This is a genomic window from Microlunatus speluncae (assembly GCF_009299835.1).
In the GTDB taxonomy this organism is placed as follows: domain Bacteria; phylum Actinomycetota; class Actinomycetes; order Propionibacteriales; family Propionibacteriaceae; genus Microlunatus; species Microlunatus speluncae.
In genome coordinates this window covers 284,422-339,993 of sequence record NZ_VKCZ01000007.1, presented here as the reverse complement: position 1 = coordinate 339,993, position 55,572 = coordinate 284,422, and the positions used below count along the sequence as shown (strand labels likewise).

Sequence of the window (55,572 nt, the reverse complement as noted above, 5' to 3'; positions counted from 1 at the left end):
GCCGGTTTCCGGTGTCGCATGCCCCCAGAACGAACTGGAGGCGCCTGTGCACAGCCATTCGATAAGCGCTCTCTCCTGTCGATCATGATCAACTCGATGGCCTCGACGACGGTTCCGTCCCGTCGTTGATCGTCTGCGCTGTTCGGCCGCCCGCCGGCCGCCCGTTCCGGTCTTCCCGGAGGTTCGCATGACACCGAAGTTTGCCGACCGCTCCCGACGTGACTTCCTGATCCTGTCCGGCCTGAGTTCGGCCGCCGTGGCCCTGTCGTCCTGCGGCACGCCCGAGTTGCCGCCCGCACCGCCGCCCTCCTCGGGCGGCGAGCCGACCGCCACCGGCTCGGCGCCCCGGGAAGTGCCGCGGGGCAGGCCGCCGGAGGTGCCGCGCGAGCAGACCCTGATGCTGACCTACGGTGACGGCAGCGACTTGGGCATCTGCAATCCATACGCCTCCGGCTTCAACCACCAGCGAGGCCTGGCGGCGATGCTCGAGCCGCTCTGGTACTACTCCGCCTTCAACGGCGAAACCACACCCTGGCTAGCGGACGGCGAGCCGGCCTACGCGCCGGACTTCTCCAGCGTCACGATCACCACCCGGACCGACGCCGCGTGGAGCGACGGGACACCGTTCAGCGCCAAGGATGTCGCCTTCTCGCTGGAGATGCTCCGGGCCGAGAAGAACAGCGCGATGACCTATTCGGCCGACATCCGGGAATGGGTCAAGAAGGCCGAGGCGACGGACGACAAGACGGTGAAGATCACGTTCACCAAGCCGGCGCCGCGGTTCGTCTTCGACTTCCTCTACTTCAAGAACGACCTGGGCATCTTCCTGGTGCCGGAGCACATCTTCAAAGATCAGAAGGACCAGTTCGGGTTCCTGTTCTACGACCCGGGCAAGGGCTGGCCGGTGGTGACCGGGCCCTACACAGTGGCCGACTGGACGGTGCAGCAGCGGCTACTCGATCGCCGCGATGACTGGTGGGCGATCAAGGCCGGCCTGTCCGAACTGCCGGCCCCGACCCGGATCATCGTCGTCCCGTTCACCGACCCGACCAACACCGCCCAGCAGTTGATCAACAACGAGCTGGACTCCTCCCTCGATCTGCGGCCGCCGGTGATCAAGCAGGTGGTCGACCAGAACCAGAAGATCATCGCCTGGACCGACCGGAACCCGCCGTACGGCTACACCGACTGGTGGCCGCAGTCGCTGTTCTTCAACTGCGCCGCGAAGCCGTACGACGACGTGGAGATCCGCCGCGCCGTCAACCACGCGATCAACCGGCAACAGCTGGTCGACATCGGTTACGAGGGCGCCGGCACGCCGTCCTTCCTGCCGTTCCCCAACTTCCCGCCGCTGCAGAAATACCTCGATGCCGCCCAGCCGATGCTGGCCGCGAACCCGACCGACGCCTACGACCTGGCCAAGGTCGACGCGATCATGACCGGCAAGGGCTACGCCAAGGACGGCGACGGGCTCTGGGTCAAGGACGGCAAACGGGTCGACGCGACGATCTACGGCATCGTCGATCTGGTCAACGACTACGGCGCGATCCTGGCCGAGCAACTGCGCGCCGGCGGCTTCGAGTCGTCGCTGCAGACGCCCGGTGACTCCACCACCCGGATGACCGACGGGTCGGCCAAGCTGTTCCTGTTCGGCTTCGCCGGCGCGATCGCGGATCCGTATCCGTCGCTGGAGCTGATGCACTCCCGGCACTTCTCCAAGATCGGCACGGCCGGCGACATCAGCAGCCACTGGAAGAACAGCGACTACGACAAGATCGTCGAGCAGATGTCGTCGCTCCCGGTCGACGACCCGCAGGAGCTGCCGCTGTTCCTGCAGGCGATGGAGATCTATCTGACCGAGTTGCCGCACACGCCACTGGTGCAGTGGATGCACCGGATCCCTTACAACACGACCTACTGGACCGGCTGGCCGACGGAAGCGGACCCGTACCTGCCGGGCGCGTTCTGGTTCAAGACGTTCTCCCTGGAGCTGACGCGACTGAAGCCGGCTGCGGGCTGAGAGCGAGGCGGGGCCGTGTATTCCTGGCAGTATCTCCTGAAACGGATCGGCCTGCTGATCACGGTGATGTGGACGGCGGCGACGATCAACTTCCTGATCCCGAAGCTCAGCCCGCGCGACCCGATCATGGAACGGCTGGTGCAGGCGGCGACCCAGGGCGGACGCAACCAGTCCGGGCTACAACAGATGATCGAGGCCTACCGACGCGAGTTCGGGGTCGATGCGCCGATCTGGCAGCAGTACGGGAACGCGCTGCTGAAGGTGGTCCGGTTCGACTACGGCTATTCGATCGGCCAGTATCCGCGGACGGTCAACTCGGTGATCTTGGACGCGCTGCCGTGGACCCTGGGCCTCGGCCTGATGTCGATCCTGATCGCCTTCGTGATCGGCACGATCCTCGGCGCGTTGCTGGGCTGGCCACGGTCGCCGCGCTGGTTGCGGTTCTTCGTCCCGACGTCGATGCTGACCAGCGCGGTGCCCGCCTTCGTGCTCGGCTTCCTGTTGATCTACGTGTTCTCGTTCCAACTGAAGCTCTTTCCGCTGGCCGGCGCCTACTCCCGGACGGCGACGCCGGAACTGAGTCCGGAGTTCATCCTGGACGTGATCAGGCACGGCTTCCTGCCGGCCTGTGCCCTGATCTTGTTCCAGTTGGGCGGGCAGGCGTTGCAGATGCGCAGCCTGATGGTGATGACCACCGGTGAGGACTACATCATCTTCGCCGACGCCAAGGGGCTCAGACCGCGCCGGATCTTCCTGGGCTATGCGGTGCGCAACGCGTTGCTGCCGCAGGTGACCGGGCTGGTGTTGTCGCTGGGCACGTTCATCTTCTCGACCGTCCTGGTGGAGACCCTGTTCGGCTATCCGGGCCTCGGCCTGCTGATCAACAACTCGATCCAGGTGCTCGACTACAACCTCTTGTACGGCATCACGATGATCTTGGTCTTCGCGGTCTGCCTCGCCACCCTGATCGTCGATCTGATCTATCCGCTGCTCGATCCGCGGATCCGCTACGGGAAGGCGTGACGATGGCCGTAGCCGCCACCCAGACCAGCACCCTGCTAGCCCCGCGCCGGCGGGTCGGCCGGGCCATGTCCCTGCTGCTCTACCTGCGCCGGCATCCGATGCTGACGGTCGGACTGATCATGTTCTTGGCGTTGGTGCTGTTCTCCACCGCCGGCACCTTGCTGATCGATCCGCTGAAGGATCCGTATCCGCTGGCCGGTCCGGCGAGCAAGCCGCCGTCGCTGGAGTATCTGTTCGGCACCGACGCGCAGGGCCGGGACCTGTTCGCGGTGATGATCGTCGGCACCCGGCTCAGCCTGCAGATCGGCCTGCTGGCGGGCGCGATCGGGTTGGCCATCGGCGTCGTCCTCGGTCTGGTATCGGCGTTCTACGGCGGCTGGCTGGACAACGTGATCAGGTGGGTGGTGGACGTCATGTTCACCATCCCGAGCTTCCTGGTGATGGTGGTGATCGCCTCGCTGCTGCGGCAGTACATCTCGATCGAGAGCATGGCGCTGATCCTGGCCGCGTTCGCCTGGCCCGGGCCGACCCGGGCAATCCGGGCCCAGGTGCTGTCCCTGCGGGAGCGGGAGTTCTTGCGGCTGGCCCGGCTGTCCGGCATGCGCGGCCCGGAGATCATCATCCGCGAGTTGCTGCCCAACCTGGCGCCGTTCCTGTTGGCCGGCTTCGTCTCCGCGCTGATCGCGGCCGTCTACGGGGCGCTCGGCCTGGAGCTGCTCGGTCTCGGCTCGCAGCGGGAGCCGACGCTGGGGATGACCTTCTTCTGGATGCAGAAGTTCTCCGCCCTGCTGCGCAATCTCTGGTGGTGGTGGGGGATTCCGATCGCGATCATCCTGATCCTGATCTTGTCGCTGTTCCTGATCTCGTTCGCGTTGGACGAGTGGGCCAACCCCCGATCCAGGAGGTCGCAGTGACCGATCGGACGCGCCCGGAGACCGACCTGACTCGGCCCGTGCTGTCGGTGCGCGATCTCGCTGTGCAGTACTACACCGACGACGGGCCGGTGCGCGCGGTCAACGGGGTGTCGTTCGACCTGATGCCGGGAGAGAAGCTCGGCCTGGTCGGCGAGTCCGGCTCCGGCAAATCGACCATGGCGCTGGCGCTGATGCGGTTGCTCCGGGCGCCGACGACGATCACCGGCGAGGTCATGCTGGACGGCGACGACCTGATCACGCTGCCCGAGCGTGGGGTGCGCCAGCTGCGGTCGAGCAAGATCAGCATGATCCCGCAGGGGGCGATGAACTCGCTCAACCCGGTGACCAAGATCGAGAAACAGATCATCGACACGCTGGAGGACCACGGCGGCCGCCGCGACAAGCGGGAGCTGCTCGGCCTGGCCCGGGACGCGCTGGAATCGGTCGGTCTGCGCCGCTCGGTCGGCAAGATGTATCCGCACGAGCTGTCCGGCGGGATGAAGCAGCGGGTCTGCATCGCGATCGCGGTCGCCATGCAGCCGCAGGTGGTGATCGCCGACGAGCCGACCTCGGCGCTGGACGTGGTCGTGCAGCGTCAGGTGATGGACACGATCCTCAAGCTGCAGGAGGAGCTCGGCGTCGCGGTGATCCTGATCGGTCACGACATGGGCCTGATGGCGCAGACCGTCGACCGGCTGGCGGTGATGTATGCCGGCAAGCTGGCCGAGCTGTCGCCGATCCACGACATCTTCGCCGACCCGCTGCATCCGTACACGGAACTGCTGATCGAGAGCCTGCCCAAGCTGGCCGACCGCGGGACCTTCCGCGGCATCCCCGGCCTGCCGCCGTCGTTGCGGTCGATGCCGTCCGGCTGCCTGTTCCATCCCCGCTGTCCCAAGGCCTTCGACCTCTGCACCGAGCTCGCCCCGGACTATCTGGAGTCCGAGCCGAGCCGGTTCGTCGCCTGCCACCTGCACCAGAGTCAGGAGAGCCATGCCGTCCGACGATGATCATGACCCGAGCGCGCCGCTGGCCGAGCTGAACCAGGCGACCAAGATCTATCGCGGCGGCATGCTGGCCAAGAACGCGACCGTCGCCCTTGATCACGTGTCACTGACCATCCGCGGCGACACTCCGCAGGTGGTCGCCGTGGTCGGCGAGAGCGGCAGCGGCAAGTCGACGCTGGCCTCCCTGCTGCTCGGCTTCATCTCGCCGACCGAGGGCACCGTCCGGTTCCAGGGCCGCGACATCGCCTCGCTGCGCGGTGCCGACCTGGGCCGGTTCCGGCGCGAGGTGCAGGCCGTGTTCCAGGACCCGTTCTCGGTCTTCAATCCCTTCTACAAGGTCGATCACGTGCTCACCGTGCCGATCCAGAAGTTCCGGCTGGCCCGGTCGACGGCGCAGCGGCAGGAGCTGATGGTGACCGCGCTGGAGGCGGTCGGCCTGCGCCCGGACGAGACGCTCGGCCGCTATCCGCACCAGTTGTCCGGCGGGCAGCGGCAGCGGGTGATCGTCGCCCGGGCGCTGATGCTGAAGCCGAAGTTGATCATTGCCGATGAGCCGGTGTCGATGGTCGACGCGTCGCTGCGGGCCACCATCCTGGAGAGCCTGCGGACCGTCAACCGGACCCTGAAGGTGCCGATCCTCTACATCACCCATGATCTGGGCACCGCCTACCATGTCAGTGATCACATCGTGGTGATGTATCGCGGCAGCATCGTCGAGGCCGGCGCCGTCGAGACGGTGATCGAGTCGCCCAAGCACCCGTACACCCGGCTGTTGATCGACTCCATCCCGTGGCCGGACCCGAAGCAGCCCTGGGGCGAGCACCGCGCGACGGCCCAGGCCACCCTGGAGGTCCCCGAACACCACCCCGGCTGCCGCTTCGCCGACCGTTGCGCCTTCGCCGAGCAGCACTGCCTGGAGAGCCCACCCCCGCACTACCTGACCGCCCCCGCCCACTCCGCCCGCTGCTACCTCTACCGCGACCACCCGGAGGTCTCCGACGAAGCCTTCCGCACCCTCCTGACCCTCCCTCCCTAAACCCCGCCGACCCGTCACATCCGCGGCCCTTTTGGCGGCGTGTCCACGCGGATGTGACGGCTCGCCGTTCGCAGCGATGAGTTTCCGGGCCTGGTGGCGTACAACTGTCATGAATCGGAAGAATCGAGCGATGCAGATCGAGGTCAACGGGGTCGAACTTGCGGTGGAGACGGTCGGAGACCCAGCCGATCCGCCGCTGCTGCTGATCGGCATCACCGTGCCGAGTTGGCCCGACGAGCTGTGCGCGGCCCTGACCGGGCGCTACGTGGTGCGGTACGACCTGCGCGACGCCGGCCGCTCGACGTTCGTCGATCCGCAGGCACCGGGCTATGACCTGCGCGACCTGGTCACCGACGCCTCCGAGCTGCTCCGCGCGCTGGAGCTGGAGCAGGCGCACGTGGTCGGTCTGGGCGTGGGCGGTTTCATCGCCCAGTTGCTGGCACTGGACCATCCCGATCAGGTCGCGTCGCTGACCTTGATCGCCACCCGCCCGGTCGCGCCCGGGCCCGTCGATCCCGATCTTCCTGATCATGACGGCACGGTGATGGGGCAGCTGTTCGGCCGGCCGCAGCCGGACTGGACCGATCGGGAGAGCGTGATCGACTACCAGACCGAGTCGACGCGGCTGCTGGCCGGGTCGCGGGGTTTCGACGAAGAGGACGTACGCGCCACCATCGGGTTGATCTTCGATCGGGCCGACCGATCGCCGACGGCACAACCAGCGAGCCAGATCGGGAGCATGTTCGCGGCGATCGACTGCAAACCCCGCTGGCGCGAGCGGCTGGGCAAGATCACCGCGCCGACGCTGGTGGTGCACGGCGAGGAGGATCCGTTCTTCCCGCACGGCAACGGGGTCGCGCTCGCCGCCGAGATCCCGAACGCCACGTTGCTCACGCTGCCCGGTGTCGGCCAGGGGTTGCCGCGGGTCACCTGGCCGGTCGTCGTCGAGGCGCTGCTCCGGCACACGTCATGATCAAGAATGCCCGGCCGAATAGACGAAGAACCGGTAGCGCCGCCGCAGCGTGAAGCCGGCCGATTCAGCCGTGTGCCAGGATCCCGGATTGTCCTCGTTGCAGTGCCAGCCGACCTCGGACAGTCCGCGGTCGAACGCGATCGTCGCGGCCGCCGCCGCGACCTGGGACGCCAGGCCGCGACGGCGGTGCGCGGGCGCGGTGTGGATGCCGATCTCGGCCCGGTCGCCGACGGCGCAGTCCGCCACGCTCCAGCCGGCGAAGTCGTCACCGAGCCGGGCGACGACGCCGAATCCCTGCGCCAGGAAGGCCTCCTCGCCGCCCCAGTTGCCCGCGATCCAACGTCGAACGTGATCGGGCAGCCCTGGTCGGCACAGCAGTTCGGCATCGATCGGAACGAGGCGATAGCCGGCCGGCGGATCCGGTCGCGGACGTGACGGCCCGGGGTGAAGCAGGTAGTGCCGCCGGGGCACAACGACCGGCGCCGGCCCGGGCACGATCTCCCGTGCCCACCGTCCCCAGCCGTCATGATCGAACGAGAGCACCAGCCCGCCGTCTCGCTCGGGATCGAAGGTCGCCGCCACGTGGGCGCGCAGGTCCGCGACGAAGGGGGTGCCGGTCGGGTCACCGCCGACGAAGTTGCCTTCCGGCGAGTGGACGAACACGGCCCTCGGGTCCGCGGCATCGTCGACCAGCACCACACCGGGCATCGTGCCGGCGAGCACCGCCGCGACGCTCAGCTGATGATCAAGACCGGCGAGCAGCGGCGCGGCCTTGGCGGCGGCTCGCCCATGAACCTCGGTGAGCATGATTCCTCCCGAACCCATCCAACCGTTGGCGCTGTCAACGCGCGAAGGATTTTCGTGCCGGGATCGTGGTCAGTTCGGCCCCGTCTTGCGGCCAAAGTGACCATAATGTGCGTCGGACTCAGTCGAGCCGGCCGGCGCCGCGGAGGATCCGGAGCGCGTTGAGGGTGATCAGCTCGCTGGGCTCGCCGGCCACGCCCCAGTCCACGACGTCGTACTGGTGGGTGAACCGATGACCCGGCTTCACCCACCACTGCCGGTCCGCCGCCCAGCGGCCGTCCGGCCGGCGGCGTTGCTCGAGCAGGTCAAGGCCTCCGGCGGCGCGCGGGTCGGTGATCCTGCCGATCCGGGTGAGGAAGATCATCGACGCCAGGATGTCGTAGTGCCAGTAGGCCGGATAGCCCAGCTTGATCCAGCGTTGATCGATCACCTGACCGGCCGGCACCGGATGCGGAAACCGCCGGCTCGGCCGCCCGCTGCCCAAGCTGTAGACGAGGCGATGCTGCAGATACAGCTCAGCCGTCCGGTCGGCGGCGGCCGCGGCAGCGGAGTCACCGGTCGCCGCGGCGTATTCGTGCAGCCCCCAGGCGGCGGCCAGTGACTCCTGGAAGGAGGACCGACGACCGGACGCGTTGCGATGACAGTTCCAGCCACCGTCCGGCCACTGCCATTCGATCAACGAGTCCGCGATCCGACGCAGCCGGGGATCGTCGGCCAGGCCGAGCCTCGCCCCGATCACCAGGGCGTGGCCCTCGCCGTTGGAGCAGAACCGATGCAGTCCGTCGATGATCGTCGGCCGACCCCGGTGGTGCGGCTTCCCGAGCACCCGGTCCAGATACCAGTCGGCGGCCGCGATCGCCCGCGGCTCGTCGGGCGGAATCGCCAACTCCACCAGCGCCACCAGCCGCCAAAGCGTCGACGACCAGCCTTCGCCGGGGAACACTCCGTCCTCCCGCTGCCCGGCCAACAGCGTGGTGATCATCGACCCGGCCAAGATCGCCGACTCGTCGGGAGCCGCCTCCGTGCCGAGCAGGTCCCGCCTGGCCAGGTAGCGGATCGCCGGCTCGTCCGAGCTCAGCAGCCAGTCGATCGCGGCTCGATTCTCGGCATTCAGCTCGAGCGTCGTCATGATCTCCCTCGTGGTCATGGGGTCGATCCGCCTGTACCGACGGGCACGGGTTGTCCGTTCCAGGTGAGGCAGGTCCAAACGCCGGACGGATCCACCGTGATCTCGGAGACCGCGGTGTTGATCAACGGGTTGGCGTCGACGTACTGGCGGCTGAGGTTATGGCATCGGCTCGACAGACCCAGAGCGGTGATGCCGCCATGGGTGACGAAGAGGACTGTCTGACTCCGATGTCGCACCGACGCCTCGGTGACGATGCTCAGCAAGCGGTGCAGCACCGTGGCTGGATCGTCGTTCTCTGCGGTCACTCCCGGTGCTGGATCCTCGTCCCGCCTCTCCCGCAGTCGGTCATCCGGGTTGATCGGAAGGCCGAGAGCGGCCCCGATGATTTCGGCAGTCTGCTTGGCTCGCAGCATGGAACTGCTCCAGATCGCGATGATCACTCGGTGCGACAGGGCGGGGACCAAGGCCTGAGCCTGCCGTCGCCCGAGCTCGGTGAGGCTGCGTGGCATGCCCGGCGTCGTGATCACCGCGTCGCCGTGCCGGACAAAGATGATCTTCGTTCCGTCGCGGCTCATACCTTGAGCCGCATCACGATGAAGTCGCCGCGGTGGTACGGGCTGTCGGTGCTGCGGAGGTCGTCACGCTGGGTGGGCTCGAAGCCGGCCTTCTCGAACATGGACAGGTTGCCGATGTGGCCCATGGTCTTGGGCGAGTTCTGGCACGGGCTGACCCGGCCGATGCCCGGCACCTGCTTGCTGGGCCAGTTGTCCCGCAGATATTCGGCCACCTGAGGCGAACGCCAGCGATAGGTCCGGCGCAGCTTGCCGAGCATCGGGTCGTGATGGGCGTACGCCAGCGGCACGGCCTCGATCCAGCCGCCGCCGTGCTTCTTGATCACCGCGACGGCGGCCTTCAGGGCCCGGCCGGCCACGCCCTGGTGCCGGAAGTCCATCCGGGTGGTGAAGCAGTTGATCACCCAGTCCGTGTCGGCGTGCCGGGCATAGATCTTGGTCGGGTCCGATTCCTCACTGTGCACCGGCAACTCGTCGACCCGGCCGAAGTGGCACCAGCCGACCGGCTCGCCGTCGGCGTAGACCAGGATGCCGCGGGCGTCGCCGCGGTCGACCAGTTCCTTGACCGCGGCGAGCTCCCTGGCTCGCATCAGGTCCCGGTGCGGGAAGTGTTTCGCCGACCGATCGGGCGTGCTGCCGAGGCCGGCCGCCTTCTGCTTCGCCGAGCCGGCGATGGGGGACAGGTGCCGGCCGAAGAAGTAGAGCGTGCAGGCACACCCGTGCACAGTCGCGAAGAACCGCTCGAAGTCGCCGAAGGTCCGCTTCGACAGCTCCCGGGTCGTGAACCGCACCATCACGCCACCTCCATGATCACGCCATCTCCATGATCACGCCAACCGCCGACCATGATCAGAACAGACAGAACGGATGCCCGTGCGGGTCGAGCAGCACCCGCACGTGCTCCTGAGGCTGATGCTCCGCCAGGCTCGCCCCGACTTCAAGGGCCCAAGCGGTCGCCAATCCAAGATCATCCACGCCGATATCGAGATGCATCGTCGCGGTCTGCTCGCCGGGCCGGCTCGGCCAGACCGGACGCCGGTGCTGTTGATCTTCCTCGATGTTGATCGTCGGCCCGGTCTCGCCTTCGGGCGGTCGCAACTGAAACCAGCCACCCTCCGGCCCGTCGTCGTTGCCGATCGGCCAGCCCAGCAGTCGTTCATAGAATTGGGCCAGCTCCCGCGCGCGACCTCGCTCGGACGTGATCGTCACGGCCCCGACCTGCAGTCTCGGACGCTCCATTGTCGACTCCCTTCATGCGCCAGAGCCCAGCCTCGCAGCCCGTACCGGACATCTTGTGTCCTATACCTGCGACAGAATGGACCTATGCGCGCCGATCGGTTGCTCCGCCTCGTGTTCCGGTTGCAGGGCCGGGGCGTGGTGTCGGCGACGACCCTGGCCAGAGAGCTGGAGGTCTCGACCCGGACGATCCGGCGCGACATGGAGGCGCTGTCCGCGGCCGGTGTGCCGGTCTACTCGACCCGCGGCGGCGCCGGCGGCTGGGCCCTGGTGCAGGACTATCGGACCAGCCTGACCGGGCTGTCGACCACCGAGGCGCTGGCCATGATCGTCGGCCACCCACGCGGGATCCTGAGCGATCTCGGGCTGGAGGATCCCGGCGACGACCTGATCCTCAAGCTGCTGGCCGCGGTCGCCCCGGCCGCCCGGGAGCACGCCGAGCACGCCCGGCAGCGGATCCACGTCGACCCGGATCGATATTGGGAGCCGGTCGCGCACGACCCGTCACCGGTGCTCCGCGCACTGCTGGCGGCGTGCTGGGACGACCGGATCGTCGAGCTGCGGTACGGCAGCGGACGGACCACCGCCCGGGTCGCGCCGTACGGCCTGGTCCGCAAGGGCACCCGCTGGTATCTGATCGGCCGGGCCGAGGACAAGATCAGGATGTATCGGGTCTCCCGGATCCACGACCTGACCACCACCGAGACGGAGTTCAGCCGACCGGACGACTTCGATCTGGCGGCCAACTGGCGGGACTCCCAGGACGCCTACGTCACCCGGTTCGGCTCCTTTCCGATCCGGCTCCGGATCCGAGGCGAAGCGCTGGACCGGGCCGGCTGGGCGTACGCCCGGAGCAAGAAACTCGGCCCACCCGACGCCGACGGCTGGGTCGACGCGGACTTCGACACCGAGGACTGGGACGGGGCGGTCGGCCTGGTCGGATCGCTCGGCGCCGACGTCGTGGTGCTCGCCCCGGACCGGCTGCGGCAGCACGCGATCGCCACCGCGGCCCGCCTGCTCGAGCTCAACCGGCCCTGATCACCGGCGACGCCACGGTCCGCGATCCGCCCGCCCCGGCGCCGGATTCGTTAGCCTGCAAGGGACGCCACTCTGGACGACAGCGAGGTTGAGCATGGGTGACACCCTGAAGATCGGTGCGCACGAGTCGGTCACGATCAAGCGCAGCGATGCGGAGTGCCTGGAGCTCGAGGCCCGCTACGAGCCGCACGGGACGGCGCCACCCCAGCACTTCCATCCGCAGCACGATGAGCGGTTCGAGGTGGTCCAGGGCCATCTCAGTGTTGATCTTGGTCGGGACAGCGAACGGTTCGGCCCCGGGGACACGTTCGAGGTGCCGCGCGGCACCGTGCACCGGATGTGGAACGGCGGCGACGAGCCGGTGCTGGTGCGCTGGTGGAGCACGCCGGCGATGCAGGCCGAGTCGTGGTTCCGGGGACTGGCCGCCCTGCAACAGGCCACGGCCGATGCGGGCAAGTCGGGTCCTGATCTGCTCGCCTTCGCCACCCACGCCGCCGGGCATCGCGACTCGTTCCGGCTGGTGCTGAACGGCTCGCCGCTGCTGGGTTCGGCGTTCGTCGGTTGTCTGGGCGGGATCGGCCGGTTGCTCGGCCGGACGGTGCCCTCCTGACGACTGTCAGTGCCGGCGGCTAGCGTCGCTCGGATGAAGTACGGATTCCTCGCCAGCACGGGCAGCGCCCGGCAGATGGTGGAGCTCGCGGTCGAGGCGGAGCAGGCCGGTTGGGACGGCTTCTTCTCCTGGGACGGGATCGCGATCGGTGCCATGGAGATGTACGACCCGTGGACGATCCTGGCCGCGGCCGCCGTCCGCACCGAGCGGGTCACCCTCGGCGCGATGGTCTTCCCGCTGTCCCGGCGCCGACCGTGGAAGGTGGCCCGCGAGGCGCTGACCATCGATCACCTGTCCGGCGGGCGGCTGGTGATTCCGGTCGGCCTCGGGGCGGTCGGTGACGGCGGCTTCTCCAAGGTGAGCCCGGAGGTCACCGATCGGCGCGAGCGGGCCGAGTTGCTGGACGAGACGTTGGCGATCATGGAACAGGCCTGGTCCGGCGAGACGGTCGACTTCCACGGCAAGCACTATCGGGTCGACGGGCTCCGGTTCGAGCCGCGTCCGGTGCAGCGCCCGCGGATCCCGATCTGGGTCGTCGCCGCCTGGCCGCGGCCAAGATCGATGGCCCGCGCCGCCCGCTGGGACGGCATCATGCCGTCGCTGTCGGGTGATCAGGAACGGCAGTTGGGCCCGACCGATCTCGTCGAGATCACCGGCTGGCTACGGGAGCGGAACGCGTCCACCCGGGAGGTGATCATCGAGGGCGTCTCGCCGGGTGACGATCAGACCTGGATCGACGAGCAACTCCGGCCGCTGGCCGACGCCGGTGCCACCTGGTGGATCGAGTCGCGCTGGGAGCAGCCGAACGACCCCGCCACCCTGCTGGCCCGAGTGCGCCAGGGCCCGCCACGGATCTGACCGCTTGTTCCGTTCCCTGAGCCTGGCGCTTGTTCCGTTCCCTGAGCCTGTCGAAGCATGTCCTGAGCTTGTCGAAGGGGGCAGGTCGGATTCACCCCTGGGGACCGTCCGGAATGCCTCGGGCTTGGCCTTCGACCGGCTCGGGGAACGAAACAAGCGCTGGCCGGTTCAGGGACCGGATTGAGCTTGGAGCAGGGTCAGGGCCCCGCTGAGCAGCTCGCTTCGCAACTGGTCGGTCGGCACGTCGGCGAACTGGCTGATCGGGTCGGTCGCGGCGGCGAAGGCCTGCGCGGCCCGGATCCGCTGCCGCCGGGACGGTCGCGGTCCGGCGAGCACGGTGATCGCCTGCTGGCTGAAGGCGACCACCCGCTCCATCGTCGCCGTGGTCTGGTCGCCGTAGATCGACGCGTCCTTCAACAGCAGCGCCATGGTGTCCCGGTGCCGCAGCATCGCGTCCAGGCAGCCTTCGAGCAGGCTCCGTTGCCGGACGGCGAGGCCGGTGAGGCGGCCGGCGGCCGCGATCGCCTGATCCAGTTCGTCGATCGGCGGGTCGATCAGGCTGGCCAGGATCTCGGCCTTGCTGGCGAAGTGGTGATAGAGCGAGGCCTTGGTGATCCCCACGCCCTCCGCGATCTGCCGCATCGACGTCGCGCCGTACGTGTGCGCGCCGAACAACTCTCGCGCGACGACCAGGATCCGATCCCGGGTGCCCGGTTCGGCGGAGCGGCTCACGGCAGGAAACTCTACCGGCCTGTCGATCGGGACCGGACCGAGTCGTCATCAAGGGGAGGAACCCGACTGATGCACCAAGACCCGAAACATCGGAGAGGATGATCGACATGAGGTACACCTTGTTGCTGCACTACCGCGAGCCCGCGGCGGACGAGCTCGAACCCGAGCAGTGGGCCGAGGGCCAGCAGGCCTTCAGCGCCTACGCCGAGACTCTGCACCGGGCCGGCGTGCTGATCGGAGCCGAGGTGCTCGAGTCGTCGACCGACACCACCACCCTGACCATGACCGACGGCAAGCTGCAGGTCCAGGACGGTCCGTTCGCCGACACCAAGGAGCAACTCGGTGGCACCTTCGTGATCGACGTGCCCGACCTGGACGCGGCGATCGAGTGGGCCCGGCAGGCGCCACCGCTCGCCTGGGGCGGCATCCTGGAGATCCGGCCCGGCGCCACCCACACCGTCGATGGGGCCTGGACTCCCAACCAGTGAACGATGCCGGCCCCCGGCCCGGCTCGGCCCGCGCTGACTCGGCGCGGGCCGCGGCCGACCACGCGGCACGCGTCTCGTACGGGCGGCTGCTCGCCCTGCTCGCGGCGCCGAACGGTGATCTTGCCGCGGCCGAGGATGCGCTCGCGGCCGCCTTCGAACAGGCCCTGGCCACGTGGCCCGAGACCGGGGTGCCCGCCAACCCCGAAGGGTGGTTGCTCACCGTGGCCCGCAACCGGCTCCGTGATCTCTGGAAGTCCGCCGCCTACCGGACCGGCGCTCCGCTCGAGGCCGCCGCTGATCATGGACTGATCGATGATCTTGATCCGTCGGTGCTGAGCGAGCGGCGCCTGGAGCTGCTGTTCGTCTGTGCCCATCCGGCGATCGACCCGGCGGTCCGGGCGCCGCTGATGTTGCAGACCGTGCTCGGCTTCGAGGCGGCCCAGGTCGCCGCGGCGTTCGCGGTCCCGGCCGCGACGATGGCGCAGCGGCTGGTCCGGGCCAAGCGTCGGATCAAGGAGACCCGGATCCCGTTCGTGGTGCCGGATCGGCGGGCCCTGGAGGAACGGCTGCCGGCCGTGCTCGAAGCCGTCTACGGCTGTTACGCAATCGCCTGGTCGACGGCCGACGCGCGGGCGGCAAACACTCCCGAGTCCCTGGCGGGGGAGGGCCGATATCTGGCGATCACGCTGGCCGAGCTGCTCGACTCGGAGCCGGAGGCCTGGGGTCTGGCCGCGTTGATCACGTTGTCGCTGGCGCGGCGTTCGACGACCGGCGTGGCGTACGTACCCCTGGAAGATCAGGACCCGGCGACCTGGGACGCCTCCTTGATCACCGAGGGCGAGGCCTATCTGCGGCGGGCGGCGGGTGGTGGGCTGGGCCGGTTTCAGCTCGAGGCGGCGATCCAGTCGGTGCACTGTGCGCGAGCGGTGACCGGCCGGACGGACTGGCCGGCGCTACGCACCCTCTATCTGGCTTTGGTCGCCGTAGCTCCCAGCCTCGGCGCCCGGATCGCCCTGGCCGCGGTGATCGGCCGCGTTGACGGGCCGGTGGCCGGCCTGGAGCGACTCTCGGAACTGATCACCGAGGAGCCGCGCGCCGCGGAGTTCCAGCCCTATCACGCGACGCGGGCCGAGCTGCTCGCCCGAGCCGGCGCCGCCGACGAGGCAGCTGCCGCCTTCGACCGGGCGATCGAGTCGACCGTCGATCCGGCCGTCCGGTCCTATCTGGCTGACCGGCGCCGGCACGTGCTACCGTAAATCTCCCAACCGACCGGTCGGTTGGGAGATCAATCGGAGGCGATGATCATGATCTCGGGTGAATGTGATCCACGGTTCGCGGCGGTGCGGGTGATCTTCGAGCGCAACTTCGCCGACGGGCTCGAGGCGGGCGCGAGCTGCTGTGTCTATGCCGGTGGCCGACCGGTGGTCGACCTCTGGGGTGGGCACGCCGACGCGGACCGGCAGCGGGACTGGCAGCAAGACACGCTGGCCAACATCGCTTCGGTGACCAAGACCCTGGCCGCGACCGCGGTGCTCACCCTGGTCGATCGCGGGCAGCTCGCCCTGGACGAGCCGGTGGCCCGCTACTGGCCCGAGTTCGCGGCGGCAGGCAAGGGCGAGGTCACGTTGCGGACCCTGCTCAGCCACCGTGCCGGGGTGGTCAGCCTGGCCCATCACCCGATCACCTACGACGACGAGGTGGCAGGCGTTCCGATCATGGACGCGATCGCCGCCGCCCGTCCGGAGTGGCTGCCGGACACGGCGCACGGCTACCACGGGCTGACCATCGGGCACGCGCTGAGCGCGATCGTGCTGCGGGTGACCGGTCGGACCGTCGGCCGCTGGTTCGGCGACGAGCTCGCCGGGCCGCTCGGCCTGGACTGCTGGATCGGCCTGCCCGATCCGGAGCTGGCGCGGCTGGCCGAGATGATCACTCCGGCGGATCCGGAATCGGTGCTGCTCGGCGCGGACGTGCCGGAGTTGCGGCCGTTGTACGAGGCGCTCAACGATCCGTCCTCGCTGACCTATCGGGCGATGTACGCGAGCCTGGACTTCGGCTGGGAGAGCGCCAACGACCCGCGGTTCGTCCAGGTGGAGGCGCCGTCGACCGACGGGGTCGCCTCGGCCCACGGCCTGGCCCGGACCTATGCCGCCCTGATCGGCGAGCTCGACGGAGTGCGGCTGGTGCGGCCGGAGCTGCTCGACCAGGTGCGCCGGCCGCACTCGACCGGCCTCGATCAGGTGCTCCGCTTCCGGACCGACTTCGGGCTCGGCTTCATGCTGCCCGGCGGTCCGTTGTTTCCGGCCACGGCGCCGCCCGGCACCTTCGGCCACGGCGGTGCCACCGGCTCGTTCGCCCTGGCCGATCCGGACCGCGGCCTCACCCTCGGTTACGTGCCCAACCGGGGCTCGGAACTCCTCGAAGGCAACGACCTGCGGATCAACAATCTGGTGGCCGCCCTCTACCGGTCGGTCGAGTGAGACCGCGATAACCGCTTGACGGGCGGCCGCCGCTGCTGGTGGAGTGACAAGATCACCGTCGGACCGAAGGAGGCGAGAACGATGACCATTTCATCCCGCCCGCTCGCCTTGAAAGGTCCTGTGTTTTGGCATTCCCACGTTCGTTCCGGTGCGGGCACTGTGGCGTAGAGGTCTCCCTCGACGCGCCCGGCACCACGCACCGCAATCACTGTCCCGGCTGTCTGTGGTCGCGACATCTCGACCGCAACGTCCCCGGCGATCGCCAGGCCGATTGTTCCGGCGGCATGGAGCCGATCGCGGTCACCGTCCGCGGTGAGGGCCGATGGGTCCTCATCCACCGCTGCACCAACTGTGGCCGGCTCCGCCTCAACAAGACCGCCGGCGACGACAACGTCCTGCAGTTGATGCGGCTGGCCGCACTGCCGCTGACGATGCCGTTCGTCCCGTTCGCCGCTGATCCCGGCCATGGCAACGGCGATCCGGCGACCCCCAAGATCAGGAAACCGCGCCACCGCCAGGCGGCCAAGGAACCCTGACCCCCTCCCGATGCCGACTTGTCAGAACTGAGTTGCCCTATAGCGCAACTCAGTTCTGACAACTCGGCTACTTGAACGGGTCGGCGGCGGCCTGGACCTTGGCGTGCCAGTCGGCCCACCAGTCGGCATCCCCGACTTCGCCGTTCTCGGTGCTCGTCCTGCCGTCGATCAGCTCGCGGACGATGTCGGCGTGGCCGGCGTGCTGGCTGGTCTCGGAGATCATCCTGGTCATGATCACGCCCAGGGTGGTGTCCCGGGAGCCTTCGCTCCACCACGACACGGTGCCGGGCGCGTCCAGCTCGAGCGCGGTGATCGTCGCGTCGGCATGATCACAACCGGCTCGGTAGGCGTCCAGCAGATAGCCCGACGACTCCGCTGGCGTCGCCCACATGTCGGCGCCCTGCCAGATCGACTTGTCCGCGATCCACGGCAGCTCCTCGGCGGGCGGCCGGCCGAAGGTGCTGCCGAGATAGCCGAACTCGAGACCGGCGAGGTGCTTCACCAGGCCGAGCAGGTTGGTCCCGGTCGGGGTCATCGGCCGCCGGAGATCGTACTCACCGAGACCGTCGACCCGGTCGAGCAGGCCGGACCGGGCCGCGCGCAGGTAGTCGTGCATCGACTCCTTGAGAGTCGGCTGCGTCGTCATCTCAACGCTCCCTTCGTCAGGTCCCCGATCCTCGCACGCCGGGCCGACGGCTACGATGCGATCATGGATCAGGGCCTGCGACGACCGAATCTGATCATGATCATGAGTGATGATCATGCCGCCCACGCGATCGGCAGCTACGGCAGCCGGATCAATCAGACCCCGCAGCTGGACCGGATCGCCGCCGCGGGGATGCGGTTCGACAACTGCTTCTGCACCAACGCGATCTGCACGCCCAGCCGGGCCGCGATCCTGACCGGCGAATACAACCACGTCAACGGTGTGCGTACCCTGTTCGACACCCTGGACAACACCCGGCCGCAGCTGCAGAAGGAACTGCGGCAGGCCGGCTACCAGACCGCCGTGGTCGGCAAGTGGCATCTCGGGCACGGTCCGGAGAGCGACCCGGCCGGCTTCGACTACTGGCGGGTGCTGCCCGGCCAGGGCGACTACCACGACCCGGAGTTGATCGGCCCGGACGGGACCGAGCGTCATCCCGGCTACGTCACCGACATCATCACCGACCTGTCACTGCGCTGGCTCGACCGCCGGGATCGGGAGCAGCCGTTCCTGATGATGATCAACCACAAGGCGCCGCACCGGCCGTGGCAGCCGGACCAGAAGCACGCCGAGCTCTACGACGACGTCGACATTCCCGAGCCGGACACCTTCGACGATGATCATCAGGGTCGGTCCAAGGCCCTGGCCGGCCTGAAGATGGGCATGGGCGACCTGAACGACATCGATCTCAAGAAGCCGGTGCCGCGCGGGCTGACCGCGGAACAGGAGCGGTCCTGGCGCTACCAGCGCTACATCAAGGACTACCTGCGCTGCGTCGCCTCGATCGACGACAACGTCGGGCGGGTGCTCGACTGGGTCGAGGAGGAGGGACTGACCGACGACACGGTGATCATCTACACCTCGGACCAGGGCTTCTTCCTCGGTGATCACGGCTGGTACGACAAGCGGCTGATGTATGAGGAGTCACTCCGGATGCCGTTGCTGGTCAGCTATCCACCGCTGATCGAGCCGGGCAGCAGCTGCGCCGATCTGGTCACCAACCTCGACTTCGCACCGACCCTGCTCGAGCTGGCCGGGGTCGACCTGCCGGACCGGTTGCAGGGCTTCAGCATGATCGACTCACTTTCCGGCAAGCCGCCGGAGCAGCCGCAGACCTGTGTCTACTACCGCTACTGGGAGCACCTCTCCGACCCGCACCGGGTCCCGGCCCACCTGGGAGTCCGGACCGACCGCTACAAGCTGATCTGCTACCTCGAGCCGGTCCCCGGCAGCACCACCAGGTTCGCCGCCACCGAACTGGAGCTCTACGACCTCGACCTCGACTCGGCAGAGTTGATCAACGTCTACCACACCCCCGAATACGCCGCGATCGCCAAGGACCTCCTCGCCCAACTCCGCCAACGCCAACTCGAAGTCGACGACCGCGACCTGGTCGCCCGCCTCCCCTAATTCCGCCGACCCGTCAGTAATGCACGCGCTTTTGCGGCGTGTCGGTGCACAAGTGACGTGTCGGCAAGTCGGTGGAGGCCGTTGCTGCTCATCGGAGCCTGCGAAATGGCCTGACCGGCTGGGTCGCTCGGGCCCGTGGGCAGCTGGGTCGACGCGGCTGTGTTTGGTCCGTTCCCTGGGCCTGTCGAAGGGCTAGTGACCTGTCAGGTTGATCCGGTCGAATCTGCGGGCGGATCAACCTGACAAGACACTAGGCCCGATCAGCGATTTTCGGGGCTGTTGAGCAGTCCCGACACGTCACTTGTGCACCGACACGCCGCAAAAGCGTGTGCATTACTGACGGGTCGGCTGGGTTTAGGGGGTGGTGGCCAGTTGGGGGACGAGGTTGTCGAGGGCGTAGGGGACGCTGAGGGGCGTGTTGTAGGCCATGGCGGCGCCGGCGAACGGGGTCTCGTAGTAGGGGATCTCGAGGGTTCGCTTGTCCTTGACGACGTTCATCGCCTGGTAGATCTTGTTCGCGGCCAGCCAGGTCCGGGTCTCGGCGTCGGCCAACAGCAACAGTCGGTCCAGGTCGAGCAGGTCGATCCGCTCCGGGGAGATCTCGGCGCCGAATTGATCACCGATCACCTTGTTCAGTTCGGTCGGCTCGGCGAAACCGAGGTCGGCCAGGAAGCGGCCACGCGGATCGGTCTTGGAGAAGGCATAGAAGGTCTTCTGTCCCGGGTCGACCACGGCCGCGGTCTGTCCGGCGAAGCCGGCGTTCTGTTCCCGGACCGTCGCGAACCGCTGGTCGATGTCGGCCAGCATCTTGTCCGCGTCGGGGCCCTTGCCGAGGATCTTCGCCGCGTTCCGGAACATGATCGCGCGGTCCGTCGTGTACGGCGCGCTGTCCGGATCCTCGGCCACGGTCGGCGCGATCGCGCTGAGCCGGTCGTAAACGTCCTGCTCCAGCTCCGCGTACAGGCCGACGATCACGTCCGGAGCGAGCGTGGCGATCTGTTCGTAGTCGAGTTCCTGGCTGCCGATGTAGGTCACCTTGGTGTCGCCCCAGGCCGGCTTGATCCACGGCCAGGTGTGGTCGATGTCCTCGCCGAACCAGGCGCGGACCCCGATCGGCCGGACGCCGAGCGCGAGGAAGAACTCGTGATCGGTGAATCCGACCGTGATGATCTTGGTCGGCGGGGCGGGGATCGTCGTGCTGCCGCGGGCATGCTCGATCGTGACCGGAAAGCCGGCCGTGTCCGGACCGGCCGAGGCATCGGCCTCGGGCTGCCCGGTCCCCTGACAACCGGCGATCAGCGGGGCGGCGGCGGTGGCGGCGAGCAATCCGAGCGCCTGCCGCCGACCGAAGCGTGTGTAGGTTAGGCTCACATAACTGAGCTTAAGCCAGATTCGGCGGCGCCGCGTCCAATCGGTAACTCAGGATCGCCAGCTGGATCCGGTTGTCGACGCCCAGCTTGCCCAGCATGGTCGAGATGTCGGCCTTCACCGTGCCGGCGGACAGATACAGCTCAGCAGCGATCTCGGCGTTCGACCGGCCCGCGGCGACGGCCCGCGCGATCGCCCGCTCCCGCTCGGAGAGGGCATCGAAGGCCGACTGGAGGCCGGTCGGCAGCACCGGTTCGGCCGGCCGCGGCTCCTCCCGGGTGTGCCGCACCAGGGTCCGGACCACGGTCGGACTGAACACCGGATCGCCGGCCGCGGCCGCGTGGATCGCGGCGACGATCTGCTCCGGCGGCGCATCCTTCACCAGATAGCCGGCCGCGCCGGCCCGGATCGCGGCCAGCACGGTCTGATCGGCGTCGAAGGTGGTGAGCATGATCACCGGTGGCGGATCGGCCTGCTCGCCCAGCCGGCGCACCGCCTCGATCCCGTCCACCCCGGGCATCCGGATGTCCATCAACACGACGTCCGGACGATGATCAAGAACCGCGGCCGGGACCTGGTCTCCGTCGCTCAGCTCGGCCACGACCGCGATCCGCGGGTCGCCGGCCAGCAGCATCCGCAGTCCGGTGATCACCAGCGCGTCGTCGTCGACCAGGACGACCCGGACCGGTGGCTCGGTCAGCTGCGCCATGGCAACCGGGCGGTCAGGACGAACCGGCCGTCGGCGACGTCGCGGGACAGCCGGCCGCCGTCCAGCCGGACCCGCTCGGCCAGACCGGTCAGCCCGACTCCGGCGCCGGGGATCTCGGCCTTGGTGGTGCCGATCGGCAGCGGATTGGTGATCACGACGCGTACTCCGGACTCCGTGGAGCCGGACAGCTCGATGTCGACGATCGCTCCCGGCGTGTGCTTGCGGGCATTCGTCAGTCCCTCCTGGATGGTACGGAAGATCGTCCGCTGCACCTGCTCGTCCAGGCCCAGCAGCCGATCCTGGTCCACGGTCTGGTGCAGAGTGATCACCTGACCGGCGGCCCGCGCCTGCCCGATCAGCGTCGGCAACGCCGCCACGGTGACCTGCGGCGGTGCGGTGCCGAGCTGATCGGGCCGCAGTTGATCAAGGCTGACCTGATCATGATCGAGTTGATCATCGGCGTCGGCGCGGAGCACCTGCAGCACCTGCCGCAACTCCTCCAGGGCCTGGTGGGCCGACTCCCTGATCACCGTGACGGACGACCGGATCTCCTCATCGTTCAGCGCCAGGCCCTGCTCGGTGGCGGTCCTGGTCCGATACTCCAGCGCCCCGGCGTGCACGGAGAGCAGCGAGATCCGGTGCGCGAGCACGTCGTGCATCTCCCGCGCGACCTGGTGCCGCTCGGCCTGCCGGACCAACTGCAGCTGCTGCTCGTAGTCCATCCGGTCCCGCTCCGCGGAGTCGAGGAGCCCGGCGATCACCTGGAGCCGGGCCCGGGCGGCCAGGCCGAATCCGATTGCGGTGCCGTACGTCAGCACCATGAACACCACCCAGAGCAGGAACTGATCGGTCAACGGAATCAGGAAATAGAACGGGATCGCGATGGCGAGATGAGCCGCCGTCACCAGCAGGAAGTCGATCGTGCGGCGCCGAACGGTGACCGTGAACACCGCGACGATCGCCGGCAGCCCCGCCGACAGGCAGAGACCGCCGATCGGCACCAGCAGATAGCCGACCACCAACGGGTAGCGGCGGCGCCACCAGAGCGCGACGGCACCGACGGCGCCGCCGGCCAGATCGATCGGTTGCCACCAGTCCGGCAGCCGGTCATAGATGTACGCCATGGCCGTCGGAGTCCAGATGATCTCGATCACCGCAATGACGAAGATCAGGATGTCGATCACCCAGTCCTGGCGCCGCCGCGACACCGCGAACGGGTTCAGCAGCCCCGCGACGCGCCGCAGCCGGCGACCCGGCGTGGCAACGGCTGTGGACATGGCACGAGATTAGCGGCGCGGACCCGCCGCGGGGCCAGCCTGCCGACCTGACTCTGGCCGGTCGGCCAGCCGAACTGGTCGGTCGGCGGCTACCGGCCAGGCCCGCGCGCGGCGAGGCTTGCCCCATGAACGATGTGATCAACGCCTTCGAGCTCGACCTGCTGCGTAAGGACTTCTCCGGCAAGGTTGCCGTGGACGATGTCTCGCTCGCGGTTCCGCGCGGCTCCTTCTTCGGCCTGGTCGGCCCGAACGGCGCCGGCAAGACCACCGCGCTGTCGATGGCGGTCGGGCTGCTCCGGCCCACCTCGGGCACGGCCCGGGTGCTGGGCATCGATGTCTGGACCGAACCGATCCGGGCCAAGGAGGCGCTGGGCGTGCTGCCGGACGGGCTCGCGTTGCCGGAACGGCTGACCGGGGCCGAGCTGCTCGACTACTGGGGTCTGCTCCGCGGCCTGGATCGGGCCGTGATCAAGGCGCGCACGGCGGAGTTGCTGCGGATCCTCGAGTTGGAGGAGGCCGAGGACCTGGGCACGATCGTGATGGAGTATTCGACCGGCATGCGGAAGAAGATCGGCCTGGCGACGGCGCTGCTGCATTCGCCGAAGGTGCTGGTGCTGGACGAGCCGTACGAGGCCGTCGACCCGGTCTCCGGCCGGGTGCTGACCAAGATCCTGCGCCGGTTCGTCGCCGCCGGCGGGACCGTGATCATGTCCAGCCACGTGATGTCGCTGGTCGAGCAGCTGTGCGACCGGGTGGCGATCATCGCCCGCGGCCAGGTCGCCGCCGACGGGACGCTGGACGAGGTCCGGGCCGGCGGCAGTCTCGAAGACCGGTTCGTCGCGCTGGTCGGCGAGCGGGAGCTGGCCGGGGAGGAGCTGTCGTGGTTGGGGTCCTGATCTCGATGAAGTTCGCCATGCTGCGGCACTCCCCGAAGGGGACGCGGCTGGCGGGCTGGATCATCGGCGCCCTACTGGTGGTGGCCACCTGGGCCGGTGGGCTGATGCCGACGAGCGCCGAGGTCCGTTCCGAGGTGCTGATGTTGATCTTGGCCGGCTGGTTCGTCGGCGCCGCGCTCGGCCCGGTGACCATGTCCGGCGTCGGGGTGCTCCGAGCCGAATACTTCACCCTGCTGCCGATCGACCGGAAGAAGCTGGCGCTGGGGTTGCTCGGCGCGGTGTTCCCGGGCGTCGCGTCGGCCTATCTGTTGTTGGCCGGCCTGGCGATCTTGGTCCAGGCCATCGCGCTGAACCCGGTCGCGGCGGTGATCGCCGTCCCGGCGGCAGTGCTGTCCTGGGTGCTGACGATCATCGTCTCCCGGCTGATCTATGCCGCCCTCGGCTCGGCGATGCGGACCTGGCTCGGGGTGGAGATCGCCGCGATCCAGTTCGGTTTCCTGATCGCCGGACTGCTGGCCGGCTGGATGGTCGTCACCCAGGCGATCCGGACCGTGCCGGAGTTGCTCCGGAACGGGCTGCCCGATTCGGTCGCGGTCACCGTACTGTCCTGGTTGCCGAGCTCCTGGTCGCTCCGCGCGGTCGAGGCGGCCGCTGCCGGTGACTGGCCGGTCGCGCTCGCCTGGCTCGGCCTGCTCGCCGTGATCACCGCCGGCCTGCTCGCCCTGGCCGCACTGCTGCTCCGGCCGCATCTGGGCTCCCGCGCGGGCCGGCGGACCCGGCGTCCGATCGGGAGCCGGGTGCTGACCGGCCGGCGGCTGCTGCCCGCGACCGAGCTCGGTGCCGTCGTCGGCAAGGAACTGCGGCAATGGTGGCGCGATCCGTGGCGCAAGCTGGAGTGGCGCAGCGGCATCTACACCGGTCTGTTGATCGGGGTCTTCGCCTCGGTGTCCGGCATGTTCCAGCTGATCGCTCCACTGTCCGGGCTGGTGATCGCGTTCATGATCTGCCTCAGCGGCTGCAACCTGTACGGTCAGGACGGCTCGGCCGCCTGGCTGACCGTGGTCGGCCAGCGCCGGGGGACGGTCGTCGCCGATGTTCGCGGCCGGCAGCTGGCCATGATCATCTTGTTCCTGCCGCCGGCCGCCCTGGTCTCCGCCGTGGTGATCATGATCACCGGCGAACACTGGGCCTGGCCTGCCGTCCTGGCCGGCCTGCCGGCCCTGATCGGTGTCGCGAGCGGAATCGCCATCCTGGTGTCGGCGGTCGGAGTGTCACCCGGCGTCGATCCGCGTCGCCGGGTCGGCCCGAACGACGCCGGCGGCGACATGACCCTGCAGGTCAACCTCTCCCTTTGGATCTGCATGCTGCTGGTCACTCCGACCGCCGGCGCCCTGGCCGTCGGCTTCGCCGCCCTGCAGCCCTGGGGACCCTGGGCCGCGGTCCTAATCGGCCTCCTGAACGGCGCCCTCGGCTACTGGTTGTTGGGCAAGATCACCATCAGCTACCTGACCGACCGGCTGCCGTCGCTGTTCACCCGGATCCGGTACGGACACAACGACGCCGGCCAGTCCACCGGCCTGCTCGGCGCCCTGGAAACGTCGGCCCAGAAGGCCGAGGAGGAGGCCCGCGCCGCCAAGGAGAAGGAGAAGGCGACCCGGGCGAAAAAGCGAGCCGCCGACCGCGAACCCACCAACGTCTGAACACCCCGACTTGTCAGACTCTCACCACGCCCTGGCGTGGTGAGAGTCTGACAAGTCGGGGTGTTAGGGGGTTTGGAGGGCGGTGACGGCGGTGTGGCGGGACTTGGGGCTGTCCAGGGCGGAGCCTTTGGCGTCGCCGAGTTGCTCGGTGATGAAGCGCTCGGTTGCGGCGATGGTCGACCGCAGGTCCTCGTTCTCCGGTACGAAGAGCCGGCGGGCGATCGACTCGGTGGTCGGGTCGAATTCCCACAGGCCGACGACCCGGCCGCGGTCGATGATCAACTGGCAGGGCGGGTCCTTCAGGTCGGCCAGTCGCTTCTCGGGCTCCAGCGGTGAGGGGCGTTCGGCGTCCTCGGGGTCGAGCAGGCGGCCGAGGTCGCGGTGCAGCAGGTGGAGGCCGTCGATCCAGCCGACCAGGGCGTACTCGGGATCGGCCGGGGCCGCGAAGGCCTCGAACTCGTCGACCAGTACGGACGGAAGCAGCCAGCCGGCACCGAGGTCGGTCAGGCCGGCGGCGGCGACGGCACGCTTGGCGACCGCCGCGGACAGGCCGGTGAACCAGCGGAAGTGCGCGATGGTGGCGGGCGCGGCCCAGGTGAAGTAGCGGAGGGCGAGTGCGAGGGCGAGTTCGCCCGGGTCGGTCTCCGCGCCGGCCAGAGGTGAGGGATCCCAGCGTCGATAGCCGTACCGTTGTTGATCAAGGCGGCCGTCGATCGGGACCCGGCGCAGCTCCCCGGCGGACTGCAGCAACCCGAGCGCGAGCGGCAGCGTGCTGGTGACCCCGCGCTTCTTGCCGGCCTCGCCGAGGCTGCGGATGGAGTCGCCCAGCCGCTCGCGCAGGGCCTGCGGTGTGAGCGGCTCGGCCGCCTCGGTCACGGCGTCGAGCACGGCCGAGCCGAGCCGGTCGACCTCCTGCTGGGTCACGTCCAGATGCTTGATCGCCGCCGCGAGTTCCCCCTGCGGAGCGCCGGCGCCGGCGGCCAGGCCGATCGCGAAGTCGGCCGCGGGGAGCAGATAGGTGCAGCCGCGGGCCGACGGCAGCTCGCAGATGTCCACCGCGGCGGCGGCCTGATCGGCGGTGGCACGGTCGATCCCGGCCCGCGCGAACAGGGTCAGGTACGGGTTAGCGCTGCCGACGGTCCGGGCCCAACCGGTCCGGCCGAGCACCGCCGCCGGATCCTGGCCCGCGAGCCGTCCCGGCAGGCCTTGGCGATGGGCCCACCAGGCCCGTGATCTCGTCAACTCCACCTGCGCTAAGATACATCCACTCTGGATATATCCAAAGTGGACATACTCGAGGGAGGTAGCCCGTGACCCCGGCCCAGTTCGCTCTGCTACTGGCTCTTTCGCAGGGTGAGCGGCACGGGTGGGGGTTGATCAAGGACGTCGAGGAGCTCACCGGCGGCCGGATCATGCTCGGCCCCGGCACTCTCTATCGGACCCTGCAACGGCTCCGGGTCGACGGGCTGATCGAGGAGATCGGGGTCGACCCGGCGGCGGTCCGGGCCGACCGCCGGGCCGAGCGGCAACGGCGTTATCGGATCACCAAGGCCGGGCTCGCCGCGGCCCGGGACGAGGCCGGCTTCCTGGCCGGTCTGCTGGATCAGCCGCCGGCGCGGCGGCTACTGAACGATGAGGATTCCTGATCATGATCGACGACGAGTTCCGCGGGATCACCCCGCAGCTGACCGTGACCGACACCGATGCCGCGGTCCGGTTCTACGCCGCGGCCTTCGGGGCCGACGAGCTGATCCGCAACACCGGGCCGGGTGGCCGGGTCTTCCACTGCGAGTTGTTGATCATGGGCGGCCGGATGCTGCTACATGACGACTTCGACGACGAGTCGCCGCGCGCGCTCGGTGGCAGTCCGGTGGCGCTGCATCTCTATGTCGACGATGTCGACGAGGCGTTCCGGACAGCGGTTGAGGCCGGCGCGACGCCGACCGCGCCGCCCGAGGACGCGTTCTGGGGTGATCGTTACGCCCAGCTGACCGACCCGTTCGGCCACCGCTGGTCGCTCGCCTCCCGGCGGCAGGAGTTGAGCGTCGCCGAGCAGCAGGAGGTGGCCGACGAGTGGTCCGCCGAGACTCTCGAGCCGACTGACCGGGGCTGAGGTCGCCGCGGCGGGCCGGGTGGTGATCATGATCGCCGTACAGTCCATGATCATTCCCGCTCGTCGCGCGTCTGCACTCCGACCGATCGACGCGATCGGCTCCCGCGAGTGACCGTCGAGTTTCGGACAATAAGGACCAATCGCTAATCCATATTCTGGCTGTCCGAAGCTCTTGTCGCGGTGGTGGTTCTGTGCTTACGATCACGGCAACCCAACGGATTCGATCTCGGAGCAGCCGATGATGACTTGCCCCCGTTCACGAACCCGCCGCCTGGCTCGCTGCGGCTCAACCCTTCTCCTGTTCGTCGTCCTGCTGGTCGCCGGGTCCACCCTCCCGGCCCACGCGGATGTCGGGCTGACCCGCCATACGTGGTCGGCCAACCTCGGCCGGATCGCCAACGTCGGGCCCTGGGTCCGCAACGTCAACTACACGATGACGCCCAGCACGGCGACCAGCGGCAGCATCGCGGCGAGCTTCACCCAGTACGACCCCACGGTCGCCGGCGTGAAGACCGTGATCGGCTATGCCGGCCCGTGCAACGGGGTCGCCAGTTGCCCGATCTACACCGCGACCTCGTCGGCCTCGGGCACCTGGAACGGCACGTATGCCTTCACCGGGACCGACAACACCGGGCGGCTGGTGATCAACTTCTCCAACGGCGCGACCGAGACCTGGGATCTGACCCAGGCCCGCGGTGGCACCCTCGGTCAGATGATCATGGTCTCGGCCGCCTACTCTGGCAGCGATCCCAACGGTGGCATCGGCTTCGGCTCCAAGCAGCCGCACAGCTACTACAAGACGATGGGGCAGGTCGACTCGATCACCGACCTGTACGAAGGCAGCTACGACGTGATCGTCGAGGGCTCGACCTCGCAGTACGACGTCCCGTGGAACATGAACGTCGGCGGGATGAACGGCAGCACCACGTATCCGAAGGGCCTCTATCTGCTGCAGAGCCCCAACACCACCTACCCACTGTGCGGGGCCTACCAGCACATCAAGGGAACGATCTACACGATGTACGTCACCAACGGCGGCCGGCTGATGTCGCAGAACAACTGGCGGCGCTGCCTGGTCCAGGCCGAGACCGGCTACTACACCCGGGACCTGCACGTCGGGATGCTCAACCAGGTGATCGACGACAGCAAGAACCTGGTCGGCGTCGTCGGCGTCGAGTCGTCCGCCTCAGGCGGCTGGACGATCGCCCGGGTGCACGCGATCAAGCCCTGACCACAGCACCTTGAGATAATGTCCCCATGAGTGACGGGAAAATCCGGAAACCCGGCGGCGCGATGGCCGCGGTGATCAGCGAGTCACCCGAGGGTCTTCGCTATCTGCTCCTGCACAACGCGGACTACCTGCCGGGGCAACCGGACGGCGACTGGTCGTGGGGCCCGCCGTCCGGTTGCCGGGAACCCTTCGACGCCGACATCGCCGCCTGTGCAGCCCGGGAGCTGTTCGAGGAGACCGGCATCAGCGGCGAACCGGTGCCGGTGATCACCGAGGACATCGACTGGGCGATCTTCTACCTCCGGGTCCCGTGGGGCACCGCCGTCCGCCTGGATCCGGCCGAGCACAACGACTATGCCTGGTGCACCGTCGAGGAGGCGACCCGGCGATGTCGCCCGGAGCGCCTCGCCGAAAGCTTCCGCCACGCCGTCGCCGCAACCCGCCAATCCCCGACCTGTCAGAACGAGAGCACGCTATAGCGTCCCCTAGTTCTGACAGGTCGGGGTTGTGGGGTTAGCGGCGGAGCCGGCGGTAGGCCCGGGCCGACAGTGGCAGGAAGATCGCGGTGATCACCAGCGGCCAGGCCAGGGCCATGATCAGCGCGTAGTCCACCAACGGTCCGCCGGTGATCCCGGTCGGGTTGCCGAACAGCTGCCGGGTCGCGGCCGCCGTTGCGGACAAGGGATTCCAGCTGGCGATCGCGGCCAGCCAGGACGGCATCGTCTCGGGCGAGACGAAGATGTTGGACAGGAAGCCGATCGGCCAGACCAGCACCGACACGGCGGTCTGCGCCCCGTCGCCGCGGATGGTCAGGCCGAGGAACACGCCGAACCAGAGCAGCGCGAAACGCAGCCAGAGCAGCAACAGCACCGCGATCAGGGCGGAGCCGAGCGAACCACCGGCCCGCCAGCCCAGCAGCAGGCCACCGATGATCAAGATCACCAGCTCCACCACCGAGGTGAGCATGTCCGCCCCGATCCGGCCGAAGGCGACGGCGGTGCTGCCGATCGGCATCGAACGGAACCGGTCGGTGATGCCCCGCTTGGCGTCGGTGGCCATCGCGGTCATCGTGCCTTCCAGCCCGAACATCATGGCCAGCGTGAACATGCCGGGCAACAGGAACCCCATGTAGTCGCCCTCGCCGCCCGGGATCTGGATCGCTCCGCCGAGCAGCACCCCGAACATGATCAACAACAGCACCATGAAGGCGAGGTTGAAGATCGGGGCCCACGGCTGCCGCACCCAGTGCAGCAGCTCCCGTTTGGTCAGCACCCAGCCGTTGATCAGACTGTGCGTCCGCGGTGCGTTCATCGGGTCACCTCCTGTTCGGTCAGGGCGAGGAAGACCTCGTCCAGGGTCGGCCGGCGCAAGATCACGTCCTCGGCCTCGATGCCGGTGGCGTCCAGGGCCCGGACACAGTCGGCCAGCGTGGCCGAGCCGGACCGGCTGGCTTCGACCGTCACCGTGCGGGTCTCGACATCGGTGATCACCGAGGACCCGGCCAGCCGGCCGAGCGCCTCGGCCACCGTGGTCACCTGGTCGGGCTCGAACAAGGTGATCACCACCCGGTCGCCGCCGAGTTGCCGTTTCAGCGCGTCCGGGGTGCCTTCCGCGACCACCCGGCCGTGGTCCATCACCGAGATCATCGAGGCCAGCTGATCGGCCTCGTCCAGATACTGCGTGGTCAGCAGCACCGTGGTGCCCTGCCCGGCGACCTCGCGGACACTGGCCCACACCTCGTTCCGGGCCCGCGGATCGAGGCCGGTGGTGGGTTCATCCAGAAACAGCACCGCCGGCGTGAGGATCAGCCCGGCGGCGATGTCGAGTCGCCGCCGCATCCCACCCGAATAGGTGGACACCGGCCGGTTGGCGGCCTCGGCCAGGCCGAACTGCTCCAGCAGCGCGACGCCGCGGGCGGTGGCGGACCGCTTGGTCAGGCCGAACAACCGGCCGAACATGATCAGGTTCTCCGCGCCGGTGATCACCTCGTCCACCGCCGAGTTCTGGCCGATCAGTCCGATGCTGCGCCGGACCTGACCGGGCTGGCGGGCCACGTCGTAGCCGGCGACCACGGCCTGGCCGCCGTCGAGATCGATCAGGGTGCTGAGCCCCTTCACGGCCGTGCTCTTGCCGGCGCCGTTCGGCCCGAGCAGTCCGTGGATGGTGCCCGCCTGGACGCTGAGGTCGAAGCCGTCCAGGGCGTCGGTCGACCCGTACCGCTTGCGCAGTGAACGGGCCTCAAGTGAGTGGATCGTATCCACCGTCCTCCTTATTCCGTATGATGTACGGAGATCGTACCGGCTAAACATCGTACACCCAACGGAGAAATTCCGCCTATGCTGCGGCTATGGCGGATGACGTGGAGCGGGAGACCGACCGGACGCTGCGGCTGCTCTGGCGCCGGGAGCTCGGCGCGCGGGAGGGAAGCCGCGGGCCGAAGCAGAGCTCGAGCGTCGATGACGTGGTCCGGGCCGCCATCGCGATCGCCGATGCCGAGGGGCTGGACGCCCTGTCGATGCGCAAGGTCGGCGATCGGCTGGGCCTGCGGGTGATGTCGGTCTACACCTACGTGGCCAACCGGGCCGAGCTGGTCAGCCTGATGGTCGACGAGGTCGCCGGTGAGGAGCCGATGAAGCCGCATCGCGGCGCGACCCGGACCCGGTTGCGGCGGGTGTGTCAGCAGCTCTACGACGGCTATCGGCGACACCCCTGGCTGCTGCAGGCCGAGTCGATCCGCGGCAACCTCGGGCCGAATGTCGTCACCCGCTACGAGTGGCAGCTGGCCGCGATCGAGGGCATCGGCCTGGACGACATCTCGATGGACCAGGTGATCACCCTGATCGGGGGCTTCGCGGCCGGCGCGGCGCAGATGAGCATCGAGGTCAAGCGGACGCAGGAGACCTCGGGCCTGACCGACGCGGAGTGGTGGGAGATCAACGCGCCGATCCTGGATCGGGTGATGGCCGGCACGAGTTTCCCGCTGGCCGGCCGGGTCGGCACGGCGACCGGCGAGACCTACAACGCGGCGACCGATCCCGACCTGTCGTTCCGGTTCGGCCTCGACCGGATCCTGGACGGCGTCGAGTTCTACATCGCGCAGCGATCGGGGACCGACCGCTGAACCGACTTCGGTCGATCAGGCCGAGACGTCGCCCGGCTGCTGCAGCTGGGCGAGCAGCCGCTGCTGCGCGTGCTGCAGGTGGGCGACCAGGGCGTCCTCGGCCTTGCGCGGCCGGCCGGCCTTGATCGCGGCGATGATCTCGGCATGCTCGCTGGCGACGCTGCGCGGATCGACGGTCCGGTGGGCCTGGAACTGGCCCATCGTCAGCTGCACCTCGCCCATGATCGACTCGTGCATCCGGGCCAGCCGGCGGCTGCCGGCCGCGGCGACCAGCGAGGAGTGGAACTCGATGTCGGCCTCGACCTGACTCGGGAAGTCCCGGTCCTGGGCGGCCTGCTCCATCGCCAGCTGGGCCTTGGTCGCCTCGATCGGCACGGTCTTGCGCTTGGCCAGGGCCAGCACGGCCGAGCGCTCGACCGCCTCCCGCCCGATGAACAGGTCGAGGATCTCGGCTTCGTCGAATTCGGGGACCACGGCGCTGCGGTGCGCGGTGCGGCGGAGCAGGCCGACCGAGGTGAGTCGCTCGACGCAGGCCTTCGCGGTCGGCCGGGCGACGGAGTATTCGCTGGCCAGTCGCAGCTCGGTGAGCTTCTCCCCGGGCTGGATCTCGCCGTTGACGATGCGCTTGCGTACGGCCTCGTACAGGGAATCGGTCAGGGATGCCGGCGCGAGCAGGAACCGTTCGGACACGGCCTTACCGTCTCATAGATCCGTCACCGGGGCGGGTCGACGGCCCCGATCCAGCCCAGGGTCTGCTCGGTCGCCTTGGTCGGCTTGTATTCACAGGCGATCACCCCGTCGTAGTCGGCGGGCAGCGCGGCGAGGGCGGCGGCGATCGGCAGCGTCCCGGTGCCGGGTTCGCCCCGGCCGGGGCTGTCGGCCAGTTGCACATGGGCGATCCGGTCGGCGTGCCGGCGGGCGTCGGCGACCAGATCGGCGCCGTTGCTGCCGAGGTGGAACACGTCGTAGAGCAGCCCGACATTGCCGGCCGGCGCGGCGACCTCGGTGATCACGTCGACGACCTCGTCGGCCGTGGTCAGCGGATAGGCGCCGTTGAGGCCGCGGGCCAGCGGCTCGACCAGCACCGTGCCGCCGAACTCGGCGACGGTCTCGGCGGCCCGTCCGATTGCGGTGACGGCGGCCGCCGACTGCTCCGCCGGCGTCCAGCGATCGTCCAGTTGCCCGTACAGCAGGTTGAACTTCCGGCAGCCGGTGCGCCGGGCGATCGACGCGACCTGCTCCACGTTCGCCGCCAGGTCGGCTCCATCGGCCGGGCGATTGGCGACGCCACGCTGGCCGGCCGGCATGTCGCCGGCGAAGAAATTGAGCCCGATCAGCCCGACCTCCGCCCGGTCGATCGCGGTGATCAGCGCGTCGACCTCGGCCTGGTCGGCGACCGGTCGGCTGAACGGCCACCACAGCTCGATCAGGCCGAAGCCGGCGGCACGGGCCGCGGCGGGCCGGGCCAGGAGCTCGTGCTCGGTGAACATGATCGAGATGTTCGCCGCGTAGCTGAATCGGTGACCGCGCATCCGTGCACTCCGCTCCACAATGTCCGTCGTGCAAACTTGACTGACAAGATTACCATTTGCGTACGGCCTCCGGACGCTGACGACCCGGGCGTCGGCGGTCGAGGTCAGCGCGAAGAGGCCGAGTCCGCGGCACGCCGTGGTCGCACTTCCACCCTACGGTCGAAGGTCAGTTCGTCGTCATCCAGCCTGGCTCGGCGCGGCGGGCTGGCCGGCGTGCGCCGCGCCGGCTGTGTCCGCCGGATCGGCTGCGAACGTCGGTCCGGCCGGGGCGCCTGGACGGGGCGGGTGCGCCGGATCGGCGGCCGCGATGAGGCGGTCGGGAGGTCCACGATGGGGCGCAGGTGCAGGGTGGGCGCCGGCTTCGGTTCCGGCGCGGGCTCCGGCTCCGGTACGGGCTTCGCCGACTTGCCGATCTTGTTGAACGGCGGCTGGACGATGAGCCGGGTGATCACGGTCACCGGCTTGCTGGCCAACAGGGCGGACAGCCCGATGGCGAAGGCGATGCTCATGATCAACAGCCAGGGCTCGTCCGGTCCCTCGATCACGCCGTTGTCCCGGAACGGCAGCAATACCACGCTGTGCAGCAGGTAGACGTACAAGGAATTGACGCCGATGTACGTCAGCGGCGACTTCCGCCGGGAGCCCAGGGCCAGCACCCAGGCCGTGCCGAGCAGGCCGAAGGCGTAGCCGGCCAGGCGCAACAGCAGTCCGGTCGTGGTCGATTCGTCGGCCATCTGGATGAAGGACTGCCGGAACCAGAAGTCGTCGGCGCCCAGCTGATCGAGCGACCACCAGGAGACCGCGACCGCGACCGGGACGAAGATCACGCCCAACGGAACGGCGCCGAACCTCCGGATCCGGTCCAGTCCCTCGGGGGTGAAGGCGAGGCCGATCACGAAGAACGGCAGCAGCGTGATGGTGCGGTCGAGGGCCAGTTCGTTCGGCAGGTCGGGCAGCAAACCGCAGCCGAGCGCGATCAGGAACGACACCGGGATCGCGAACGGCAGTGCCCGGAAGATCGGCGTCAGCACCCGCCAGAACGCGACGGCCAGGAGATACCACAGCGTCCACTCGGGATAGAGCAGATCGATGGCGATCGGCTTCTCGTCCAGCCAGCCGACGATCGCGGCATGGCCGACCTGGAAGACGAGATAGGGCACCAGCAGGGTGCCGAGCAGCTTCAGATATGACCCGACCGACGCCTGGAACCGGCGCGACAGGTAGCCGGTGATCAGCGCGAACGCCGGCATGTGGAACAGATAGATCGCCCGGTAGAGGCCCTCGATCAGCTCGTCCTTCGGCACTTCCTCGATGGCGTGACCGAGCACGACGAGGACGATCAGGATGGCCTTCGCGTTGTCCAGCGAGGCGTCACGGACCTTGTGGCGAGGGTCTGTGGTCCGCACGGGCATCGCAGCGACGCTACCCAGCCGTTCCGCAGACTTCAACTCCTTGCCGGTCGGCAAGGGTTTGAGTTACGTCACGTTCCGGCCCCGAATCAGGGGTCGGCCAGCTCCCGCAGCTCGGTGACCCGGTGCTCCAGCGCCGCCAGTTCGGAGGGGTCCAGCACCGTCCGCCGGATCCCGTCGGCAACCGCGAACGCGCCCTGGCGATGGTCGTCGATCACGGTGACGGTGATCTCCACGCCCGCGTACTCGCCGTCCGGCTGCAGCTCCTCCCGGACCACCCGGGCCGTGCCGCGCGCGCAGAGCGCGACATCGCCGCCGCCGACGATGACCAACGCCACCTCGGGCCGGGCCCGCAGCCGGACCAGCGATCCGCGGTTGTGCCGCAGGCTGATCAGGATCCGGCGATCACCCGCCCGGACCGGCCAGGACACCGGGATCGCATGCGGCGCCCCCGACTCCGTGTCCTGTGTCACCAGGACGGCGACGGTCTCCGTCGGCCACTCGGGAAGAACGTCCAGCTCCGGATGTTGATCAAGCTCGGCCATCGCCATCTGCGCCACCTGTAGGTGTCGTGGTTGTGAGTCCGCGACGGGGTATGCCGCGAAGAGTGCAAACGCTTACCGCTCCCACCCGGATTTTACCCGCCCCCAACTTCCGCCGACCCGTCACATCCGCGGCCGTTTTGGCGGCGTGTCGAAGCACTTGTGACGGCTCGACGAATGGGATTCGGAGCTTCGTCCCGAGACGAAATCCGGATCCGGGGCCTCGGCGACCACCGAGCGGTTCGACTCGATGTCGCTGCCCAGGATCGCCAGGTCTTTCCGCCCGTCGCGGTTCCGGGCTCTGGTCGCGCCTCGTGCATCTCCGCCGAGTCGTCACAAGAGCGTCGACACGCCGCCAAACGGCCGCGGATGTGACGGGTCGGCGGTTTTAGAGGGTGGCCAGGAGGGGGGTGGGGTGGGTGTGGGGGAGAGGCGGGTGAGGAGGGTGTTGAGGTGGGACTCGGTGGGGAGGTCGAGGAGGTTGCGGGCGCGCATCCATTCATCGTCGAAGACGGTGTCCAGATACTTCTCGCCGCCGTCGCAGACGATGGTGATCACCGTCGAGCCGGGGGCGAAGTCCTCCAGCCGGGTCAGGGCGGCGTGGACGGAGCCGCCGGCCGAGCCGCCGATCATCAGGCCGGTCCGCGCCGCCACGGCCCGGGCGGTGGCGAACGCCTCGATGTCGCTCACCTTGAGGCCCTCGTCCAACAACGTGTAGTCGACGGCGGTGCCGATCGACGCGCCCGGCGGGGTGCCGGTGCCGGACTGCCAGTACGGGCCGCCGTCGCCGCCGAACGCGATCGAGCCGACCGGCTCGACCCCGATCACCCGAACGGCGGAGCCGCGCTGCCGGAGTCGCCGGGCGGTGCCGAACAGCGATCCGCCGGTGCCGACGGCGCTGATCAACACGTCGACGTCGGGGCCGTCGAGATCGGCCAGCAGTTCGTCGGCCAGTTCGGCGTAGCCGTCGGCGTTGGCCGGGTTGTTGTGCTGCTCGGTGAAGAAGGCGCCCGGCTCGTTGGCGGCGAGCTGCTCGGCCAGGTCCTCCCGGGCCGACGTCGCCAGGTGATCATCGTCGCCGACGAAGATCAGTTCCGCTCCCAGGGCGGCCATGGTCCGCAGCTTGTCGGCGCAGGCGTGCCGGTCGACGACGGCGGTGAACCGGTAGCCGCGCTCGGCCGCGACCACGGCCAGGCCGAGGCCGGTGTTGCCCGACGTCGATTCGACGATCCGGCCGCCGGGCCGGAGCAGCCCGCGGGCCTCGGCGTCGAGCACCATCGACCGGGCCATCCTGATCTTGGCGGCGCCGGTCGGGTTGAACTGCTCCAGCTTCAGCAGCAGCCTGGTCCCGCTGCCGGTCTGGGCCAGCTGAAACAGGGGCGTGCGGCCGATCAGGTCGGTCATTCTGGTGTAGATCACGATCTCTCTCCACGTGCATGATCAAGGCTCCAGCGGAGATCGGGCCGGAGCACGATCTTCGGTGGAATCGGATGGTTCTGGAACTCGGATTCGTTGGAATCCATCTGATAGCCGGCCGTGTTCGGATAGATCAGCAGGTCGCCGATCCGCGGCTCCCGCGGCAACGGGATCCGTCGCCGGCTGAGCAGGTCGGACTCGAGGCAGGTCACGCCGCCGACACAGGTGGGCACCGGCGCGGCCGCGCCGCTCTGAAGCTGCTCCGTCCCGCTCGGCCAGAGCACCGGATCGGGTACGTACTCGCTGCCGAACCACTGCTCGGACAGGCTGAGACTGCTGCCGTCGACTGTGATCATCCGGTACGGCAGCCCGCGCTCTTCCCTGATCTTGACCCCGCGGACGGCGAACACCGAGAGCCCGGCCCGGTCGAGCAGTGAACGTCCCGGCTCGATCGCCAGCCGGATCCCGTGCTCCCGCAGCCGATCGGCGAGCCCGTCGGTGCGCAGGATCTCGGTCAGCATCGCCGGTCCGGCGACCTCGGAGTGGTACGGATACAGCGATCCGCTGCCCTGCCCGTCGTGACACCACCGGTCTCGCAGGCCGTCGGCGAACGCTCGCCACTGCTCCGCGTCGGCGTAGTCGACCGCGAAGCCCCCGCCGATCGAGATCATCGACGCCGGATGTCCCTCGCTGCGCAGCCGAAGACAGCGGTCGACCAGCTCGCCGGCCAGCCGGGCCCGGGGTGCCGGATCGTAACCGGTCAGGTGGAAGCTGAACCCGTCGACCATGATCGAATCCGGCCCGGCACGGGTGATCAGGTCCAGTGCGGCCACCAGCTCGGCCTCCGTCATGCCGAACCTGCTCGCGGAGTCCCGAGGCCGGACCCGGAGCAGCACCCGGCAGGGCTCGGCCCGGAGCGCGATCAGCCGGTCCAGCTCGTCCACCGCGTCGATCGCGATCATGGCACCGTGCCGGGTCGCCAGCCAGAGCAGCTCGTCCGATTTGGCCGGCCCGGTGATCATCAACTCCCGGCCGCGGATGCCACCACCGAGGGCGGCCACCAGTTCGCCGGGGCTGGACACGTCGACGCCGGCGTCGGCCCGCGCGCAGGCGGTGATCACGCAGGCCGCCTTGTTGGCCTTGCGGGCGTAGTAGATCGCACCGGCCAGGCCGGCTTCGGCGAAGGCCGCCCGGTAGGCCCGCAGGTTGGCGGTCACCCGCTCCGGGAAGAGCACGTGGAAGGGCCCGCCGACGGCGAGCGCCAGGTCGGCCAGCAGCCGGTCGTCGGCCAGCAGCCGTAACTCCCAGGGGTCCCGGTGCGCGGTCAACGGCGGCGCCGTGATGCCGCGACCGGTGAGTTCGGCAGTGATCGTCATGACCAGAGCGTGACGTCGACGCCGCGTCCGAGCTCGATCGCCCGCTGGGCCAGCGCGTGGGCGACCGCGATGTCGGTGAGCACGATGCCGCTGTTGAACGCGAAGATCCGCTGCGCGTCGTGCTGCCGCAGCCGGGCGCGACCGGTGATCACCGCGGGCAGCTCCGCATCGACCGGACGCAACGTGCCGTCCGGCCCGGCCATGTCCCGCCCGGTGATCGCCATCTGCGCCGCGTTGGTGGCGATCGCCCGGTCCGCGTCGACCAGCGTCGACGGCGCCAGCCCGTAGCCGACCAGCACGACCGTCGAACCGTCCCGCAGGTCGGACGACTCCACGGCGACCCGAGTGGCCGGGCCCGCGGTCGCCAGGATCACGTCCGCCTCGCCGGCCGCGGCGCGTGGATCGGTGACCACCTCGACCGAACGCGCCGGGTCGTAGTCGGCCAGCATCGACCGGACGGCGTCGATGCCGCCGGCATGGGTGCCGAAGAGCATCAGCCGGTCCAGCTCCGGGTTCGCGGCCAGTAGATGCGGCAGGGCGTTACGCCCCTGCACGCCGGTGCCGATCACCAGCACGCTCCGGGCGTCGGATCGCTTGGTCTCGCGGACCAGGAGGGCCGACACGGCCGGCGTCCGCAGCGCGCCGATCCGGGATCCGTCCAGCAGCGCGATCGGTGCCCCGGTGGTGTCGTCGTACAGCATGATCATCGTGGTGTAGCGCTTGCCGCCGCGATCGTCATCGGGCCCGAAGGTGTACGAGGTCTTCATCGCAACCACGCCGCGGTCGGTGTCCCGGCCGAGCATCGCGTACGCGACGGAGCGATCATGGACCCCGCCGACGGTGATCTTGGTCGGGTTCTCGGCCGTGCCGGAGCCGAAGCTGCGGTAGGCCTGCTCCACCGCCGCCACCACCTCCTCGGGCGGGAACGGCACATCGGCCAGATCGGTCCGGCTGAGCAGGCGAAGCGGCGCGGACTCCTGCGTCGGGTTCATCCGGCGAGCGGATCGGTGCTCGGCTGCTGCCGGCCGAAGGGCTCGACGAGCTCCTCGCCGAATCCGTCCTCGTCGGCCTCGGCCGGGCGCCGGGCGCGGTCGGCCAGCCGGATGTTGACCCGCTTCAGCCAGCGATCGGTGCCGTCGTAGCGCGCGGTGAACGGCACCCGGCCGTGCACGGCGAGATCGTTGTCGATCAACAGCAGTTCGCCGGGGTCGAGCACCGCGGTGATCTTGACCCGATCGAGCTCGGCCGCCAGCTGTCCGTAGGCGGCGCGGTAGTCGGCATCGGCTCGCTCCAACGGGGTGTAGGCGGGGTCGTAGCGCAAGGTCGGCCCCTCCGGCCCGTCCCACACCGGCGGGGTCGGCCGGGCACTGTCCTGATCATGATCGGTGCCGTACGAGCTGTCCGGCAGGATCGGCAGCACCGGCTCGGCCAGGGTCCGGCGATGATCATCAGTGAGCCGCACCCGGCGGACCGACGAGACGGTGGTGCCGACCCGGTCGGGGTTGCGCAGGCAGCCCAGCAGCATCAGGTGGGCCCGGCCCGGGTGGAAGGCGTCCTCGGTGTGCGGAGCGAGGGTGGTGGCACTGCTGGCCCCGGTCTGCTCCCGCTCCCGGCCGCGGGACGGCACGATCGTGTTGATCAGGCGGCCGTTCTGCTGGCCGCGCCAGCCGAACGGCTGACCCGCCGACCGGGCCAGCAGCAGCATGATCAACTCGAAGTCGAAGCCGGCGGTGCCGGCGGCGCGCCAGCTCTCCGGGGTCGGGCCGAGCCCGGCGTCGTCGACCTGCAGCCCGGAGATGATCACGGCGCCGTCGTCACCCGGCGGCTGTACTGCTTCCGCCACCTCGCTCGGCAGCTCCGGCGCGCGGCGATCGACGGCCGCGACCAGCTCGGGGTCGAAGGGAGAGCGGAAGCTTTCGGCCAGCTCGACAGCGACCCGGCCGAGGGCGCGCGCAGTGGTCGGGGCGATGGTGCGGCGAACCAGTGCCGGCGCAGAGCTGGACACGCAGATCCCTTCCTGGCGTGGTGGACGATCACATCCCCGGCCAGCGAAGCTAGTCCCTCAGCGTCAGTTAAGCAAGGCTTACCTAAAGGGTGTCTTGCGGAAACCCTAGGCTGACTCGACTCGCCTCCCGATGCGGAACTCGCCACAGGTAGAGAAATGCGAGCGGGAATGCGGCTTCCGGCCGCGGAACTCGCCACAGGTAGAGAAACGCGAGTCCGGGATCGGGGCAGGTGTCGAACGGCCGGAGTCAGCCGAGGTCCGGCTCGGAGCGCAGCTCGATCACCGATCCGGAGCCGGCGCCCAGTTCGGCGACGACGAGCTCGTTCGAGCCGGGTCGCCACAGCGGCGCGGGCGCGTAGAGGGTGCGCTGCGGACCGATGCTCCAGTAGCGGCCCAGGTTGAAGCCGTTCAGGAACAGATAGCCGTGGTGCCAACCCGGCAGGGCGAGGAAGCCGTCGCCGGGCGTCGCGATGTCGATCATGGTGCGATGGAAGCCGGGCTCGCCGGCCGCCGGTGCCGGGCCGGACCAGTCCAACTCGGGCAGCTCGGTCAGATCGAGGCCGGCCTGCTGATAGCCGTGCAGGTGCTGGAAGTCGAGCCGGATCGCGGCCAACCCCTTGCTGTCGCCGAGGTGGCGGCCGAAGTTGATCCGGCCCAGCGAGCTGACCAGCACGTCCAGGGCGTTCTCCTCGGCCAGCTCCAGGGTGCTCGGCCCGACCGGGAACTGATCATCGAGCGCGCTCCGGCCCACCCGGGACCGGATCCGCCCGTCGATGATCACGGTGCCGAGATCGGCCAGGCCGTCCAGGCTCAACGACGCCTCGGGATACGGCCCGGCCACCCGGGTGCGATAGCGGACCACGCCCTGATGCACGCCCAGCTCCTCGAAGCTGCGCGGTGTCGCCGAGGTGATCACCGGCCGGCGATCCAGCACGGTGGCGAGGGAGACGCTCTCGGTCACCGCCGCCGTGGCGGCCGGCAGTCGCGGCGGCAGCGGCGGCGGCTCCGGCGGCGTGTTGCCGGTGTGGGCGATGATCACGTCCCGGAAGGCGCCGAACTTGGCGGTCGGCGTGCCGTCCTCGGCGATCGGGGCGTCGTAGTCGTAGCTGGAGACGGTCGGTTGCAGCACGACGGTGCCGCCGTCCTCGACGGCGTTCGCCCCGGCCCAGACACCGAAACTGGTGCCGCCGTGGGCCATGTAGAAGTTCACCGAACGGCCGGCTGCGAGCATGCCGGCCAGCTCGGCCGCCGCGTCGTCGCCGGGCCGGGTGTGATGATCACCGCCGAAGTGATCGAACCAGCCGTTCCAGAATTCCATGCACATCTCCGGCTGTCCCGCTCGCAGCTCGGCGAGCGTCGCGAGGCGGACTCCTGCCGGGAGCCGAAGTTGATCGTGGCCAGGGTGTCGTCGATCATGCCGCCCTGCAGCCAGAGCCGGCCCGGCCCGTCGGAGGTGAACAGCCAGACGTCGATGCCGAGCTCGATCAACCGGTCCCGCAGGTGCCGCAGATGAACGGGGTCGTTGCCGAAGCTGCCGTACTCGTTCTCCACCTGGACGCCGATCACTCGCCCCTCCCGGGAGACCTGCCGCTCGGCGATCACCGGCACCAGCGCGTCGAACCAGCGATCGACCTGATCTTGGTAGCCGGGCTCGCTGGTCCGCAGTCCGCGCCGGACGGCCGGGTCGGCGAGCAGCCAGGACGGCAGCCCGCCGAACTCCCACTCCGCGCAGATGTACGGCCCCGGCCGGACCAACACGTCCAGGCCGGCCGCCGCGGCCAGATCGAGAAACGCACCAAGATCACGATCACCGTCGAACGACGGAGCCCGGTCCCGCCACGGCTGGTGGAAGTTCCAGGCGACATAGGTCTCCACCGTGTTGCAGCCCATCGCGACCAGCCGCTGCAGCCGATCGGCCCACAGCGCCGGCGGGACCCGGAAGTAGTGCAGGGCGCCGGAGATGAGCTGGTGCGGTTTGCCGTCGCGGACGAAGCGTCCACCGTCGATCGTCACGCCGGCCGCGGGCGAGGACTGGGTCTCGGTCACCCAGGAAGTGTGCCAGCCGGAGCTGCTTCGGCGGATCTGCGGTCAGCGGGCGTGAGCCGAGGAGAGCCGGGCGAACCAGGCGATGGTGAGTGCCGTCCCGCCCATGATCACGGCGAGTACGGTCAGCGCAGGTTCGACGCCGTGCCAGCCGTCGTACGGTCGGACACCGGTCACGACCAGGGCGATCACCGCCGCGACGGCGCCGAACGCCGCCAGGAAGAAGGCACCGATGCCGCCCCTCGGCCGCTCCGTCGGCCGCAGTGAGAGCAGCAGCACCGCCAGGCCGGACCAGGCCAGCGTCACGGTCAGCGCAGCCAGGACGTCGCTCGTCTGGTGCCAGCCGGCCACCACGGTGGACATGCCGATGAACACGATCGCGAACGCGCCGAGCGCGACGGTCAGCGCCCGCAGGCCGACCGGGGCGACCAGCAGAGCGGCCAGGACGATCGACACCGTCACCGTGGTGTGGCCGCTGGGCAGGCTGTTGTGCGAGCCGAAGCCGTTGCCGAAGTCGGGCCGGTCGACCGTGGCCTTGATCAACTGCGTGGTGACGTTCGCGCCGCCGACGATCAACACGGCGGCGCCGGCCGCGGCGAACCGGCGACGGATCAGCGCGAGGACCACGCAGGCCGCCAGGGCGACGGCCACCGTGCCGGTCGAGATCGTGCCGAGCGCGGACAACAACGGCTCCAGCGCCTCCTGGCGCGCGTGCAGCACCTCCGTCGCCTCGGCGTCGATCAGCTGGCCCGACTCACTGAACACCGCGATGCGGACCAGCAGGATCGTGCCCAGGACGCCGATGATCATGGCGATCGCGGCGCCGCTCGCGTACCGGCTCCGGGTCGGTGCGGGCCCGGGCGTCGGTGTCGGCACTGGTACGGATCCGAGTTGCTGGGTGGTCACGCGTCCCACGGTGCCACGGAAACCCAACGACTACAGCGGTTTCGGGGCCTCGGTGGCCGGACTGGGGACCGCGGGCCGACCGATCTGGGACCTGAGGTGGATCGGCCTGAGCCTGCAGGATGATCCGGGCTGCGACCAGCGTCAGGCCCGCATCGCGGTGGCGACCTGCTCGGTCGTCAGCGACGGCCCGTCGAGTGGGTGGGCGGCCTCGGCCCGCAGCCCGTCCAGCTGGAGATCGAGGTAGCGCCGCCAGGCCCGCGGCGCGATGTCGACGGTGGCCGTGATCACCCGCGAGGTGGCCCAGATCAGGCAGGCCAGATCCTGCAGGGTGAAATCGCTCCGAAGCACGCCGGCCCGCTGGGCCCGATCGATGATCTGCGCGACGCCGGCGTACCCGCGATCGCAGGCCTCGGCCATCGCCGCGGCTGCCGGATAGCGCAGCGTCATCGCCTCGTTCAGCCCGCGGTCCACGGCCTGCAGTTCGAACGAATGCCGCAGGAATTCCCGGAACCCCGCCCACGGATCGGGGTCGGCGAGGGCCTCCTGGCCGGCGGCGTTCATCGCGGCCAGCTTGGCCGGATAGATCGCGTCGAACAACGCCTCCCGGGTGGGGAAGTGGTTGTAGAGGGTGCCGATGCTGACACCGCCGCGGCGGGCGATCTCCTCCAGCGGCGCGGTCAGCCCGCGTTCGGCGAACAGCTCGGTGGCCGCGGCGAGCAGCTTCTCCCGGTTCGCGACGGCGTCGCGGCGAGGAGTACGGATCCGCTCGGGCATGCCTCCACGCTACTACTTGAGGGCAGCCTCAAGTTAGGCTACGGTCGACATCATAACTTGAGGAGAGCCTCAAGTTAATAGCGAAAGGGAATCACCATGACCACAGTCGAGACCGCCGCCCAGCCCGCTCCGCCCGAAGCGTCGGCCCAGGGGGTCGTTGTCGTGCTCGGCGTCGGGCCGGGTCTGGGCCTGTCCGTGGCTCGCCGGTTCGGCCGCGGCGGCCATCCGGTCGCCGTCGTCTCCCGCTCGGCCACCCGGCACGGCGACTATCTGGAACGGCTGCGGGCCGACGGGGCGACGGCGGTCGCCGAGGTCGCCGATGTCCTCGACCGCGACCAACTGACGGCCGCGCTGACCCGGATCGAGCAGCGGCTCGGGCCGATCGAGGTGCTCTACTACGGCCCGGCGGGGATGGCCCCCGGCAACTTCCCGGTGCCGATCGAGGCGATCACCAGTGACACGGTGCGCGAGTCGTCGGGTCTCCTGCATGGTGCCGTGGACGCCGTCGCGGCGGTGCTGCCCGGGATGCTGGAGCGCGGGCGCGGCACGATCCTGCTGCCGACCGGGCTGAGCGCGATCCGGCCGATGCCGCAGCTCGGCCAACTGGCGCTGATCGGCGCCGCCCTGCACCGGTACGCCCTGACCCTCAACGCGGCCCTCGCCGACCGGGGCGTGTTCGCCGGCTCGATCGTGATCGGCGGCGGCATTCTCGGCGGGGACATCTACGCGGCCATGGCGAAGAACGCCGAGCAGCTGGCCGGGGCCGGGCTGAACGCCGAGCAACTGGCCGCGATGGCACTCGACCCGGACGCGATGGCCGACCAGGTCTGGGACCTGGCCACCGCCCGCGACCGGGCCGAACTGGTGTTCTCGGTGCTGGACTGACCGGGTCAGCCGGCCTCGGTGTCCAGGTAGCCGGCGCTGACGTAACCGAGCCAGTCGCCGTCCCGGCCGACCCGGAACCAGCCGGGCCCACCGGTGCAGGCGAGATCGAGGTCGTCGGCCAGGCGATAGAGCACCGGTGCGGTCGACCACGGCTTGGAATGGACCGGCGTGCTCTCCCGGACGGTGGTGCAGGTGATCCCGGCCGATGCCGTGGTCGGCAGCGCCACCAGGCTCGTGGCCGCGATGGCGGTCGCGGCGCCGAATCCCAGGGCAGTCCGCAGCTTGCTCGGCATGTTGTGCCTCCTCGCTCGTGAGCGTCTTGGGTACGTTTCCGTACCCCACACAACCACAGCGAGGGTCAGCCTTGCTCCAGCCCGACGACAGGGGTTACAGCTTGCGGACCCGGGTTGCCACGAAGCGGAAACTGTCCTGGACGGCCGGCTCGTAGTCGAACTCGACCCGGTCGCCCTGGGTCAGCTCGCGGAAGCCTTCGGCCTCGATCGCGCTGAAGTGGGCGAACGCGTCGAGCCCCTCGGGGAGCTCCGGCGACGCGATCGCGCCCCAGCCCTTCTCCGACTTCCAGAACTTGACCGTGCCCTCTGCCATCCGGTCAGCTTCCCCGGTTCGGTCGGCCGGAGCAATCGATATGTGCCGACTCAGCGGTGCCGCAGGGCGAACGGGAGCGTTCGGTCCGCGATCAACCGCTGCCAGGCGCGGCCATGGGGGACGGCGGGGTGCGGCGGCTTCCGGCCGGCGGCGTGCATGAACGCCGCGAAGGCGGCGATGCCGTCGATCAACAGGCTCGGATCGGCTCCGCCGAAGACGGGATGATCGGACCACACGCGGAGCACCTCGATCCCGCCGCCGTCGCCCCGATCAGCGCCGGAGGCCACGACGTCGCAGAGCGTGATCAACGAGTCGAACCACGGCGGCGCCACGTCCGGATGAGCCCAGTCCACGAACCAGACACCGTCCGGACCGAGCAGGATGTTGTCGGCGCGCAGGTCGACGTGGGCACCGATCAGGTCCGCCGGATCGGTGATCATGGCGACGAACCGGGCCTCCCCGGGCAGCCAGTCCCCGGCGAGCTCGTGCCAGGGATCCTCCGGGTCCTCGGCGATCGATTGCCAGCCGGAGAAGAGTTTGGCGGCCAGATTGCTCTGCGGCCAGTCGTCGATCTTGGCCAGTGCCTCTTGTACGGGCAGCCAGGCGTCCAGCACCCGATCAAGATCATCGGCTCGCCAGGGGTGGGGCGGCGGGTCGCCGGCCACCGCCGGATACAAGATCACGACCCATTGATGATCACCGACCGCCAGCTCGGCGTGATCCAGCAGGCGCGGGATCGACGGAGCGTCCGGCAACCGGGCCGCGGCTTCGGCCTCGCGCAGATAGAACCGTCCGCCGTCAGGATTGACCGTGGCGTCGAGCGCCTTGACGAACACGCTCCGCCGGCTGCCGTGCACCACGGTGGCCAGCCCGGTCGACATGCCGCCGACCCGGTCCTGCCAGTCCACGATCGGCCCGCCGGCCCGCGCCTCGACCCAGTCCCGGACCGCCTGCGGCGCCGCTGTCCAGCCCAGTCGCGGACCGTGCAGGTACGTCGGCGGGGTGGTCATGTGATCACTGTGCCAGGATCGCTGCGCCGCCCGCCACGTGATTCTCTGGCTGCGTGCGAGGGCGAGGGGACGTTCGGGTGTTCGTTCCCTGAGCCTGTCGAAGGGCCAGGCCCGATCACCCTTGCCCTTCGACAAGCTCAGGGAACGATCACTCGAGCCTCCGCCCGCTACCCCGGTTGATCTTGCTCAGAGCGGCGCGGGGATGACCCGGCGCACGCGGGGGTGCAGGCAGGCGTGGTGGTGATCGGGGGCGACGGTGACGAAGGTGGGGTCGATGGTTTCGAGGGGCGGCACGATGGCGCCGCAGTCGGCCTGGGCATCGGGGCAGCGGCGGCGAAAGACGCAGTCGCCGGCGCCGTCGGTGGCCTCGTGCACCTCGGGGCCGGCGGTCGGCAGCAGCCGGTCCGGGCCGTCGGTCTCGACTCCGCGCATGATCGGGATCGCTGACAACAGGCAGTGCGTGTACGGATGCACGGGGCGCTGGATGATCTCGTCGGTCTGGCCCTGCTCGACGATCCGGCCGCGATAGATCACGTGGATCGTCCCACCCGCGCCGACATAGCGGGCGGTGGCCACATCATGGGTGATGAACAACAGCGCCACGCCGAGCTGCTCGCGCAACCGGCGGAACACGTTCAGGATGCCGAGCCGGAGCGAGACGTCGATCATGGAAACGGCCTCGTCGGCGACCAGCACCTCGGGATCGAGGGTCAGGGCCCGGGCGATGCAGACCCGCTGCCGCTGCCCGCCGGACAGCTTGTGCGGATACTTGTCCCGGACGCCGGCCGGGTCGAGCCCGACCAGGTCCAGCAGCTCGTCCAGCCGTTCGTCGACCCAGCCGCGGCCGATCGTCTCGCCGGCCGCGGCCCGCTGCTTGGCCCTGATCCGTAACGGCATCCGCAGCGTCTCGTCGATCATGGTCGCCGGATTCAGCGCCGAGTACGGATCCTGATGGATCAGCTGGACCCGCTGGAACAGCTCTCGCCGGGCCCGACCCCGAGCCCGGCCGACGTCACGACCGGCCAACTCGAGAGTGCCACCGCTGGCATCCTCGAGCCCGGCGAAGATCCGGCCCAGGGTCGTCTTGCCGCAGCCGGACTCGCCGATCAAGGACGCAGCCTCGCCCGGCATCAAGGTCAGGTCGACCCCGCGCAGCGCATGCACGTCGTCCTTGCCGACGAAGCCGCCGCCGCGCGGGCTGAAGACCTTGGTCATCCCGGTCGCCCGAATGGCCGGCGTCGGCGCTTCGTCGGTGTCGGCGCGGGTCATGATCGATTCGGTCATCGCTGCACCACCGGGCAGGCGATCAGTCGGCCGTCGTACTCCTCCAGCGCGGGCGTCTCGACCCGGCAGGAGTCCTCGGCCAGCGGACAGCGGGCGGCGAAGACGCAACCCCGGGTCGGTGCCGACATCAGGTCCGGCGGTCGTCCGTCCAGCGGCCGGGCCAGATCGGGATCGCCCTCGATCCGCGGGATCGCCCGCATCAGCGCCGCCGTGTACGGATGCCGCGGCGTCCTGATCACCCGGGCCACATCGCCCAGCTCGACCAGCCGGCCGCCGTACATCACCGCGACCCGGTCGGCCAGCTCGGCCACCACTCCAAGATCATGGGAGATGATGATCGTCGCCAGCTCCCGCTCGGCGTGGATCTCCCGGACGATCTCCAGCACCGAGGCCTGGCTCAGCATGTCCAGTGCCGTGGTCGGCTCGTCCAAGATCAACACCTCGGCGTTGAGCACCAGCGCGAAGACGATCCCGACCCGCTGCCGCATCCCGCCGGACAGCTCGTGCTGGTAGGAGTCGAGCACCCGCCGGCCGTCCAGCCCGATCCGGTCACAGAGCCGCCGCGCCTCGATGATCAAGCCGCGCAGATCCTTGACCCCATGGCTGCGGCCGAGATCGAGCAGCTGCTTGCCGACCCGCTTCAGCGGGTTGAGCGAGTTCTGCGAGGCCTGGAAGACGTAGCCGACCCGGGCCCCGCGATAACGACGCAGCTTTTCCCCGGACCAGGCAGTGATGTCGCCCGCCCCGGCCACCTCGACCGCGCCGGCCGCGATCCGGCCGGGCGAGGAGACCGCGTTCAGCAGCGCCAGGGCCAGCGTCGACTTGCCCGAGCCGGACTCGCCGACCACCCCGAGGATCTCGCCGCGCCGGATCTCCAGGTCGCAGTTCGCGACGGCGGGACGATCACCGACCGGGGTCGGATAGGTCACGGTCAGCCCGCGGACCTTGATCAAAGTCCGCTGATCTTCCTGCTCCTCGACCGCCGCCGACATCACGCCTCCCGGAGTCGCGGGTTGAAGAATTCGTCCACCGCGTCGAGCAGCAGCACCGTGCCGAGGGTCAGCAGCAGGATCGCGCTCAGCGGCGCCAACAGGTACGCCAGCGCGGTCGGCGACTGCAGCGCGCCGTTCTGCACCGCCTGGTTGAGCATCACACCCCAGTTGTTGGCGGTGAACGGCACCACGCCGAGGAAGAACAGGCCGGCCTGGGCGTAGACGAAGCCGGTGAACGTGAGCAGCATGTTCATCCCGATGTACGGCGCGACGTTGGGCAGCAGTTGCCGGAAGATGATGTTGGGCAGCGGCAGGCCGAGGCTACGCGCGGCCTCGACGAAGCCGCGGGTGCGCAGCGACAGCACCTGGCTGCGAACGGCCCGGGCCAGCCCGCCCCAGCCGAGCAGGCCGAGCACCAGCCCCATCGAGAACGCCGAGCTGAAGTCCCACAGCGTGGCCAGCACGACCAGCAGCGGGAAGCTCGGGATGGTCAGGATGAAGTCGGTGATCTTCATCAGGATCGAGTCCGGCCAGCCCAGCCGATAGCCGGCGAACAGCCCGAGCCCGGTGCCGATCACGATCGTGAACAGCGACGCCCACAGCGCCGACACCATCACGTAGCGGGTGCCGGTGATCAACAGCGCGACCACATCGGTGCCGGCGAAGTCGGTGCCCAACGGATGGGCCAGGCTCGGTGAGCTGAGGATGTTCTCCGGGTCGATCGGCAGGTGCTCGGGATAGAGCCACGGGCCGGCGATGGCCATCAGGGCGAAGATCACCAGGATGATCGCGCCGATCAGCCGGGTCGGCCGACGGATCAGCACCCGCCAGGCGGCGACCAGCCCGCGCACCCGGCGGCCCGTCCCGGTGGTGACCGGCTCGTCGGTGGGGCGGCGGACCAGTTCCGGATCGATGGTGGTCATGCCGACCTCCGGATCCGCGGATCGATCACCGCGTAGAGCACGTCGGCGATTGCGTTGGCCACGATCACCGCGACGGAGATCAACAGGAAGGCTCCACTCATCAGCGGATAGTCGCGTTGCCCGATCGAGTCCAGCAGCAACGTGCCCAGCCCCTGATAGTTGAACGTCGACTCGATGAACAGCGACCCGCCGAACATGAACCCGATCGACAGGGTCAAGATCGTGAACAGCGGCAGCATGGCGTTGCGGGCGATGTAACGCATCACGGTGAGCCGCTTCAGCCCGCGCAGCTCGGCGGCCAGGATGAAGTCGTCGCCGAGCACCGAGACCACCGACGACTTGGTGGTCAGCAGCCAGCCGCCGTAACTCGACAGCGCGTAGGTGAAGACCGGCAGCGTCGCGTGCCAGATCAGCGAACCGATGAAGTCGAGCGAGAGACCGGGCTCGATGCCGGCGTCGTACGGTGCCCCGTAGGGAAAGATCAACAACAGCGTGGAGAAGACGTACAACAGCAGCAGGGCCATCACGAACTGCGGGATCCCGTGCAGCAGCGAGCCGCTGATCGAGATCAGGTCGCCCAGCCGGGTGCTCCGGCGCAGCGCGGCGACCACGCCGAGCGTGACCCCGAGCAGGAACGACATCACGATCCCGGTCAGCACCAGCACCACCGTGTACGGCGCCGCCGCCGCGACCAGCTGGGCGACCGGCAGACCGGCATTGCCGATCGACTGACCCAGATCGAAGCGGACCAACGCCCCGAGATAGCCGAAGTACTGCTCGTGCAGCGGCGCGTCGGAGACGAAGCCGTACAGCACCTGCACCTGACGCTCGGCCGCCTCCGGCGGGATGCCCTGCTGGATCAGCGCTTCGTAGGCCTGCTTGATCGGATCACCGGGCAGCAGCCGGACCAGGAAGAAGGTGAACGTGGCGACGAGGAAGATCATCACCACGACCCCGGCGACCCGGCCGAGCACGGTCCTGATCAAGCCCCAGTGCGCACCCGGGCGCCGCGGCGCCACGCGTCGTTCAGCCATCCACGTTCCCGCTGATCACTTGGCCTGGATGTAACCCAACGACATCCAGACGCCCGGGGACAGCTTCTGCAGGCCGGGATCCTTGCCGTCGGGGAAGTTGGTGAACCGCTTCTCGTTGATGAACTGCACGTTCTGGTAGTCCCAGATCGCGATCATCGGCACCGCGGTGTTGGTGGCCAGCACGATCTGCTGGATCGGAGCCGCCTGCTGCTCGGACTTCAGGGTGCGCAGCCCGGCCACCAGCTCGCCCGGCTTGACCTTGCTGCCATCGGGCAGCGTGATCTCCTGCGGCCCGCTGAGCCAGTTGCCGGACTCCTTCTCCGTACGCGCCTTGTAGACGACCTTGCTGCCGACCAGGTTGTAGCCGTACGGCGTGCCCCAGATCCGGCCGAGCGAGGTGTTGGGGATGGTGCCGACGCCGGTCAGCCACCAACCGAACGGGTATTTCCCGGCCGCCATCTCCTCCTGATAGACCGCGAAGTCGGGGGAGACCTTGTTCTGACAGGCGATGCCGAAGTCGTTCAGCTCGCTGCAGACCACGTTGGAGGCGGCGATCCAGTCGCTGAACCCGGTGACCGCCTGCATCGTCACGGTGAACGGCTTGCCGTCGGCCAGCAGCCACTTGCCGTCACCGCCCTTCGTCAGGCCGGCCTCGATCAACAGCTGCTCCGCCTTGGCCGGATCGTGGCCGTACGGGTTCAGTTGATCATGGGTCTCCGGGGTGATCAACACGTCACCGGCCGCCTTGACCATGCCGGTCGTGGTCTCGCTCGGTGAGCCGCCAACCGGCTGGCCCACCTTGGTGATCGCGTCCCGGTCGAGCAGGTGGGCGAAGGCCTGCCGCGTCTGGACCTTGTCGAAGGGCTGCACCGACTGATCGAACGACAGCGACGCCTGGACGTAGCTGGTGGAGACGATCTGCTTGTTCCCCGCCCGCTCGATCGACTGCAGGATGTTGGTCGGCATCGCGGTGAACGGGCCGTAATCGAGCTGACCGCTCTGCAGGTAGTTCCAGATCTCGTTGTTGCCGGCGTAGTTGCGCAGCTTGACCTGGTCCGGCGTGATCTTGTCGGCGGCGAAGAAGTGCTCGTTCTTCTTCAGGATCGCCTCACCCGGATTGATCCCGGCGAGGACGAACGGGCCGGCGGACAGGTCGTCCGGCGGGTTGAAGGCGGTGATCTTCTTGGTCAGCTCGGCGATCTTCGTCGTGGCCGCCTTGTCGCCGGCATCGGTCTTCTTGATCAGGTCCCAAATGTCGGCCGGCAGCTGGGGCCCGTACTGCGCGTCCGGGACGATCGCGGCCGTGATCAGGTTGAGCATGAAGGTCTGGCTCGGCTCACCCGGCAGCTGGTTGAACTCGACCGTCGAGTCGTCGACGACCTTGATCTCCCCCAGGTTGATCCCGGTCAGCGTGCCGGCGACGTAGCCGATGGCGAACGACGTCTGCACGTCCTTGCCGGTGACCGGAGTGCCGTCGGACCACTTGGCGTTCGGCTGCAGCTTGATCGTGACCTTCGACAGATCCTCCGACGCCTCCCACGACGCGGCCAGGCCGGGGAAGAAGTCGTTGATGTTCTTCGGGTTCGCCTTGTTCCAGGCCAGCTGGAACACGTTGTAGCCGGTGAAGGCGTTGCCCTTGGGGTTGTACGGGTTGTTCGGCGCACCCGGCGTGATCTTGCGGTTGGCATCGATCGTGGTGAAGATGCCGCCCTTCTTGTCCCCGCCCTCGCTCGGCCCGGTCCCCGCCGGCCCGCCCGTACCGCACGCGGTCAGCGCGAGAACGGCCGCCCCGACGACGGTCGCGCGCGCGACCCAGCCCCGAAAATGACTCCGCATAGCTGAACCTCGATCTCCCCTGAGCACGGCCCACCGACACCTGTTGTGAACGCACCGTAGGTGGCCTCGACCGGCCAGGTCAATAATTTCCACAAATCCGTCGCTTTGTTGTGCTCTTTTACGCGAGCCGGTAGCTCATGAGGTCAGGCGGTGCTTCTGCACCTTGCCGAGGGCGTTGCGGGGGAGGTCGGGGACGAAGCGGATCTCGCGGGGGCGTTTGTGGCCGGCGAGCCGGTCGGCGACGTGGCCGATCAGGGCGTCGGGGTCGCCGGCGCCGACCACGAAGGCCACGATCCGCTGGCCAAGATCATCATCCGGTACGCCGACGACGGCGACATCGGCCACGCCCGGGTGCTCCCGCAGGCAGGTCTCGATCTCGCCGGCGCCGACCCGGAAGCCGCCGGTCTTGATCAGGTCGGTCGACTCCCGGCCGACGATGCGATGGAAGCCGCCCGGGTCGATCACCGCCGCGTCGCCGGTGCGGACGAAGCCGTCGGCACCGAGGGTCTGCTCGGTGGCGTCCGGCCGGTTCAGGTAGCCGTCGAAGATCATCGGGCCGGCGACCTCGAGGCTGCCGATCGTCTCGCCGTCCGCGGGCACCTCGCGTCCGGCGTCGTCGCGCAGCCGGGTCCGCACCCCCGGCAACGGCAGCCCGACCCAGCCGGGCCGGCGTTCGCCGTCGACCCGGGTGCTGATCGTGATCATGGTCTCGCTCATCCCGTACCGCTCCATCGGCGGCGCCCCGGTCAGCTCGGCCAGCCGGCCGAACACCTGGGTCGGCAGCGGAGCACTGCCGGAGACCAGCAGCCGGGCCGCGCTCAGCCGGCGGGCCAGGTCGGGTTCGGCGACGATCCGCGACCACACGGTCGGCACCCCGAAGTAGAGCGAGCCGCCGGCGCTTGCGTACGCCTCGGGGGTGGGTCGGCCGGTGTGCACCAGCGGGCTGCCGATCCGCAGCGGCCCGAACAGCCCGAGCACCAGGCCGTGCACGTGATAGAGCGGCAGGCCATGCACCAGGGTGTCTTCGGCGGTCCAGTGCCAGGCGTCGGTGAGCGCGTCGAGGCCGGCGGTCAGCGCGGCCCGGGACAACACCACGCCCTTCGGCGGCCCGGTGGTGCCGGAGGTGTAGAGGATCAGCGCCGGCGTCTCCGGCCCGGGCTCGGCCGGCACCGCCGCGGTGCCGGCCGCGACGCCGACCACCGGCAGGCCGCCCGGGTCCGGCGGAGCGAGGCCGAGCCAGCCGGCCGGCGCGGCATCGCCGAGGACATGGGCCAGTTCGCTCGCCCCCGAGTCCGGCGGCACGGGAACCGCGGTAGTCCCGGCCAGCAGGCAGGCCACCAGCGCGATCACGGTCTCCGGCGTCGGCACCGCGTGCACGGCGACCCGCGCGATCCCGGCCGCCCGAAGCTCGGCCGCTGTCGATGCTGCGCGCCGCAGCAGTTCTGCTCGCGACAGCTCCGCTCCGGCGACGGTCACGGCCGTCCTATCGGTCCCGGTCAACGCCTGGAGCAGCATGCGTCGAGGGTAGCGATCGCCGCCGGGTCGGCTCAGCTCGACGTCACCAGCCGGTCCAGCAGGTCATGGTGTCCAACAGCCCGCCGTCCCAGGCGATCACCTTGGTCGGCTCCAGGCACCAGTACGGCGAGCCGGAATCCGTCGCGTACTTCTGCTGGAATCGGCCGTCGAGGTCGTCCCATTCCTGGTCGGTGAGGTCGTCGTCCTCGATGATTCGAGCCCGCCCTTCGACGCTCACGACCTGTTCCGGCTCTGGCGGATGCACCACTGCCCGCGGATCGCGGATCAGGTTCCGGGCCCACGCGGCCTGCGGCCTACCCTCGAAATGCAGTCGGTTGCCGTGCCACAGCCCCCACACCGGTACCGCGTGCGGCCGACCGTCGGGGAAGGTCGTGGTCAGCCAGAAGTGCCTGGCCGCTTCCATCCGGGCCACGACGAAGTCCCAGCTCAGCAGGCTGGTGTCGTCCTCGGGCATCCCGTACCCCTGGATCTTTCGAGCCGGCGACGCCGGCGGCACAGCGATCTCGTGCAGCATGCCGATGACGCTAGGGGAATTTCCGCTGCGCCGGCCAGTGATTCGGGGCCCCGTCGATCTGCCGCCTTGACCGTGCCCCAGGGGCATGGTCTGCAGTAGGACGTCGGGGAGACTGAACCATCGGGACGAGAGAGGGAGGGCGATCGTGGCCTGGAGCACCCGGCAGCTCGCCGAGCTCGCCGGCACGACCTTGAAGGCGGTCCGGCACTACCACAAGGTCGGCCTGCTCGATGAGCCCGAACGCGACAGCAATGGCTACAAGCGGTACGGGGTGGCCCACCTGACCCGACTGCTCCGGATCCGGCGGCTGACCGACCTCGGGGTCTCGCTGCCGCAGATCGCCGCGATGGGCGAGGCTGACGAGCACCCCGAGGAGGCGCTGAAGGTCTTGGACGCCGAACTGGCCGCCACCATCGACCGGCTGCACCGGATCCGGGCCGAGCTGGCCCTGATCCTGCGCAGCCAACTGCCCACCGACCTGCCACCCGAGCTGGCGCCGACGATCGACAACCTGTCCGAGGCCGACCGGAGCATGATGGTCGTGTACGGCCGGGTGCTCGCCCCGTCCGGGATGGACGCGATGCGGCGGATGATCGCCGAGCACCCGCGCACTCCGGCGGCGACCGAGTTCGACAACCTGCCGGCCGATGCCGACGAGGACGTACGGCGTGAGCTGGCGGAGCGCTTCCTGCCCGAGGTGATCGACATCGCCAAAGCCTTTCCCGATGTGATCACCGCGCATCAGGAAGCGCCCGGCGGGCACCGCCAGCTGAGCCAGACCGTCGGTCTGGCCATCGCCGACATCTACAACGCCGCGCAACTCGACGTCCTGGCCCGGGTCGGGCAGGAGCTCAACCGGCGGGCCGCCGAAGCCGCGGCCGAAGCCGGCGATGCGGATCACTGAGGCGGAGCTCCGGTCGGCCTGTGATCGAGGACGAGGCGCTTTCGCTGGGGTAAACGGC

At 69.2% G+C, this 55,572-nt stretch carries 58 protein-coding genes; 23 read left to right on the top strand and 35 right to left on the bottom strand.

Annotated features, from left to right (window positions below):
* Positions 1-187 precede the first annotated feature (187 nt).
* The 6 genes from FNH24_RS11260 (at position 188) to FNH24_RS11235 (ending at position 6,973) form a co-directional block, all read left to right on the top strand.
* A complete protein-coding gene (locus FNH24_RS11260; RefSeq protein ID WP_152362257.1) occupies positions 188-2,020 on the top strand; it encodes an ABC transporter substrate-binding protein in 1,833 nt (610 codons plus the stop codon).
* A gap of 15 nt (positions 2,021-2,035) precedes the next feature.
* Positions 2,036-3,043, top strand: coding sequence for an ABC transporter permease (locus tag FNH24_RS11255; RefSeq protein WP_246186842.1), 1,008 nt, complete (start codon positions 2,036-2,038; stop codon positions 3,041-3,043).
* A 2-nt stretch (positions 3,044-3,045) separates the two neighbouring features.
* Positions 3,046-3,957: an ABC transporter permease gene (locus tag FNH24_RS11250; RefSeq protein WP_152362256.1), complete on the top strand. Its 912-nt coding sequence runs from the start codon at positions 3,046-3,048 to the stop codon at positions 3,955-3,957.
* On the top strand, positions 3,954-4,967 hold the full coding sequence (locus tag FNH24_RS11245; RefSeq protein ID WP_246186841.1) for an ABC transporter ATP-binding protein: 1,014 nt from the start codon (positions 3,954-3,956) through the stop codon (positions 4,965-4,967). The genes FNH24_RS11250 and FNH24_RS11245 overlap by 4 nt, the downstream gene beginning before the upstream one ends.
* Positions 4,951-6,000, top strand: coding sequence for an ABC transporter ATP-binding protein (locus FNH24_RS11240; protein ID WP_152362255.1), 1,050 nt, complete (start codon positions 4,951-4,953; stop codon positions 5,998-6,000). Before FNH24_RS11245 ends, FNH24_RS11240 begins: the two co-directional genes overlap by 17 nt.
* A 130-nt stretch (positions 6,001-6,130) precedes the next feature.
* Entirely contained in the window at positions 6,131-6,973 is an 843-nt protein-coding gene (locus FNH24_RS11235; RefSeq protein WP_152362254.1) for an alpha/beta fold hydrolase, read from the top strand.
* On the opposite strand, the gene FNH24_RS11230 is transcribed toward FNH24_RS11235, so the two are convergent.
* The 5 genes from FNH24_RS11230 to FNH24_RS11210 all read right to left on the bottom strand — a co-directional run bounded on the left by FNH24_RS11230 (position 6,974) and on the right by FNH24_RS11210 (position 10,717).
* Positions 6,974-7,780, bottom strand: a complete 807-nt coding sequence (locus FNH24_RS11230) for a GNAT family N-acetyltransferase (RefSeq protein WP_161606091.1) — start codon at positions 7,778-7,780, stop codon at positions 6,974-6,976.
* Between the two features lie 118 nt (positions 7,781-7,898).
* Complete coding sequence (locus tag FNH24_RS11225; protein WP_246186840.1) at positions 7,899-8,924, bottom strand: prenyltransferase/squalene oxidase repeat-containing protein; 1,026 nt, start codon at positions 8,922-8,924, stop codon at positions 7,899-7,901.
* Positions 8,921-9,481, bottom strand: a complete 561-nt coding sequence (locus FNH24_RS11220) for a histidine phosphatase family protein (RefSeq protein ID WP_152362252.1) — start codon at positions 9,479-9,481, stop codon at positions 8,921-8,923. The genes FNH24_RS11225 and FNH24_RS11220 overlap by 4 nt, the downstream gene beginning before the upstream one ends.
* The gene (locus tag FNH24_RS11215; protein ID WP_152362251.1) at positions 9,478-10,272 is read right to left on the bottom strand and encodes a GNAT family N-acetyltransferase; all 795 of its coding nucleotides are present in this window, start codon (positions 10,270-10,272) and stop codon (positions 9,478-9,480) included. Before FNH24_RS11215 ends, FNH24_RS11220 begins: the two co-directional genes overlap by 4 nt.
* A 55-nt stretch (positions 10,273-10,327) precedes the next feature.
* Positions 10,328-10,717 carry a VOC family protein gene (locus tag FNH24_RS11210; protein ID WP_152362250.1) on the bottom strand — a complete coding sequence of 130 codons (390 nt, stop codon included), beginning with the start codon at positions 10,715-10,717 and terminating at the stop codon, positions 10,328-10,330.
* 84 nt (positions 10,718-10,801) lie between these two features.
* Between FNH24_RS11210 and FNH24_RS11205 the strand changes: the two genes are divergently transcribed.
* The 3 genes from FNH24_RS11205 to FNH24_RS11195 all read left to right on the top strand — a co-directional run bounded on the left by FNH24_RS11205 (position 10,802) and on the right by FNH24_RS11195 (position 13,220).
* The gene (locus FNH24_RS11205; RefSeq protein WP_152362249.1) at positions 10,802-11,752 is read left to right on the top strand and encodes a helix-turn-helix transcriptional regulator; all 951 of its coding nucleotides are present in this window, start codon (positions 10,802-10,804) and stop codon (positions 11,750-11,752) included.
* Between the two features lie 94 nt (positions 11,753-11,846).
* Positions 11,847-12,362 (top strand): cupin domain-containing protein, encoded by a 516-nt coding sequence (locus FNH24_RS11200; RefSeq protein ID WP_152362248.1) that lies wholly within the window; start codon positions 11,847-11,849, stop codon positions 12,360-12,362.
* A 33-nt stretch (positions 12,363-12,395) separates the two neighbouring features.
* On the top strand, positions 12,396-13,220 hold the full coding sequence (locus FNH24_RS11195; protein ID WP_152362247.1) for an LLM class flavin-dependent oxidoreductase: 825 nt from the start codon (positions 12,396-12,398) through the stop codon (positions 13,218-13,220).
* A gap of 168 nt (positions 13,221-13,388) precedes the next feature.
* On the opposite strand, the gene FNH24_RS11190 is transcribed toward FNH24_RS11195, so the two are convergent.
* A complete protein-coding gene (locus FNH24_RS11190; protein WP_161606089.1) occupies positions 13,389-13,952 on the bottom strand; it encodes a TetR/AcrR family transcriptional regulator in 564 nt (187 codons plus the stop codon).
* Between the two features lie 107 nt (positions 13,953-14,059).
* On the opposite strand from FNH24_RS11190, the gene FNH24_RS11185 reads away from it, so the two are divergent.
* From FNH24_RS11185 to FNH24_RS11170, 4 genes are all read left to right on the top strand, one after another.
* Positions 14,060-14,440 carry a YciI family protein gene (locus FNH24_RS11185; protein ID WP_152362245.1) on the top strand — a complete coding sequence of 127 codons (381 nt, stop codon included), beginning with the start codon at positions 14,060-14,062 and terminating at the stop codon, positions 14,438-14,440.
* Positions 14,437-15,696, top strand: coding sequence for an RNA polymerase sigma factor (locus tag FNH24_RS11180; RefSeq protein WP_152362244.1), 1,260 nt, complete (start codon positions 14,437-14,439; stop codon positions 15,694-15,696). Before FNH24_RS11185 ends, FNH24_RS11180 begins: the two co-directional genes overlap by 4 nt.
* Positions 15,697-15,744: 48 nt before the next feature.
* Complete coding sequence (locus tag FNH24_RS11175; RefSeq protein ID WP_217428156.1) at positions 15,745-16,920, top strand: serine hydrolase domain-containing protein; 1,176 nt, start codon at positions 15,745-15,747, stop codon at positions 16,918-16,920.
* A 125-nt stretch (positions 16,921-17,045) separates the two neighbouring features.
* Entirely contained in the window at positions 17,046-17,456 is a 411-nt protein-coding gene (locus tag FNH24_RS11170; RefSeq protein ID WP_217428155.1) for an RNHCP domain-containing protein, read from the top strand.
* Between the two features lie 67 nt (positions 17,457-17,523).
* Here the strand turns inward: FNH24_RS11170 and FNH24_RS11165 are convergent, their stop codons facing one another.
* The gene (locus tag FNH24_RS11165; RefSeq protein WP_175047875.1) at positions 17,524-18,102 is read right to left on the bottom strand and encodes a DinB family protein; all 579 of its coding nucleotides are present in this window, start codon (positions 18,100-18,102) and stop codon (positions 17,524-17,526) included.
* Between the two features lie 63 nt (positions 18,103-18,165).
* Here FNH24_RS11165 and FNH24_RS11160 point away from each other — a divergent pair, with 63 nt between their 5' ends.
* The gene (locus tag FNH24_RS11160; RefSeq protein WP_152362241.1) at positions 18,166-19,572 is read left to right on the top strand and encodes a sulfatase family protein; all 1,407 of its coding nucleotides are present in this window, start codon (positions 18,166-18,168) and stop codon (positions 19,570-19,572) included.
* 354 nt (positions 19,573-19,926) lie between these two features.
* Here the strand turns inward: FNH24_RS11160 and FNH24_RS11155 are convergent, their stop codons facing one another.
* From FNH24_RS11155 to FNH24_RS11145, 3 genes are read right to left on the bottom strand one after another with little or no spacing between them, the layout of a single operon-like run.
* Complete coding sequence (locus FNH24_RS11155; RefSeq protein WP_161606088.1) at positions 19,927-20,943, bottom strand: iron-siderophore ABC transporter substrate-binding protein; 1,017 nt, start codon at positions 20,941-20,943, stop codon at positions 19,927-19,929.
* 10 nt (positions 20,944-20,953) lie between these two features.
* Positions 20,954-21,649, bottom strand: a complete 696-nt coding sequence (locus FNH24_RS11150) for a response regulator (RefSeq protein ID WP_152362239.1) — start codon at positions 21,647-21,649, stop codon at positions 20,954-20,956.
* On the bottom strand, positions 21,637-22,926 hold the full coding sequence (locus tag FNH24_RS11145) for a sensor histidine kinase (RefSeq protein WP_152362238.1): 1,290 nt from the start codon (positions 22,924-22,926) through the stop codon (positions 21,637-21,639). The genes FNH24_RS11150 and FNH24_RS11145 overlap by 13 nt, the downstream gene beginning before the upstream one ends.
* Positions 22,927-23,051: 125 nt before the next feature.
* Here FNH24_RS11145 and FNH24_RS11140 point away from each other — a divergent pair, with 125 nt between their 5' ends.
* Entirely contained in the window at positions 23,052-23,822 is a 771-nt protein-coding gene (locus FNH24_RS11140; protein WP_152362237.1) for an ABC transporter ATP-binding protein, read from the top strand.
* Positions 23,807-25,522: a hypothetical protein gene (locus tag FNH24_RS11135; RefSeq protein ID WP_152362236.1), complete on the top strand. Its 1,716-nt coding sequence runs from the start codon at positions 23,807-23,809 to the stop codon at positions 25,520-25,522. Before FNH24_RS11140 ends, FNH24_RS11135 begins: the two co-directional genes overlap by 16 nt.
* Before the next feature lie 63 nt (positions 25,523-25,585).
* On the opposite strand, the gene FNH24_RS11130 is transcribed toward FNH24_RS11135, so the two are convergent.
* Positions 25,586-26,770: a DNA glycosylase AlkZ-like family protein gene (locus tag FNH24_RS11130; protein ID WP_170304492.1), complete on the bottom strand. Its 1,185-nt coding sequence runs from the start codon at positions 26,768-26,770 to the stop codon at positions 25,586-25,588.
* Positions 26,771-26,832: 62 nt separating this feature from the next.
* Here FNH24_RS11130 and FNH24_RS11125 point away from each other — a divergent pair, with 62 nt between their 5' ends.
* The 4 genes from FNH24_RS11125 to FNH24_RS11110 all read left to right on the top strand — a co-directional run bounded on the left by FNH24_RS11125 (position 26,833) and on the right by FNH24_RS11110 (position 29,345).
* A complete protein-coding gene (locus FNH24_RS11125) occupies positions 26,833-27,168 on the top strand; it encodes a PadR family transcriptional regulator (protein ID WP_152362235.1) in 336 nt (111 codons plus the stop codon).
* Between the two features lie 2 nt (positions 27,169-27,170).
* Positions 27,171-27,635 (top strand): VOC family protein, encoded by a 465-nt coding sequence (locus tag FNH24_RS11120; RefSeq protein ID WP_152362234.1) that lies wholly within the window; start codon positions 27,171-27,173, stop codon positions 27,633-27,635.
* Positions 27,636-27,873: 238 nt separating this feature from the next.
* Positions 27,874-28,866 carry a hypothetical protein gene (locus tag FNH24_RS11115; protein ID WP_152362233.1) on the top strand — a complete coding sequence of 331 codons (993 nt, stop codon included), beginning with the start codon at positions 27,874-27,876 and terminating at the stop codon, positions 28,864-28,866.
* Between the two features lie 26 nt (positions 28,867-28,892).
* Positions 28,893-29,345, top strand: coding sequence for an NUDIX domain-containing protein (locus FNH24_RS11110; RefSeq protein ID WP_152362232.1), 453 nt, complete (start codon positions 28,893-28,895; stop codon positions 29,343-29,345).
* Positions 29,346-29,379: 34 nt separating this feature from the next.
* Here FNH24_RS11110 and FNH24_RS11105 read toward each other — a convergent pair whose 3' ends face one another.
* Entirely contained in the window at positions 29,380-30,177 is a 798-nt protein-coding gene (locus FNH24_RS11105) for an ABC transporter permease (protein WP_152362231.1), read from the bottom strand.
* A complete protein-coding gene (locus tag FNH24_RS11100) occupies positions 30,174-31,127 on the bottom strand; it encodes an ATP-binding cassette domain-containing protein (protein WP_343031758.1) in 954 nt (317 codons plus the stop codon). Before FNH24_RS11100 ends, FNH24_RS11105 begins: the two co-directional genes overlap by 4 nt.
* Before the next feature lie 86 nt (positions 31,128-31,213).
* Here FNH24_RS11100 and FNH24_RS11095 point away from each other — a divergent pair, with 86 nt between their 5' ends.
* Positions 31,214-31,987 carry a TetR/AcrR family transcriptional regulator gene (locus FNH24_RS11095; RefSeq protein ID WP_152362229.1) on the top strand — a complete coding sequence of 258 codons (774 nt, stop codon included), beginning with the start codon at positions 31,214-31,216 and terminating at the stop codon, positions 31,985-31,987.
* Between the two features lie 15 nt (positions 31,988-32,002).
* Here FNH24_RS11095 and FNH24_RS11090 read toward each other — a convergent pair whose 3' ends face one another.
* The 12 genes from FNH24_RS11090 to FNH24_RS11040 form a co-directional block, all read right to left on the bottom strand.
* Positions 32,003-32,677 carry a GntR family transcriptional regulator gene (locus FNH24_RS11090; protein WP_152362228.1) on the bottom strand — a complete coding sequence of 225 codons (675 nt, stop codon included), beginning with the start codon at positions 32,675-32,677 and terminating at the stop codon, positions 32,003-32,005.
* 23 nt (positions 32,678-32,700) lie between these two features.
* Positions 32,701-33,519 (bottom strand): hydroxypyruvate isomerase family protein, encoded by an 819-nt coding sequence (locus tag FNH24_RS11085; RefSeq protein ID WP_152362227.1) that lies wholly within the window; start codon positions 33,517-33,519, stop codon positions 32,701-32,703.
* 104 nt (positions 33,520-33,623) lie between these two features.
* The gene (locus tag FNH24_RS11080) at positions 33,624-34,931 is read right to left on the bottom strand and encodes an acyltransferase family protein (protein ID WP_152362226.1); all 1,308 of its coding nucleotides are present in this window, start codon (positions 34,929-34,931) and stop codon (positions 33,624-33,626) included.
* Positions 34,932-35,017: 86 nt separating this feature from the next.
* A complete protein-coding gene (locus FNH24_RS11075) occupies positions 35,018-35,479 on the bottom strand; it encodes a pyridoxamine 5'-phosphate oxidase family protein (RefSeq protein ID WP_246186839.1) in 462 nt (153 codons plus the stop codon).
* 324 nt (positions 35,480-35,803) lie between these two features.
* A complete protein-coding gene (locus tag FNH24_RS11070) occupies positions 35,804-36,889 on the bottom strand; it encodes a PLP-dependent cysteine synthase family protein (protein ID WP_217428154.1) in 1,086 nt (361 codons plus the stop codon).
* Complete coding sequence (locus tag FNH24_RS11065) at positions 36,886-38,262, bottom strand: type III PLP-dependent enzyme domain-containing protein (RefSeq protein ID WP_152362224.1); 1,377 nt, start codon at positions 38,260-38,262, stop codon at positions 36,886-36,888. Before FNH24_RS11065 ends, FNH24_RS11070 begins: the two co-directional genes overlap by 4 nt.
* Complete coding sequence (locus tag FNH24_RS11060; protein ID WP_217428153.1) at positions 38,259-39,254, bottom strand: ornithine cyclodeaminase family protein; 996 nt, start codon at positions 39,252-39,254, stop codon at positions 38,259-38,261. Before FNH24_RS11060 ends, FNH24_RS11065 begins: the two co-directional genes overlap by 4 nt.
* The gene (locus FNH24_RS11055; protein WP_246186838.1) at positions 39,251-40,267 is read right to left on the bottom strand and encodes a TauD/TfdA family dioxygenase; all 1,017 of its coding nucleotides are present in this window, start codon (positions 40,265-40,267) and stop codon (positions 39,251-39,253) included. The genes FNH24_RS11060 and FNH24_RS11055 overlap by 4 nt, the downstream gene beginning before the upstream one ends.
* Positions 40,268-40,514: 247 nt before the next feature.
* Positions 40,515-41,585 (bottom strand): beta-galactosidase, encoded by a 1,071-nt coding sequence (locus tag FNH24_RS32445; protein ID WP_217428152.1) that lies wholly within the window; start codon positions 41,583-41,585, stop codon positions 40,515-40,517.
* Positions 41,474-42,313, bottom strand: coding sequence for a beta-galactosidase (locus FNH24_RS32440; RefSeq protein ID WP_217428151.1), 840 nt, complete (start codon positions 42,311-42,313; stop codon positions 41,474-41,476). Before FNH24_RS32440 ends, FNH24_RS32445 begins: the two co-directional genes overlap by 112 nt.
* A 42-nt stretch (positions 42,314-42,355) precedes the next feature.
* Positions 42,356-43,216 (bottom strand): phosphatase PAP2 family protein, encoded by an 861-nt coding sequence (locus tag FNH24_RS11045; RefSeq protein ID WP_152362222.1) that lies wholly within the window; start codon positions 43,214-43,216, stop codon positions 42,356-42,358.
* A 141-nt stretch (positions 43,217-43,357) separates the two neighbouring features.
* Positions 43,358-43,990, bottom strand: a complete 633-nt coding sequence (locus FNH24_RS11040) for a TetR/AcrR family transcriptional regulator (protein WP_152362221.1) — start codon at positions 43,988-43,990, stop codon at positions 43,358-43,360.
* Positions 43,991-44,086: 96 nt separating this feature from the next.
* Between FNH24_RS11040 and FNH24_RS11035 the strand changes: the two genes are divergently transcribed.
* On the top strand, positions 44,087-44,875 hold the full coding sequence (locus tag FNH24_RS11035) for an SDR family NAD(P)-dependent oxidoreductase (protein WP_152362220.1): 789 nt from the start codon (positions 44,087-44,089) through the stop codon (positions 44,873-44,875).
* A 5-nt stretch (positions 44,876-44,880) separates the two neighbouring features.
* On the opposite strand, the gene FNH24_RS11030 is transcribed toward FNH24_RS11035, so the two are convergent.
* The 10 genes from FNH24_RS11030 to FNH24_RS10985 form a co-directional block, all read right to left on the bottom strand.
* Positions 44,881-45,168: a hypothetical protein gene (locus FNH24_RS11030; RefSeq protein ID WP_152362219.1), complete on the bottom strand. Its 288-nt coding sequence runs from the start codon at positions 45,166-45,168 to the stop codon at positions 44,881-44,883.
* A gap of 94 nt (positions 45,169-45,262) precedes the next feature.
* A complete protein-coding gene (locus FNH24_RS11025; protein ID WP_152362218.1) occupies positions 45,263-45,481 on the bottom strand; it encodes a cold-shock protein in 219 nt (72 codons plus the stop codon).
* 50 nt (positions 45,482-45,531) lie between these two features.
* Positions 45,532-46,491, bottom strand: coding sequence for a hypothetical protein (locus FNH24_RS11020; protein WP_152362217.1), 960 nt, complete (start codon positions 46,489-46,491; stop codon positions 45,532-45,534).
* A 186-nt stretch (positions 46,492-46,677) separates the two neighbouring features.
* Positions 46,678-47,775 (bottom strand): oligopeptide/dipeptide ABC transporter ATP-binding protein, encoded by a 1,098-nt coding sequence (locus FNH24_RS11015; protein WP_217428150.1) that lies wholly within the window; start codon positions 47,773-47,775, stop codon positions 46,678-46,680.
* A complete protein-coding gene (locus tag FNH24_RS11010) occupies positions 47,772-48,767 on the bottom strand; it encodes an ABC transporter ATP-binding protein (protein ID WP_152362216.1) in 996 nt (331 codons plus the stop codon). Before FNH24_RS11010 ends, FNH24_RS11015 begins: the two co-directional genes overlap by 4 nt.
* Positions 48,767-49,690 (bottom strand): ABC transporter permease, encoded by a 924-nt coding sequence (locus FNH24_RS11005; RefSeq protein ID WP_152362215.1) that lies wholly within the window; start codon positions 49,688-49,690, stop codon positions 48,767-48,769. Before FNH24_RS11005 ends, FNH24_RS11010 begins: the two co-directional genes overlap by 1 nt.
* A complete protein-coding gene (locus FNH24_RS11000; RefSeq protein WP_152362214.1) occupies positions 49,687-50,724 on the bottom strand; it encodes an ABC transporter permease in 1,038 nt (345 codons plus the stop codon). The genes FNH24_RS11005 and FNH24_RS11000 overlap by 4 nt, the downstream gene beginning before the upstream one ends.
* Before the next feature lie 15 nt (positions 50,725-50,739).
* Positions 50,740-52,560, bottom strand: coding sequence for an ABC transporter substrate-binding protein (locus FNH24_RS10995; protein ID WP_152362213.1), 1,821 nt, complete (start codon positions 52,558-52,560; stop codon positions 50,740-50,742).
* Positions 52,561-52,695: 135 nt separating this feature from the next.
* Positions 52,696-54,075 (bottom strand): acyl-CoA synthetase, encoded by a 1,380-nt coding sequence (locus tag FNH24_RS10990; protein ID WP_152362212.1) that lies wholly within the window; start codon positions 54,073-54,075, stop codon positions 52,696-52,698.
* Between the two features lie 43 nt (positions 54,076-54,118).
* On the bottom strand, positions 54,119-54,610 hold the full coding sequence (locus tag FNH24_RS10985; protein WP_161606087.1) for a pyridoxamine 5'-phosphate oxidase family protein: 492 nt from the start codon (positions 54,608-54,610) through the stop codon (positions 54,119-54,121).
* A gap of 145 nt (positions 54,611-54,755) precedes the next feature.
* Between FNH24_RS10985 and FNH24_RS10980 the strand changes: the two genes are divergently transcribed.
* The gene (locus FNH24_RS10980) at positions 54,756-55,514 is read left to right on the top strand and encodes a helix-turn-helix domain-containing protein (RefSeq protein WP_152362210.1); all 759 of its coding nucleotides are present in this window, start codon (positions 54,756-54,758) and stop codon (positions 55,512-55,514) included.
* The last annotated feature ends 58 nt before the right edge of the window (positions 55,515-55,572 follow it).

Bases quoted from the DNA above. Each gene is read 5' to 3' on its own strand.
- FNH24_RS11260 (WP_152362257.1), top strand. From the start codon at position 188: ATGACACCGAAGTTTGCCGACCGCTCCCGACGTGACTTCCTGATCCTG.
- FNH24_RS11250 (WP_152362256.1), top strand. From the start codon at position 3,046: ATGGCCGTAGCCGCCACCCAGACCAGCACCCTGCTAGCCCCGCGCCGG.
- FNH24_RS11240 (WP_152362255.1), top strand. From the start codon at position 4,951: ATGCCGTCCGACGATGATCATGACCCGAGCGCGCCGCTGGCCGAGCTG.
- FNH24_RS11235 (WP_152362254.1), top strand. From the start codon at position 6,131: ATGCAGATCGAGGTCAACGGGGTCGAACTTGCGGTGGAGACGGTCGGA.
- FNH24_RS11230 (WP_161606091.1), bottom strand. From the start codon at position 7,780: ATGCTCACCGAGGTTCATGGGCGAGCCGCCGCCAAGGCCGCGCCGCTG.
- FNH24_RS11225 (WP_246186840.1), bottom strand. From the start codon at position 8,924: ATGACCACGAGGGAGATCATGACGACGCTCGAGCTGAATGCCGAGAAT.
- FNH24_RS11220 (WP_152362252.1), bottom strand. From the start codon at position 9,481: ATGAGCCGCGACGGAACGAAGATCATCTTTGTCCGGCACGGCGACGCG.
- FNH24_RS11215 (WP_152362251.1), bottom strand. From the start codon at position 10,272: ATGGTGCGGTTCACGACCCGGGAGCTGTCGAAGCGGACCTTCGGCGAC.
- FNH24_RS11210 (WP_152362250.1), bottom strand. From the start codon at position 10,717: ATGGAGCGTCCGAGACTGCAGGTCGGGGCCGTGACGATCACGTCCGAG.
- FNH24_RS11205 (WP_152362249.1), top strand. From the start codon at position 10,802: ATGCGCGCCGATCGGTTGCTCCGCCTCGTGTTCCGGTTGCAGGGCCGG.
- FNH24_RS11200 (WP_152362248.1), top strand. From the start codon at position 11,847: ATGGGTGACACCCTGAAGATCGGTGCGCACGAGTCGGTCACGATCAAG.
- FNH24_RS11195 (WP_152362247.1), top strand. From the start codon at position 12,396: ATGAAGTACGGATTCCTCGCCAGCACGGGCAGCGCCCGGCAGATGGTG.
- FNH24_RS11185 (WP_152362245.1), top strand. From the start codon at position 14,060: ATGAGGTACACCTTGTTGCTGCACTACCGCGAGCCCGCGGCGGACGAG.
- FNH24_RS11175 (WP_217428156.1), top strand. From the start codon at position 15,745: ATGATCTCGGGTGAATGTGATCCACGGTTCGCGGCGGTGCGGGTGATC.
- FNH24_RS11165 (WP_175047875.1), bottom strand. From the start codon at position 18,102: ATGACGACGCAGCCGACTCTCAAGGAGTCGATGCACGACTACCTGCGC.
- FNH24_RS11160 (WP_152362241.1), top strand. From the start codon at position 18,166: ATGGATCAGGGCCTGCGACGACCGAATCTGATCATGATCATGAGTGAT.
- FNH24_RS11150 (WP_152362239.1), bottom strand. From the start codon at position 21,649: ATGGCGCAGCTGACCGAGCCACCGGTCCGGGTCGTCCTGGTCGACGAC.
- FNH24_RS11145 (WP_152362238.1), bottom strand. From the start codon at position 22,926: ATGTCCACAGCCGTTGCCACGCCGGGTCGCCGGCTGCGGCGCGTCGCG.
- FNH24_RS11140 (WP_152362237.1), top strand. From the start codon at position 23,052: ATGAACGATGTGATCAACGCCTTCGAGCTCGACCTGCTGCGTAAGGAC.
- FNH24_RS11120 (WP_152362234.1), top strand. From the start codon at position 27,171: ATGATCGACGACGAGTTCCGCGGGATCACCCCGCAGCTGACCGTGACC.
- FNH24_RS11115 (WP_152362233.1), top strand. From the start codon at position 27,874: ATGATGACTTGCCCCCGTTCACGAACCCGCCGCCTGGCTCGCTGCGGC.
- FNH24_RS11110 (WP_152362232.1), top strand. From the start codon at position 28,893: ATGAGTGACGGGAAAATCCGGAAACCCGGCGGCGCGATGGCCGCGGTG.
- FNH24_RS11105 (WP_152362231.1), bottom strand. From the start codon at position 30,177: ATGAACGCACCGCGGACGCACAGTCTGATCAACGGCTGGGTGCTGACC.
- FNH24_RS11095 (WP_152362229.1), top strand. From the start codon at position 31,214: ATGGCGGATGACGTGGAGCGGGAGACCGACCGGACGCTGCGGCTGCTC.
- FNH24_RS11085 (WP_152362227.1), bottom strand. From the start codon at position 33,519: ATGCGCGGTCACCGATTCAGCTACGCGGCGAACATCTCGATCATGTTC.
- FNH24_RS11080 (WP_152362226.1), bottom strand. From the start codon at position 34,931: ATGCCCGTGCGGACCACAGACCCTCGCCACAAGGTCCGTGACGCCTCG.
- FNH24_RS11075 (WP_246186839.1), bottom strand. From the start codon at position 35,479: ATGGCGATGGCCGAGCTTGATCAACATCCGGAGCTGGACGTTCTTCCC.
- FNH24_RS11065 (WP_152362224.1), bottom strand. From the start codon at position 38,262: ATGACGATCACTGCCGAACTCACCGGTCGCGGCATCACGGCGCCGCCG.
- FNH24_RS11060 (WP_217428153.1), bottom strand. From the start codon at position 39,254: ATGAACCCGACGCAGGAGTCCGCGCCGCTTCGCCTGCTCAGCCGGACC.
- FNH24_RS32445 (WP_217428152.1), bottom strand. From the start codon at position 41,585: ATGGAATTCTGGAACGGCTGGTTCGATCACTTCGGCGGTGATCATCAC.
- FNH24_RS11040 (WP_152362221.1), bottom strand. From the start codon at position 43,990: ATGCCCGAGCGGATCCGTACTCCTCGCCGCGACGCCGTCGCGAACCGG.
- FNH24_RS11035 (WP_152362220.1), top strand. From the start codon at position 44,087: ATGACCACAGTCGAGACCGCCGCCCAGCCCGCTCCGCCCGAAGCGTCG.
- FNH24_RS11030 (WP_152362219.1), bottom strand. From the start codon at position 45,168: ATGCCGAGCAAGCTGCGGACTGCCCTGGGATTCGGCGCCGCGACCGCC.
- FNH24_RS11025 (WP_152362218.1), bottom strand. From the start codon at position 45,481: ATGGCAGAGGGCACGGTCAAGTTCTGGAAGTCGGAGAAGGGCTGGGGC.
- FNH24_RS11020 (WP_152362217.1), bottom strand. From the start codon at position 46,491: ATGACCACCCCGCCGACGTACCTGCACGGTCCGCGACTGGGCTGGACA.
- FNH24_RS11015 (WP_217428150.1), bottom strand. From the start codon at position 47,775: ATGACCGAATCGATCATGACCCGCGCCGACACCGACGAAGCGCCGACG.
- FNH24_RS11010 (WP_152362216.1), bottom strand. From the start codon at position 48,767: ATGTCGGCGGCGGTCGAGGAGCAGGAAGATCAGCGGACTTTGATCAAG.
- FNH24_RS11005 (WP_152362215.1), bottom strand. From the start codon at position 49,690: ATGACCACCATCGATCCGGAACTGGTCCGCCGCCCCACCGACGAGCCG.
- FNH24_RS11000 (WP_152362214.1), bottom strand. From the start codon at position 50,724: ATGGCTGAACGACGCGTGGCGCCGCGGCGCCCGGGTGCGCACTGGGGC.
- FNH24_RS10995 (WP_152362213.1), bottom strand. From the start codon at position 52,560: ATGCGGAGTCATTTTCGGGGCTGGGTCGCGCGCGCGACCGTCGTCGGG.
- FNH24_RS10990 (WP_152362212.1), bottom strand. From the start codon at position 54,075: ATGCTGCTCCAGGCGTTGACCGGGACCGATAGGACGGCCGTGACCGTC.
- FNH24_RS10985 (WP_161606087.1), bottom strand. From the start codon at position 54,610: ATGCTGCACGAGATCGCTGTGCCGCCGGCGTCGCCGGCTCGAAAGATC.